The organism is Rhizobium sp. 01T437, from assembly GCF_056398505.1.
In genome coordinates, this window is record NZ_JBFTPM010000002.1 from 170,367 (window position 1) to 227,424 (window position 57,058).

At 60.0% G+C, this 57,058-nt stretch carries 54 protein-coding genes and 2 pseudogenes (2 of these 56 only partly in view); 41 read left to right on the top strand and 15 right to left on the bottom strand.

The features are described from left to right. The 4 genes and pseudogenes from AC1DM5_RS04240 to AC1DM5_RS04255 form a co-directional block, all read left to right on the top strand. Positions 1–3,086 carry the 3' portion of an efflux RND transporter permease subunit gene (locus AC1DM5_RS04240; protein ID WP_477974653.1) on the top strand. 112 nt of this gene lie to the left of the window's left edge, so 3,086 of the gene's 3,198 nt are visible here — the last part of the coding sequence; the start codon falls outside the window, past its left edge; its stop codon occupies positions 3,084–3,086. A 248-nt stretch (positions 3,087–3,334) separates the two neighbouring features. Further along, positions 3,335–4,252 (top strand): annotated as a pseudogene (locus AC1DM5_RS04245) (NAD(P)-dependent oxidoreductase); the annotation flags it as partial. Further along, the gene (locus AC1DM5_RS04250) at positions 4,249–6,033 is read left to right on the top strand and encodes an IlvD/Edd family dehydratase (protein WP_477824026.1); all 1,785 of its coding nucleotides are present in this window, start codon (positions 4,249–4,251) and stop codon (positions 6,031–6,033) included. The pseudogene AC1DM5_RS04245 and the gene AC1DM5_RS04250, both read left to right, overlap by 4 nt. A 115-nt stretch (positions 6,034–6,148) precedes the next feature. Then, positions 6,149–7,959, top strand: a pseudogene (locus AC1DM5_RS04255) (putative bifunctional diguanylate cyclase/phosphodiesterase). A 132-nt stretch (positions 7,960–8,091) separates the two neighbouring features. Here the strand turns inward: AC1DM5_RS04255 and AC1DM5_RS04260 are convergent. Next, positions 8,092–8,292, bottom strand: coding sequence for a KTSC domain-containing protein (locus tag AC1DM5_RS04260; protein WP_051942244.1), 201 nt, complete (start codon positions 8,290–8,292; stop codon positions 8,092–8,094). A gap of 267 nt (positions 8,293–8,559) precedes the next feature. Here AC1DM5_RS04260 and AC1DM5_RS04265 point away from each other — a divergent pair, with 267 nt between their 5' ends. Then, positions 8,560–9,093, top strand: a complete 534-nt coding sequence (locus AC1DM5_RS04265; protein WP_477824025.1) for a hypothetical protein — start codon at positions 8,560–8,562, stop codon at positions 9,091–9,093. On the opposite strand, the gene AC1DM5_RS04270 is transcribed toward AC1DM5_RS04265, so the two are convergent. Then, complete coding sequence (locus AC1DM5_RS04270) at positions 9,094–9,933, bottom strand: DUF6030 family protein (RefSeq protein ID WP_477824024.1); 840 nt, start codon at positions 9,931–9,933, stop codon at positions 9,094–9,096. Positions 9,934–10,059: 126 nt separating this feature from the next. Next, on the bottom strand, positions 10,060–10,269 hold the full coding sequence (locus AC1DM5_RS04275) for a KTSC domain-containing protein (RefSeq protein ID WP_113325391.1): 210 nt from the start codon (positions 10,267–10,269) through the stop codon (positions 10,060–10,062). 263 nt (positions 10,270–10,532) lie between these two features. Between AC1DM5_RS04275 and AC1DM5_RS04280 the strand changes: the two genes are divergently transcribed. Next, on the top strand, positions 10,533–10,871 hold the full coding sequence (locus tag AC1DM5_RS04280) for a hypothetical protein (RefSeq protein ID WP_477824023.1): 339 nt from the start codon (positions 10,533–10,535) through the stop codon (positions 10,869–10,871). 267 nt (positions 10,872–11,138) lie between these two features. Next, positions 11,139–11,987, top strand: coding sequence for a GNAT family N-acetyltransferase (locus tag AC1DM5_RS04285; protein ID WP_477974655.1), 849 nt, complete (start codon positions 11,139–11,141; stop codon positions 11,985–11,987). On the opposite strand, the gene AC1DM5_RS04290 is transcribed toward AC1DM5_RS04285, so the two are convergent. Next, entirely contained in the window at positions 11,984–12,901 is a 918-nt protein-coding gene (locus tag AC1DM5_RS04290; RefSeq protein ID WP_477824021.1) for a DMT family transporter, read from the bottom strand. The two genes, AC1DM5_RS04285 and AC1DM5_RS04290, sit on opposite strands and share 4 nt — an antisense overlap. A gap of 188 nt (positions 12,902–13,089) precedes the next feature. Between AC1DM5_RS04290 and AC1DM5_RS04295 the strand changes: the two genes are divergently transcribed. Both AC1DM5_RS04295 and AC1DM5_RS04300 read left to right on the top strand, forming a co-directional pair. Continuing rightward, complete coding sequence (locus tag AC1DM5_RS04295) at positions 13,090–14,388, top strand: adenylosuccinate synthase (protein ID WP_477974657.1); 1,299 nt, start codon at positions 13,090–13,092, stop codon at positions 14,386–14,388. A gap of 60 nt (positions 14,389–14,448) precedes the next feature. Next, positions 14,449–16,836: a hypothetical protein gene (locus tag AC1DM5_RS04300; RefSeq protein ID WP_477974659.1), complete on the top strand. Its 2,388-nt coding sequence runs from the start codon at positions 14,449–14,451 to the stop codon at positions 16,834–16,836. Between the two features lie 86 nt (positions 16,837–16,922). Here AC1DM5_RS04300 and rpoH read toward each other — a convergent pair whose 3' ends face one another. Continuing rightward, on the bottom strand, positions 16,923–17,831 hold the full coding sequence (rpoH, locus tag AC1DM5_RS04305) for an RNA polymerase sigma factor RpoH (protein ID WP_037104500.1): 909 nt from the start codon (positions 17,829–17,831) through the stop codon (positions 16,923–16,925). Between the two features lie 268 nt (positions 17,832–18,099). On the opposite strand from rpoH, the gene AC1DM5_RS04310 reads away from it, so the two are divergent. Then, entirely contained in the window at positions 18,100–18,261 is a 162-nt protein-coding gene (locus AC1DM5_RS04310) for an entericidin (protein WP_113185412.1), read from the top strand. A gap of 13 nt (positions 18,262–18,274) precedes the next feature. Here the strand turns inward: AC1DM5_RS04310 and AC1DM5_RS04315 are convergent, their stop codons facing one another. Next, positions 18,275–19,300 carry an RluA family pseudouridine synthase gene (locus AC1DM5_RS04315; protein WP_007815172.1) on the bottom strand — a complete coding sequence of 342 codons (1,026 nt, stop codon included), beginning with the start codon at positions 19,298–19,300 and terminating at the stop codon, positions 18,275–18,277. Between the two features lie 42 nt (positions 19,301–19,342). On the opposite strand from AC1DM5_RS04315, the gene AC1DM5_RS04320 reads away from it, so the two are divergent. Beyond that, complete coding sequence (locus AC1DM5_RS04320; RefSeq protein ID WP_477824018.1) at positions 19,343–19,735, top strand: hypothetical protein; 393 nt, start codon at positions 19,343–19,345, stop codon at positions 19,733–19,735. A 7-nt stretch (positions 19,736–19,742) separates the two neighbouring features. Beyond that, entirely contained in the window at positions 19,743–20,567 is an 825-nt protein-coding gene (locus tag AC1DM5_RS04325; RefSeq protein WP_477824017.1) for a TrmH family RNA methyltransferase, read from the top strand. A gap of 6 nt (positions 20,568–20,573) precedes the next feature. Here AC1DM5_RS04325 and AC1DM5_RS04330 read toward each other — a convergent pair whose 3' ends face one another. Together AC1DM5_RS04330 and AC1DM5_RS04335 are read right to left on the bottom strand one after the other, a co-directional pair. After that, positions 20,574–21,734 carry a hypothetical protein gene (locus AC1DM5_RS04330; RefSeq protein ID WP_477974661.1) on the bottom strand — a complete coding sequence of 387 codons (1,161 nt, stop codon included), beginning with the start codon at positions 21,732–21,734 and terminating at the stop codon, positions 20,574–20,576. A 129-nt stretch (positions 21,735–21,863) separates the two neighbouring features. Beyond that, entirely contained in the window at positions 21,864–22,454 is a 591-nt protein-coding gene (locus tag AC1DM5_RS04335) for a DUF1134 domain-containing protein (RefSeq protein ID WP_477824015.1), read from the bottom strand. Between the two features lie 181 nt (positions 22,455–22,635). On the opposite strand from AC1DM5_RS04335, the gene chpT reads away from it, so the two are divergent. Further along, positions 22,636–23,283 carry a histidine phosphotransferase ChpT gene (gene chpT, locus AC1DM5_RS04340; RefSeq protein WP_007815183.1) on the top strand — a complete coding sequence of 216 codons (648 nt, stop codon included), beginning with the start codon at positions 22,636–22,638 and terminating at the stop codon, positions 23,281–23,283. A 113-nt stretch (positions 23,284–23,396) separates the two neighbouring features. Next, on the top strand, positions 23,397–23,759 hold the full coding sequence (locus tag AC1DM5_RS04345; protein WP_477824013.1) for a response regulator: 363 nt from the start codon (positions 23,397–23,399) through the stop codon (positions 23,757–23,759). Between the two features lie 127 nt (positions 23,760–23,886). On the opposite strand, the gene ctrA is transcribed toward AC1DM5_RS04345, so the two are convergent. Next, on the bottom strand, positions 23,887–24,588 hold the full coding sequence (ctrA, locus tag AC1DM5_RS04350) for a response regulator transcription factor CtrA (RefSeq protein WP_007815188.1): 702 nt from the start codon (positions 24,586–24,588) through the stop codon (positions 23,887–23,889). Positions 24,589–25,023: 435 nt separating this feature from the next. Between ctrA and AC1DM5_RS04355 the strand changes: the two genes are divergently transcribed. Then, on the top strand, positions 25,024–25,374 hold the full coding sequence (locus tag AC1DM5_RS04355) for a hypothetical protein (protein WP_007815190.1): 351 nt from the start codon (positions 25,024–25,026) through the stop codon (positions 25,372–25,374). 116 nt (positions 25,375–25,490) lie between these two features. Here the strand turns inward: AC1DM5_RS04355 and AC1DM5_RS04360 are convergent, their stop codons facing one another. Further along, the gene (locus AC1DM5_RS04360; protein WP_477821475.1) at positions 25,491–25,769 is read right to left on the bottom strand and encodes a GNAT family N-acetyltransferase; all 279 of its coding nucleotides are present in this window, start codon (positions 25,767–25,769) and stop codon (positions 25,491–25,493) included. Between the two features lie 52 nt (positions 25,770–25,821). Between AC1DM5_RS04360 and AC1DM5_RS04365 the strand changes: the two genes are divergently transcribed. Further along, the gene (locus tag AC1DM5_RS04365; RefSeq protein ID WP_477821474.1) at positions 25,822–26,337 is read left to right on the top strand and encodes a paraquat-inducible protein A; all 516 of its coding nucleotides are present in this window, start codon (positions 25,822–25,824) and stop codon (positions 26,335–26,337) included. Between the two features lie 15 nt (positions 26,338–26,352). Here the strand turns inward: AC1DM5_RS04365 and sciP are convergent, their stop codons facing one another. Next, entirely contained in the window at positions 26,353–26,628 is a 276-nt protein-coding gene (gene sciP / locus AC1DM5_RS04370) for a CtrA inhibitor SciP (protein ID WP_007533628.1), read from the bottom strand. 400 nt (positions 26,629–27,028) lie between these two features. On the opposite strand from sciP, the gene AC1DM5_RS04375 reads away from it, so the two are divergent. Then, positions 27,029–27,775, top strand: a complete 747-nt coding sequence (locus AC1DM5_RS04375; protein WP_477821473.1) for a LuxR C-terminal-related transcriptional regulator — start codon at positions 27,029–27,031, stop codon at positions 27,773–27,775. Positions 27,776–27,797: 22 nt separating this feature from the next. On the opposite strand, the gene AC1DM5_RS04380 is transcribed toward AC1DM5_RS04375, so the two are convergent. Together AC1DM5_RS04380 and cysQ are read right to left on the bottom strand one after the other, a co-directional pair. Next, a complete protein-coding gene (locus AC1DM5_RS04380) occupies positions 27,798–28,514 on the bottom strand; it encodes a sugar transferase (RefSeq protein ID WP_477821482.1) in 717 nt (238 codons plus the stop codon). Positions 28,515–29,199: 685 nt separating this feature from the next. Beyond that, positions 29,200–29,997: a 3'(2'),5'-bisphosphate nucleotidase CysQ gene (gene cysQ / locus AC1DM5_RS04385; RefSeq protein ID WP_477821472.1), complete on the bottom strand. Its 798-nt coding sequence runs from the start codon at positions 29,995–29,997 to the stop codon at positions 29,200–29,202. 507 nt (positions 29,998–30,504) lie between these two features. Here cysQ and AC1DM5_RS04390 point away from each other — a divergent pair. The 7 genes from AC1DM5_RS04390 to AC1DM5_RS04420 all read left to right on the top strand — a co-directional run bounded on the left by AC1DM5_RS04390 (position 30,505) and on the right by AC1DM5_RS04420 (position 37,190). After that, entirely contained in the window at positions 30,505–31,407 is a 903-nt protein-coding gene (locus tag AC1DM5_RS04390; protein WP_477821471.1) for a branched-chain amino acid ABC transporter permease, read from the top strand. Positions 31,408–31,410: 3 nt separating this feature from the next. Beyond that, positions 31,411–32,841 carry a high-affinity branched-chain amino acid ABC transporter permease LivM gene (livM, locus tag AC1DM5_RS04395; protein WP_477821470.1) on the top strand — a complete coding sequence of 477 codons (1,431 nt, stop codon included), beginning with the start codon at positions 31,411–31,413 and terminating at the stop codon, positions 32,839–32,841. Next, a complete protein-coding gene (locus tag AC1DM5_RS04400) occupies positions 32,841–33,707 on the top strand; it encodes an ABC transporter ATP-binding protein (protein ID WP_477821469.1) in 867 nt (288 codons plus the stop codon). Before livM ends, AC1DM5_RS04400 begins: the two co-directional genes overlap by 1 nt. Further along, a complete protein-coding gene (locus tag AC1DM5_RS04405) occupies positions 33,707–34,438 on the top strand; it encodes an ABC transporter ATP-binding protein (protein ID WP_477821468.1) in 732 nt (243 codons plus the stop codon). Before AC1DM5_RS04400 ends, AC1DM5_RS04405 begins: the two co-directional genes overlap by 1 nt. A gap of 25 nt (positions 34,439–34,463) precedes the next feature. Further along, on the top strand, positions 34,464–34,817 hold the full coding sequence (locus AC1DM5_RS04410) for a DUF6867 family protein (protein ID WP_477821467.1): 354 nt from the start codon (positions 34,464–34,466) through the stop codon (positions 34,815–34,817). 120 nt (positions 34,818–34,937) lie between these two features. Next, positions 34,938–36,062 carry a branched-chain amino acid ABC transporter substrate-binding protein gene (locus AC1DM5_RS04415; RefSeq protein ID WP_477821466.1) on the top strand — a complete coding sequence of 375 codons (1,125 nt, stop codon included), beginning with the start codon at positions 34,938–34,940 and terminating at the stop codon, positions 36,060–36,062. A gap of 159 nt (positions 36,063–36,221) precedes the next feature. After that, positions 36,222–37,190 (top strand): 2-hydroxyacid dehydrogenase, encoded by a 969-nt coding sequence (locus tag AC1DM5_RS04420; RefSeq protein ID WP_477821465.1) that lies wholly within the window; start codon positions 36,222–36,224, stop codon positions 37,188–37,190. 20 nt (positions 37,191–37,210) lie between these two features. Here the strand turns inward: AC1DM5_RS04420 and AC1DM5_RS04425 are convergent, their stop codons facing one another. Continuing rightward, the gene (locus tag AC1DM5_RS04425; RefSeq protein WP_477821464.1) at positions 37,211–38,122 is read right to left on the bottom strand and encodes a response regulator; all 912 of its coding nucleotides are present in this window, start codon (positions 38,120–38,122) and stop codon (positions 37,211–37,213) included. After that, the gene (locus AC1DM5_RS04430) at positions 38,115–41,498 is read right to left on the bottom strand and encodes a hybrid sensor histidine kinase/response regulator (RefSeq protein ID WP_477821463.1); all 3,384 of its coding nucleotides are present in this window, start codon (positions 41,496–41,498) and stop codon (positions 38,115–38,117) included. Before AC1DM5_RS04430 ends, AC1DM5_RS04425 begins: the two co-directional genes overlap by 8 nt. 178 nt (positions 41,499–41,676) lie before the next feature. Between AC1DM5_RS04430 and AC1DM5_RS04435 the strand changes: the two genes are divergently transcribed. The 17 genes from AC1DM5_RS04435 to AC1DM5_RS04515 all read left to right on the top strand — a co-directional run. After that, entirely contained in the window at positions 41,677–43,581 is a 1,905-nt protein-coding gene (locus tag AC1DM5_RS04435; protein ID WP_477821462.1) for an acid phosphatase, read from the top strand. A gap of 184 nt (positions 43,582–43,765) precedes the next feature. Further along, positions 43,766–45,058: an urea ABC transporter substrate-binding protein gene (gene urtA / locus AC1DM5_RS04440; protein WP_112971177.1), complete on the top strand. Its 1,293-nt coding sequence runs from the start codon at positions 43,766–43,768 to the stop codon at positions 45,056–45,058. Between the two features lie 104 nt (positions 45,059–45,162). Continuing rightward, on the top strand, positions 45,163–46,782 hold the full coding sequence (urtB, locus tag AC1DM5_RS04445) for an urea ABC transporter permease subunit UrtB (protein WP_477821460.1): 1,620 nt from the start codon (positions 45,163–45,165) through the stop codon (positions 46,780–46,782). Further along, on the top strand, positions 46,779–47,942 hold the full coding sequence (urtC, locus tag AC1DM5_RS04450; RefSeq protein WP_477821459.1) for an urea ABC transporter permease subunit UrtC: 1,164 nt from the start codon (positions 46,779–46,781) through the stop codon (positions 47,940–47,942). Before urtB ends, urtC begins: the two co-directional genes overlap by 4 nt. 4 nt (positions 47,943–47,946) lie before the next feature. Beyond that, complete coding sequence (gene urtD / locus AC1DM5_RS04455; RefSeq protein WP_007816040.1) at positions 47,947–48,702, top strand: urea ABC transporter ATP-binding protein UrtD; 756 nt, start codon at positions 47,947–47,949, stop codon at positions 48,700–48,702. Between the two features lies 1 nt (position 48,703). Continuing rightward, positions 48,704–49,399 (top strand): urea ABC transporter ATP-binding subunit UrtE, encoded by a 696-nt coding sequence (urtE, locus tag AC1DM5_RS04460; RefSeq protein ID WP_477821458.1) that lies wholly within the window; start codon positions 48,704–48,706, stop codon positions 49,397–49,399. Between the two features lie 176 nt (positions 49,400–49,575). Then, complete coding sequence (locus tag AC1DM5_RS04465) at positions 49,576–50,400, top strand: urease accessory protein UreD (RefSeq protein ID WP_477821457.1); 825 nt, start codon at positions 49,576–49,578, stop codon at positions 50,398–50,400. A 20-nt stretch (positions 50,401–50,420) separates the two neighbouring features. Then, positions 50,421–50,723 (top strand): urease subunit gamma, encoded by a 303-nt coding sequence (locus AC1DM5_RS04470; RefSeq protein WP_007816043.1) that lies wholly within the window; start codon positions 50,421–50,423, stop codon positions 50,721–50,723. 10 nt (positions 50,724–50,733) lie between these two features. Next, positions 50,734–50,985, top strand: coding sequence for a DUF1272 domain-containing protein (locus AC1DM5_RS04475; protein ID WP_477821456.1), 252 nt, complete (start codon positions 50,734–50,736; stop codon positions 50,983–50,985). A gap of 10 nt (positions 50,986–50,995) precedes the next feature. Then, a complete protein-coding gene (locus AC1DM5_RS04480) occupies positions 50,996–51,301 on the top strand; it encodes an urease subunit beta (protein ID WP_477821455.1) in 306 nt (101 codons plus the stop codon). Between the two features lie 27 nt (positions 51,302–51,328). Further along, the gene (locus AC1DM5_RS04485) at positions 51,329–51,739 is read left to right on the top strand and encodes a lysozyme inhibitor LprI family protein (RefSeq protein ID WP_477821454.1); all 411 of its coding nucleotides are present in this window, start codon (positions 51,329–51,331) and stop codon (positions 51,737–51,739) included. 16 nt (positions 51,740–51,755) lie between these two features. Continuing rightward, complete coding sequence (locus tag AC1DM5_RS04490; protein ID WP_477821481.1) at positions 51,756–52,379, top strand: Urease operon accessory protein; 624 nt, start codon at positions 51,756–51,758, stop codon at positions 52,377–52,379. Between the two features lie 3 nt (positions 52,380–52,382). Next, entirely contained in the window at positions 52,383–54,095 is a 1,713-nt protein-coding gene (gene ureC / locus AC1DM5_RS04495) for an urease subunit alpha (RefSeq protein ID WP_477821453.1), read from the top strand. A gap of 21 nt (positions 54,096–54,116) precedes the next feature. Continuing rightward, positions 54,117–54,791 (top strand): TIGR02117 family protein, encoded by a 675-nt coding sequence (locus AC1DM5_RS04500; protein WP_477821480.1) that lies wholly within the window; start codon positions 54,117–54,119, stop codon positions 54,789–54,791. 408 nt (positions 54,792–55,199) lie between these two features. Beyond that, a complete protein-coding gene (locus AC1DM5_RS04505; protein WP_477821452.1) occupies positions 55,200–56,063 on the top strand; it encodes a GGDEF domain-containing protein in 864 nt (287 codons plus the stop codon). A gap of 85 nt (positions 56,064–56,148) precedes the next feature. After that, positions 56,149–56,754, top strand: coding sequence for an urease accessory protein UreE (locus tag AC1DM5_RS04510; RefSeq protein WP_477821451.1), 606 nt, complete (start codon positions 56,149–56,151; stop codon positions 56,752–56,754). A 5-nt stretch (positions 56,755–56,759) separates the two neighbouring features. Further along, on the top strand, positions 56,760–57,058 hold the 5' end (the start) of the coding sequence (locus AC1DM5_RS04515) for an urease accessory protein UreF (RefSeq protein WP_477821450.1). It continues 373 nt past the right edge of the window; the window shows 299 of its 672 coding nt (coding positions 1–299); its start codon is at positions 56,760–56,762; its stop codon lies beyond the right edge, outside the window.

A 57,058-nucleotide genomic window follows, 5' to 3' on the forward strand; every position in this document is an offset into this window, starting at 1 on the left:
CCGAGGTCGTGCCGCCGTCGATCGTCGTGCATGCCACCTATCCCGGTGCAAACCCGTCGGTCATCGCAGAAACGGTGGCCACACCGCTCGAAGAACAGATCAATGGCGTCGAGGGCATGCTCTACATGTCCAGCCAGGCGACGTCTGACGGCGCCTTGAACGTCACCGTCACCTTCAAGCTCGGCACCGACGCGGACAAGGCGCAGCAGCTGGTGCAGAACCGCGTGTCGCAGGCCGAACCGCGCTTGCCGGCGGAAGTTCGTGCGCTCGGCATTACCACGGTCAAGAGCTCGCCCGACTTCATCATGGTCGTCAACCTCGTCTCCGACGGGGACAGCCATGACATCACCTATCTGCGTAACTATGCGACGCTGAACGTCAAGGACCGGCTAGCCCGTATCGCCGGTGTCGGCCAGGTGCAGGTCTTCGGTGCCGGCGACTATTCCATGCGTGTGTGGATCGATCCGCAGAAGGCAGCCGAGCATAATCTTGCCGCAAGCGACATCAGCAATGCGATCAGCTCGCAGAACGTCCAGGCCGCTGCCGGCATCATCGGTGCTTCGCCGAGCCAGAAGGGTGTCGATCTTCAGCTCAACGTAAATGCCCAGGGTCGTCTGCGCACGCCCGAGGAATTCGGCAGCATCATCGTCAAGACGGGCGCCAATGGCGAGATCACCCGCCTGCGCGACGTTGCCCGGATCGAACTGGGTGCCGCCGACTACACGCTGCGTTCGCTGCTTGACGGCAAGCCGGCTGTCGCCGTTGCCGTTCTCCAGGCGCCGGGTTCGAACGCGATCGAGATCGCCGACAATGTCCGCGCGACGATGGACGAGCTGCAGTTGGCCATGCCTTCAGGCGTGAAGTACGAGATCGTCTATGATACGACGAAGTTCGTTCGCGCCTCGATCGAGAAGGTCATCGACACGCTGCTCGAAGCCATCGCGCTCGTCGTTCTCGTCGTCATCCTGTTCCTGCAGACATGGCGTGCCTCGATCATCCCGCTGATTGCCGTTCCGGTATCCATCATCGGTACATTCGCGGTCATGTACATGTTTGGCTTCTCGATCAATGCACTCAGCCTTTTCGGCCTGGTGCTGGCGATCGGTATCGTTGTGGATGACGCGATCGTCGTCGTTGAAAACGTTGAACGCAACATCGAGGCCGGGCTCAGTCCGCGTCAGGCAACTTACAAGGCCATGAAGGAAGTCTCCGGCCCGATCATCGCGATCGCGCTGGTGCTTGTCGCAGTCTTCGTGCCGCTCGCCTTCATCTCCGGCCTGTCGGGTCAGTTCTATCGCCAGTTCGCGCTGACGATCGCGATCTCGACTGTCATTTCGGCCTTCAATTCGCTGACGCTGTCTCCGGCGCTCGCCGCCCTTCTCCTGAAGGGTCACCATGCGCCGAAGGACTGGCTGACGCGGTTCATGGATGCGATTTTCGGCTGGTTCTTCCGTGGCTTCAACCGCGCCTTCGGTGCCGGTTCGAATGCCTACGGCAAGGGCGTCGGCGGTCTGGTATCGCGCAAGAGCATCGTGATGGTGATCTACCTTGTGCTGGTCGGAGCGACCTACAGCGTCTTCAATACGGTACCGGGCGGCTTCGTGCCGTCGCAGGACAAGCAGTATCTGATTGGCTTTGCCCAGTTGCCGGATGCCGCAAGCCTCGACCGTACGGAAGACGTCATCAAGCGCATGACCGACATCGCTCTGGCGCAGCCGGGCGTTGCTAACGCGATCGCCTTCCCGGGCCTGTCGATCAACGGCTTCACCAACTCTTCGAACGCCGGCATCGTCTTCGTGACGCTGAAGGATTTCGAGGAGCGCAAGACGCCTGATCTCTCGGGTGGGGCAATTGCCATGGCCCTGAACCAGAAGTTCGGCGCCATCCAGGATGCCTTCATCGCCATGTTCCCGCCGCCGCCGGTCAACGGCCTCGGCACGACGGGTGGTTTCAAGCTGCAGATCGAGGATCGTGCGGGTCTGGGCAACCAGGCACTGGACGAAGCCACGAAGGCAGTGCTTGCCAAGGCCTATCAGACGCCTGAACTCGCCGGCCTGTTCTCCAGCTTCCAGATCAACGTGCCGCAGCTCTATGCCGATCTCGACCGTGCCAAGGCCGAGCAGCTCGGAGTTTCCGTCACCGATGTCTTCCAAACGCTGCAGATCTATCTCGGCTCGCTCTATGTGAACGACTTCAACGCCTTCGGCCGCACCTACAGCGTCCGTGTGCAGGCTGATGCCAAGTTCCGTGCCCAGCCGGAAGATATCGGCCAGTTGAAGGTTCGCTCGGCATCGGGCCAGATGATCCCGCTTGCAGCTCTCCTGAAGGTGGACGCAAGCACCGGTCCGGAGCGTGCGAACCGCTATAACGGCTTCCTTGCTGCCGATATCAACGGCGGTCCGGCACCGGGCTTCTCGTCCGGGCAGGCTCAGGCGGCGATCGAGAAGATCCTGCACGAAACGCTGCCCTCGGGTATCGACTTCGAGTGGACAGACCTGACCTACCAGCAGATCCTTGCCGGTAACTCCAGCGTCGTCGTCTTCCCGCTGGCCTTGCTGCTCGTCTTCCTGGTGCTCGCTGCCCAGTATGAAAGCCTGACACTGCCGCTTGCGATCATCATGATCGTGCCGATGGGTGTTCTGGCCGCCTTGACCGGCGTCTGGCTCACCGGTGGCGACAACAACATCTTCACGCAGATCGGCCTCGTCGTCCTTGTCGGACTATCGGCCAAGAACGCGATTCTGATCGTGGAATTTGCCCGCGAACTCGAGTTCGAAGGCAGGACACCACGTGAAGCCGCGATCGAGGCCAGCCGCCTGCGTCTGCGCCCGATCCTGATGACCTCCATGGCCTTTATCATGGGTGTCGTGCCGCTCGTCACCTCGACCGGTGCGGGTTCCGAAATGCGCGCGGCCATGGGTGTCGCGGTCTTCTCGGGCATGATCGGCGTGACCTTCTTCGGCATCTTCATGACGCCGGTATTCTACGTGCTCCTGCGCCGGATGACGGGCAACCGTCCGCTCATCCAGCACAACGACAATCATCCGCAGGACGAAGACGACCATATGAAGGTCGCTGCGGAGTAACCTCTCCTTTGTCGGGTAAATCGGGCGGGGGCCTCGGTCCTCGCCCGTTTCGTTTTAAAGCGTCCTTTGTACGTCCATCCGGACGCCAAAGGACGCTTTAACTCTTTGAATCTACTCATCGTGCTTCCAAAAATCGATTCCGCTTTTCGGGCCGATGTTGTGGGTATGAGACAAAAATGCGTTACGTCCATCAAAACGGTTGCATGCTGAGGTAAGGAGATTATCAAAGGCAGACAACAGTTCGGGAGGGCTGGGTGACGCACGCATCAAAAGACAGCGGGAAGCGCAAGATCGCTTTCCTTGGCACCGGCCTCATGGGCGCGCCGATGGCGCGGCGCCTGCTTGGCGCAGGCTTTCCCGTCACCGTCTGGAACCGTGATCGAACCAAGGCTGAGACCCTTTCCGGCGATGGTGCCACTATCGCCTCCGCACCCGCCGAAGCCGCCTCAGCGGCCGATATCGTCATCTGCATGCTGACCAATGCTCAGGCCGTTCGTCAGGTGCTGTTCGACATGGGCACTGCCGAGGCCATGAAGCCGGGTGCTGTCGTCATCGACATGAGCTCGATCGCTCCACCTTTCGCGCGGGAACACGCAGCGAAGCTTGCCAAGCGCGGCATCCGCCATATCGATGCGCCGGTTTCCGGCGGCGTGGTCGGGGCTTCGGCCGGGGCGCTTGCCATCATGGCCGGTGGGGATGCGTCCATCATTGCTGAACTCTCGGATGTTTTTGCGCCGATGGGGCGCGTCACGCACGTCGGCCCTGATGGGGCAGGGCAGCTTGCGAAGCTCGCAAATCAGCAGATCGTTGCAGTGACGATCGGCGCCGTCGCGGAGGCAATGATGCTGATCGAGGCCGGCGGTGGTTCGCCGGCCGCTTTCCGGGACGCGGTGCGTGGTGGCTTTGCGGACAGCCGCATTCTGGAGATCCACGGCAAGCGCATGATCGACCGGCAGTTCGCGCCGGGTGGTTCTTCGGCCAACCAGTTGAAGGATCTCGACGCCGTCATGGCGACCGCGAAAGCCCTTTCTCTGACCTTGCCGCTGACGGAAGCGGTACATGCCGAATTCACAGAATTTGTCGCCAGGGGCAACGGCGAGACGGATCACAGCGCCTTGCTGCTCCATCTCGAAGACAGGAATGCCCGACCGGGAGGAAAGAAATGACCGACAGCAAGACCGCCAAGCGCCGCCTGCGTTCGCAGGACTGGTTCGACAATCCCGATCATATCGACATGACGGCGCTCTATCTGGAGCGCTTCATGAATTACGGGGTAACGCCGGAGGAGCTGCGGTCCGGCAAGCCGATCATCGGCATCGCCCAAAGCGGCAGCGATCTGACCCCCTGCAACCGCGTCCATATCGAATTGGCAAAGCGTGTGCGGGACGGCATCCGCGATGCGGGCGGCATCCCGATCGAATTTCCGACGCATCCGATCTTCGAGAACTGCAAGCGCCCGACAGCAGCACTCGATCGCAATCTCGCCTATCTCGGCCTTGTCGAAATTCTCTACGGCTATCCGCTCGACGGTGTCGTGCTGACGACCGGCTGCGACAAGACCACGCCTTCGGCGATCATGGCGGCTTCGACGGTCGATATTCCGGCGATCGTTCTTTCGGGCGGGCCGATGCTCGACGGCTGGCATGAAGGAAAACTCGCCGGCTCGGGCATGGCGATCTGGCAGTCGCGCCGGAAGCTCGCGGCAGGCGAGATCGACGAAGAGGAATTCCTGCAGACGGCGCTCGATTCGGCACCCTCCGTCGGCCATTGCAACACGATGGGCACGGCCTCGACCATGAATGCGCTGGCCGAGGCGCTCGGCCTTTCGCTGACAGGCTGCGGCAATATTCCGGCTGCCTATCGTGAACGCGGCCAGATGGCCTATCGCACCGGCCGTCGCGCCGTCGAGATCGTATTCGAAGACCTGAAGCCGTCGGATATCCTGACACGCGAAGCCTTCCTCAATGCCATCAAGACCAATTCGGCGATTGGTGGCTCGACGAACGCCCAGCCGCATCTTGCCGCCATGGCGAAGCATGCGGGAGTCGAGCTGTACCCCGAGGATTGGCAGGTGCATGGTTTCGATATTCCGCTGCTGGCGAATGTGCAGCCGGCTGGTGCCTATCTCGGCGAGAAGTTCCACCGTGCCGGCGGCACCCCTGCTGTCATGTGGGAATTGCTGCAGGCCGGCAAGCTCGACGGTGACTGTCGCACCGTCACCGGCAAGACCATGGCGGAGAATCTGCGAGGGCGCGAGGCGCGCGACCGCGACGTTATCAAACCCTACAGCGAGCCTCTGAAGGAGCGTGCGGGCTTCCTCGTACTCAAGGGCAACCTCTTCGATTTCGCCATCATGAAGATGAGCGTCGTATCCGAGGATTTCCGCAAGCGTTACCTGCAGGAGCCGGGCCGCGAAGGCGTCTTCGAGGGCAAGGCTGTCGTCTTCGACGGTTCGGAGGATTACCACAAGCGTATCAACGATCCGGAGCTCGGCATCGACGAGAACACGATCCTCGCCATCCGCGGTGCCGGTCCGCTCGGCTGGCCGGGCTCTGCAGAAGTGGTCAACATGCAGCCGCCGGATCATATCCTGAAGCGCGGCATCCAGAGCCTGCCGACGATCGGTGACGGGCGCCAGTCCGGCACTTCGGACAGTCCGTCGATCCTCAATGCCTCGCCGGAAAGTGCAGCAGGCGGCGGGCTTGCGTGGCTCAGGACCGGTGACATCATTCGCATCGATTTCAATCAGGGGCGTTGCGATATGCTGGTTGATGAGGCTGAAATCGAGCGGCGCAAGGGCGATGGAATCCCGCCGGTGCCGGCCGATGCGACGCCATGGCAGCGCATCTACCGCAATACGGTGACGCAGCTGTCAGATGGTGCGGTCATCGAGGGGGCAGCGGACTTCCGGCAGATTGCCAGGAACCCACCGCGACACAATCATTGATTAGAACAATACTGATTGAAAAGAAGGCAGTCGTAACGAACAGTTCACCTAGTAACTAGTTCGGTACTTACGAAAAGGCTTCATTAATGAGGGCTTGCGACTATATTATGAGTTTTTGCAGGCTTCGAAGGCTGAAACGAATTGCCCGAGAATAAACCAACGCGATCAGAGCGAGAGTTCCAGGATCTTCTTCGGCGACTGGAGCTGGCGCTTGATGCTTCGCAAATTGGTGTGTGGGAGCACAGCATCAACAAGGATGCTATTCTCTGGGACGCGCAGATGCACCGCCTGTATAGTACCGGCCAGACGTACCGGGAAGTGCCGACCTGGATCTGGACGAATGCCCTACATCCCGAGGACCGGGAACGGGCCGAGCAGGATTTCGAACGAGCGATCGCCACTCGCGGAGCCTATAACTCCCAGTTTCGCATCATTCTGCCGAGCGGAGAGATCAGGCATTTAAGGTCGCGTGCACATTTCTATGTCGATGAGGAGGGCGCACCCTCCTTCATCGGTGCCGAATGGGACGTAACATCCGATGTGCTGCTCAATGCCGAGCTCGGCAAGCAGAAGATGATGGCTGAGGCCCGGGCGCTGGCGCTTGAAGAAAGCAATGCGCGGATCGAGCATGTCGCCAATCATGATTACCTGACCGGCATGCCGAACCGGCGCCTGTTCGACAGGCGGCTCGCGGCGCTGCTGGCGGATAAGAGCGTGTCGACGATTGCCGTTCTGCATCTCGATCTCGACCAGTTCAAGCAGATCAATGACAGCCATGGCCACGCTGCCGGTGATGCCGTGTTGCGGACGGCATCACTCAGAATTGCTGCAGCCATTCCCTCAGATGGCATGGCTGCCCGTGTCGGCGGCGACGATTTCGTTATCGTACTGATCAATTTCGCCGGTCTCGATGCGCTGAAGGCAATCGTCGAGGATGTGCAGAGGCGACTGCTGAAGAAAATCCGCTTCGGGCAGGAGATGCTGCAATCCGGTGCGTCGATCGGCGTATCCTGGAGCAGCGACAAAAGAGCGCGCAACCTGCTCGCCGAATCCGATCTGGCGCTCTACCAGGCAAAAAAGCTCGGTCGCAACCGCATCGAATTCTTCAGCCGACAGCTTCAGGACGACTTGCGCGGCAAACGTCGCCTGGCCGAGGATCTCGCCCAAGCCCTGGAACAGGGTGAGATCATTCCCTACTATCAGGTGCAGCTCGATGCGCGCACCCGCGAGATCACCGGGCTGGAAGCGCTGGCACGCTGGAACCATCCGGAAAAGGGCGTGCTTGCGCCAGGCGTCTTCCTGCGCATTGCGGATGAATACGGGCTTTCGGCGGAGATCGATGCCGCGGTTCTGCAGCGCGCGCTTGAAGATCGCGTCGCCTGGCAGGCCTTGGGCTACCATGTGCCGCGGATCGCCGTGAACATCTCGCCCGGGCGTCTTGCCGATCCTGCCCTGCTGGACAAGCTGCGCCGGCTGGCCATCCCGCCGGGTGCCATCGTCTTCGAGCTGGTGGAAACGATCTTCCTCGACGATTGCGATGAGAAATTCCTCGCCAATATCGACCTCATCAAGCAGATGGGCATCGATATCGAGATCGATGACTTCGGTTCCGGCCATGCCTCGCTCATCGGCCTCGTACGACTGAAGCCGAAGCGGCTGAAGATCGATCGTCAGCTCGTCACCGATGTGGTGGAATCGGCTGAGCAGAGGCGCGTGGTCGGATCGATCGTCGAGATTGCCAAGGCTCTCGATGTGGAAGTGATTGCCGAAGGGGTGGAGACCGAAGCCCATGCTGTGACGCTGTCAAGGCTCGGCTGCGACAGCCTGCAGGGTTTTGCGCTCGGCTATCCCTCCAACGCCGACGATACAGGGCGCCTTCTTGCATCGACCGGCCACGGCGGCAAATCGCGAAGTGTGGCTGGTTGAGATTTGGGGGCTGAAGTTTAGTCAATGAATGGAATGTGAGGCCGATTTCGGTTCGAACGGTCCAGTCGGCGAGCACTTTAGGCTAACTCTTAGTGCACCGACACGGCACGCCTTGGGTGCGTGCCGTATTTTTCAGGTAGTGCGGAAGCGGCCCCGGATCTGGCTCATGTAGAAGTCGCCAGGAGAAGCTGCTGCGGTCAGTCCGACGACGATGCCTTCAGGGACATCTTCGTAATGACGACGTTGACCGTTGGTCAGATAGAGCGTGAGGTGTCGAGTCTCGCGCTTGTAATCGATCGCTTCAATGAGTTTGGACTGCAGTCTAGTTTCCATGCGGTACTCCCCGATGTGTTTCGCGCGAGAGAGGTGGCTGCTGGATCCGACGAGCGGTTCAAGACAGCGTCAAAGCTAATCTCTGGTCGATTCAAGTCAAGGATCGAAAGAGCTGAGCCGCACCTATTTTGAGTTAAATGCGTCTGAAGTTTGACGCTCTAAATTAGCCCGGAAGCGCTACGACAATTAAGCGCAACCTGCAGCGGAACAATGCTCCCTCAGCGAGCGATCAAAAGCGTTTCGTCCAGCCTTGAAATGGGGATGTTCTTGCGGGTGATTGCAGAGCTGCTCATTCTTTTCGGCCGCATCTGTTGCGCGCTCGTGGCCGTTGTGGGCGCGATGGCTTTCGCTTCCTATCTGATCGCCTCTCCGGTCGATGCGACGCCGCGGATGAATGCAGAAAGTGGAGCGATTTGGACCTCCGTGCCGGTTCATATCGATCCGAGCCATCAGCCCTATGAACGCGAACCCGATCGCTATCCGTTCAAGTTTTCTGCCGGCCCGTTCCTGAAGGTCATCGACAATGCGACCTTTTCCCTTGATGGCAACACCTTCGTCATTGCCGGTGTCTCGCGGATCGCTGCGCGGTCTCTCTGTGCCGATGCGCAGGGGCGACGTCTTGCCTGCGGCCAGAATGCAGCGGGCCTGTTGCGGACCGCCTTGCGCCGCAGCTTCATCGAATGCAGCCGCAAGCAATTGGCGCCGAAGCTGTTCATGGTGAGTTGCCGACGAGATGGCCAGGATCTTGCCGGTCTGCTCAATGACACGCCCCGACTGCCGCTCGTTGCCAGCGCGAAGTGATCAGGCGCGTCGCCAGAAGATGAGTTCCGGCACCTGCCAGGAGGGATCGGGCGCGGGCAGCCAGGTCTTCGGGGAGAAGTAATCCTTCGTGCGGCGCTGTTGGGCGGAGGTCTCCTGAAGCAGGAGCGTGAAGTTGAAGGCGCCCGGCCGCGAATATTCCTGGGTGAAGTTGATGAGGGCGCCGAAGCCTTCCTCCTTCACATCCCTGAGATTGCGGATTGCCATCAGTGCATCATGGAAATCCAGCCACGCCGGCTGAGTCAGCATGGTTTCGAAGATGCGCGATATGCTCGGATCAAGCTGTCCGTTGCTGTCGGTCGCGGGACCGAGGAGCTTCACGCGCATGCTCGTAATCGTGCCTCTGCCATTGCCGCGCACGACGAGGAAGAGCGAGCTGACGACGTGCTCCTTCTCCTTCTTGTAGACATGTTCGTAGGAGCACTCGAACGTATCGGAATTGAATGCCGTTTCCGCCCATTCGCTGGTTTCCACGCCGGCTGAGCGCAGCGCTTCGCACATGACCGGGCCGGAAATCCGCCAGGTGCGCAGGAAAACGCTCGCGAGCGCCGGCTGCGGTGGGTCGAACATGCGCGGTGCGATCCTGATGCTGACAGGTTCGGTGCGGCGGAAGACCTTCGGCGGCGGGGGAGGCGGGGGTGCCGCGGGCGGGAAAAGCTCTATGCCGAAATAGTGGGCCAGCGACTTCAGGTGCCGCATATCATTCGACAGCAGTACCGTTGCGCCAACAATTGAAATGGACAGAACAATCAGCAGCCACATGACGGCGCGGCCCTTTCGCGGCTGCGGCGCCAGTTTCATGTTCTGATCGGACGATGGCATCGTCAGTTCGCGAGACCTCGGACAATGGAAGTCATCATTTATAAGGCTCGGACCGATGTGGCAATCTATCTCACCTGGCGCGGCGTAATCGATTTAAAGCCGCGCCGGTAAAAGTATCGAAGTGCTTTAAGCCGCGATGCGACGGTAACGCTTTCTGATGCGGTCGATATAATACTGGCCCGGGGAGGGCGCCATCACCATGGTGCTGACGTCGTCAGCCGGTACGCCTTCGAACAGACGTTCTTCGCCGTTGCGGAAGCAGATGCGCAGGCGCCCGTCTTCCTGGCTGAAATAGACGTTCTGGATAATACGGGATTTGACTGGAACTTCGTGCATCGTTTTTGCCCCTGTTTCGTTTTGAGGCACCTTAAAAGTAAGGATGCGAAGATACCGTCAAGGCGTATGGTAAAGATTGTTTTCTGCTTGAACAGCGACAGTCTAAAAAATCGCGTTTCAATAAAATTGTACGGATCGGCTTAAAAAGCCTGCAAATACTGGCATGTAGAGTGACCCTCATGAAAGCGGCCGGGCATGGACAGATGCGACCGGCGCTGCGGCCAGGCGGAAATCGCCGGCCGACTGGAAACGGGGACTTTAAGATGAGCAGACTTCTTCTCGCCGCGACGCTCGCAATCACGGTATCGGCTGCAAGCCAGCCGGCTTTCGCCTTTGGCCCGGGCGGTTTCGGCCGCGATCTCATGTATACCTCGGCTATCGGCCATATGCCCGAGGAGCCGCTGACAACGAGCGCCGGCTTCGTTCGCCCGAACGTTCCCTTTGCCCTGAGCGCTCCGGCACAGGTCGAAGGCGAGGGCTATCAGCTGAAGGCCTATTCGCAGCAGCTGACCATCGTCGTCGGCTTCGTTTTCGACAGCGTTCTCAGCCAGGCTGCCCAGACCATCGGTACTGCCGAAGCGCTGGGTCCGTTTCTGCGCTAAGGCTTAAATACTTGATACTGTCGTCTTTCGATTGCGCCCGCCGGAAGGATCTGGCGGGCGCAGTAATTTTCTTGAGATTGCAATTACATTGTTTCATGGTAAGGCGAGATCGAAGTTCTTTTGCATTGCATTTCAAAACGACGACACACATCGTTTAAGCCGTGAACGCGAGTTCATCATGACCGGTCTGAGCGCAGGGACAATCGACTTAACGATTGCTTGGCGCATGGCGGAATGGACTTGCGGGTTTCAATCTGGGAAGGTTGCATGAATTCGGAATTTGCCGTTCGTTCCATGCGGCCCGGCGAACTGGAGCTTGCGCTGGAATGGGCACGTCAGGAGGGCTGGAATCCCGGCCTCGACGACGCGATCGCATTCCACGAAGCTGATCCTTCCGGATTTTTCGTCGGCGCCATCGGCGAGGTGCCGGTCGGTTCTATCTCGGTCGTCAAATATGGCGACAATTTTGCCTTCCTCGGTCTTTACATCGTGCATCCCGATTTCCGCGGCCGCGGCTTCGGCAAGGCGATCTGGAACGCCGGCATCGCTTCGGCGGGAGATCGGACGATCGGCCTCGATGGGGTTGCGGCTCAGCAGGCAGCCTACCGCAAGGCCGGTTTCGAGGTCGCCTATACCACGATCCGCTATGGCGGCGTGCCGACATCGGTGCCGCAGTCGTCACTCGTCGCGCAGCCGGTTCCGGACGCGAGGCTCGAGGGCCTGCTGCGCTATGACAGCGGTATTTTCCCGCAGCCCCGCGCGGCTTTTCTTGCTGCATGGTGCACCGGGCGCAAGGGACGCAGTTCCGTCGTCGTGCGCAAGAGCGGCAAAATCCGCGGCTACGGCACGATCCGCCGCTGCTACGAAGGCTACAAGATTGGTCCGCTTTTCGCTGCCGATGCAGATAGCGCCGCCGCGCTTCTGGCCGGGCTCATTCCCCAGGCGCATGGCGCGTCGATCTATATCGATATCCCCTCGACCAATGCCGAGGCGATTGCACTTGCAGAAAGCGTGGGGCTCGAGCCAGTCATGGAAACTGCGCGCATGTATCGCGGTCCGGCGCCGGAAGTCCCGCTGAAGAACGTCTATGGCGTGACGACGCTGGAGCTTGGTTAGTCGACCGGCGAAGCCGGCACGGTGGGCGCAGCTGTTTTTGGGCGGCCCTTTTCGGCGATAGCGATGCCGCCGAGCGTCAGCACCAGCGCAATCATGTGGAAAAGCTGCAGCGTTTCGCCGAGCAAGGCGACAGAAAGCAGCGTGCCGAAAACCGGGACGAGATTGATGAACAGACCGGCGCGATTAGCGCCGATTTCCTCGACGCCCCTGATATAGAGTATCTGCGCCAGCAGCGAGGCGAAGATTGCCGTATAAAAGGCAATCGCCCAGCCTTTGCCATCAGGCCATTGGGCCGCGCCGCGGGAGGCCTCCCATAGAAGCAGCGGCAGGGCAGTCAGCGCCGCGCCGAGCGCGGGGATCGCCATCAGCGTGCGCCAGTCGACGACGGGCTTGCAGCGCAGGAAGATCGTATAGACGGCATAGGCGGCGACAGCGATCAGCATCAATCCATCGCCGCGGTTCAGGCTGAGTTGCAGCAGGGTTGCAAGATCGCCATGGGCAGCGGTCAGCGCGACGCCGACGAGCGTCATGCCGAAGCCGACGACCTGGGCCAGCGAAACGCGGGTGCGGAAAAAGACGAAATTCAACAGGAAGATCAGCATGGGAATGCCGGCCTGCTCGATCGCGACATTGATTGCCGTCGTGTACTGTACGGCCGAATAGAGCATGGCATTGAAGGTCGTGTAGCCGACCACGCCATAGAAGAATAGGAGGGGCAGGTTCTTGCGCACCACCGGCCAGTCCTTCTTCAACTGCGGCAGCGAGACGGCGGCGATCAGCACGACAGCCAGGAACCAGCGAAGGAAGGTCAGCATCATCGGGCTGACATGGCCGAGCGCCAGCTTGCCTGCCACGGCATTGCCGCCCCAGCAGAGAGTTGCAATGACGAGGCAGATATAGGCTGTAGCTTGCAAGGGGATCTTCCCGTCTTTGTCGTCTCTGGCAGGATTTTTATGACGGGGCTTAGCCTGCTGGCGGCTGATTTGTCACGTAAAAAGCCGATTCTGCTGTGACAACAGGGTCGCTTTCCCAAAAACAAAGCTTTATAGATGCGCGGGTTTGAGCAGGTGTGCGGTTCTCCGCCGGTAACAGGAAGAGTTTGATGACGAACGTGGTCGTGGTCGGTTCGCAGTGGGGCGACGAAGGCAAGGGCAAGATTGTCGATTGGCTTTCGGAACGTGCTGACATCGTTGTGCGGTATCAGGGCGGACACAATGCCGGCCATACGCTCGTCATCGACGGCACGAGCTACAAGCTCTCGCTGCTGCCTTCCGGTGTCGTACGCCCTGGCAAGATGGCCGTCATCGGTAACGGTGTCGTCGTCGATCCGCATGCGCTGATCGCCGAGATCGGCCGGCTGGAAGCGCAGGGCGTGATGGTTACGCCTGAGAACCTGCGCATCGCCGACAACGCGACCCTCATCCTTTCCCTGCACCGCGAGCTCGATGCTTACCGCGAAGATGCAGCCTCCAACAGCGGCACCAAGATTGGCACGACGCGGCGCGGCATCGGACCGGCCTATGAAGACAAGGTCGGTCGCCGCGCCATCCGCGTCATGGATCTCGCGGATCTCGAAGCCTTGCCGGGCAAGGTCGATCGTATCCTGACCCACCACAACGCGCTTCGCCGCGGCCTCGGCGTTGCCGAGGTCAGCCACCAGACGATCATGGATGAACTGACCTCGATCGCCGATCGTGTGCTGCCTTTCCGCGATACGGTCTGGTTGTTCCTCGACAAGCAGCGCCGCAAGGGCGCCCGTATCCTCTTCGAGGGTGCGCAGGGTAGCCTCCTCGATATCGATCACGGCACCTATCCCTTCGTGACCTCGTCCAACACGGTGGCCGGCCAGGCCGCTGCCGGTTCGGGCATGGGGCCGGGTTCGCTCGGGTACATCCTCGGCATCACCAAGGCCTATACGACGCGAGTCGGCGAAGGTCCGTTCCCGACCGAACTGACGGACGAGATCGGTCAGTTCCTCGGCGAGAAGGGCCATGAATTCGGCACGGTGAYGGGCCGCAAGCGCCGTTGCGGCTGGTTTGACGCTGCACTGGTGCGCCAGTCGGTTGCCACGAACGGCATCAGCGGCATTGCGCTGACAAAGCTCGATGTGCTCGATGGTCTCGACGAACTGAAGATCTGCGTCGGCTACAATCTCGATGGCGAACAGATCGACCATCTTCCGGCAAGCCAGGCGGCTCAAGCTCGGGTCGAGCCGATTTACGTCACGCTGGAAGGCTGGAAGGAATCGACGGTCGGCGCTCGCAGCTGGGCGGATCTGCCGGCGCAGGCGATCAAATATGTTCGCCAGGTCGAAGAGCTGATCGGCGCGCCTGTTGCGCTTCTTTCCACCAGTCCTGAGCGTGACGACACCATACTTGTGACCGATCCGTTTGAGGATTAATGTCGCGGGTCACTTAAGGCGACCGTTCGGGAGTGTGCCGGACTTCTTGAGAAAGTACTGATGGCGGATTTTATTGCAGTTATTCGGCGGGCAGTCGACGGCCTGTCTGAAAATACGCCCGAGATGCGGGTGAAGGTCTACGAGCGTGCGCGCGGCGCAGTGCAGCGGCAGCTCGAGAACATGAAGCCGCGTCCGCCGGAAGCCATGCTGCAACGCCAGCTCGAAAAGCTCGAGGCCGCAATCCGCGAAGTCGAGGGCGAACACTCGGAAGCCGTGCCTGTCGAGGAGCCGGTCGCAGCCGCTCCGGAGCCTGAAGTTCATGAGGAGCCCGCGCTCGAGCATGAGCCTGTCGCGGAGACGGCCCCTGTTGCCGAGGCAGCCGTCTCCGAAAGCCGTGAGCAGCAGGAGGACGTAGAACATCCCGTCTACGAGCAGCCTGCTGAGCCGGAGGAGGTCGTTCAGGCTGCGGCTCCCGCCGAAGAGGTGGTGCCCGAGCACGCCGAATGGCATCCGCCTCATGAGGAAGAAGCGCCTGCAGAAGAATGGCGCGCGCCGGAGCAGGCAGAGGTTCATGCCGAGGCCGAGAGCCCTCATGAGCCGGTGGAGGAATATTATCCGGACGAACCGAGGCCGGAAGAGGTCGCTGCCGAGCCGGTAGCCGAAACCGCCCATGAGGTGGAGGAAGAGTTTCAGCGCGAAGAGGCTCATCAGCCGGCTCCACGTGGCATAGACCGTGCGTCCAACCGGCTCGTCGAGCCGATGGCCGATTTCGAACCGCAATCGCAGCCGCAAACCAGCGACTTCATCGAGCACACGCGCGAAGAACCAGTTGCAATGGATGCGGCAGCGCATTTCGATCGCATGTGGTCCGAGCCGGCTGCCGAAACACCGGCTCCTGTAGCGCAGGAAGCCGAGACCGAATGGGCGCGCGAAGAACTCCACTCCTATGCCGAGGCCACGCCCGCCGTTCCCGCCGATGCTTCGGCACGCGCTCTCGATGAGGTTTCAACGCTCGGAAACAGCGCTTCGCCGGCCGTCATGCCAGCTGCCAAGGAAAATTTCTCCTGGGAAGCTGCCGCTTTCGACGATCTGCCGCCGATCGAGGCCGGCACGGACAAGAAGACACCAGCTTCCGCGCATTTCGACGACGTCGATATCTTTGCGGAAGTGCATGCTGGCAACGGTTCCGGCTCTGCAGCTCCCGCACCGGCCGCAGCGCCAAGCGAAGGCTGGCGTGAGGCGCGTACGCTGCGTGGTTATGACCGTCGCAACGCTGCGACCGATGACGACGACAGCAATCCGCCGATGGATCTGGACCAGATCGTTGCCTCGAAGATGCAGGGCAAGAGTTTCCGCATGGAACCGAAGCGCCGGCGCTTCGGCATCGGCACCATTCTGGCGATCCTCGTTACACTCGGCATTCTCGGCGGCGGCGCCTATGCGGGCTGGATGAACCGCGAAGCGGTGATGGAAATGGTCGATGGTCTCGTCAGCTCCGCGCCGTCACAGGCTGCGCGCGACGAGACTATGACGACGCCAGCGGCAACGCCTCCGGTGCAGCAAAACAGCACGCCGGCCACGGCCCAGCCTGCAGATCAGAGTGCTACTACGCCGCCGGCTCGACCCAACCAGGAAGTTGCCTCGCTGGACGGTTCGGCTGCCAATACCAAGTTTACCCAGCGGCTGCTCGCCGATGGCACCGAAGTCGATAACGGCCCGGCAGCAGTGCCGGGAACGCCGACGGCGGAAGGCAAGTCAGTTGCCGCGCAGAACGTTGCTGCAGCCGATACCAGCACGCCGAGCGTCCAGTCCGATGCTGCGCCTGCCGAAAACCTGACGCCGAACGGCCCTGCCGCAGCACCTGCGGCGCAGAACACGCCTATTGGCGCCACCGAAAAGATGTTCCTCTATGAAGAGCGGATCGGCGAAAGCTCGCCAACCGCAATCGAGGGATCGGTCGTCTGGACCGTTCAGCATGAAGCCGGACAGGACGGCCGCCAGGAAGCCACCGTGCAGGGCAACGTCACCGTGCCGGAGCGCAATCTTTCGGCGCTCGTGACCTTCAAGCGCAATTCCGATCCGTCGCTGCCGGCAAGCCATCTCGTCGAGATCGTCTTCTCCGTTCCGCCGAATTTCGAAGGCGGCAGCATCGACAGCGTTCAGCGCATCTCGATGAAACGTACGGAGCAGGACCGCGGCGATCYGCTGATTGCGGTGCCGGCCAAGATCACTGACGATTTTCACATGATCGCGCTCAACGATTACCCCGATGCGCGCAAGGCCAATCTGGACCTGCTTGCCACGCGCGACTGGATCGACATTCCGGTCACCTACCGCAACGGCCGCCGTGCGCTGCTGACCATGCAGAAGGGCGCCACAGGCGGGAATGCCTTCAACACGGCGATCAAGGAATGGACGGCGCTCGGAGATCTCTCGACCAGCCAGTAGGCCAGCGTCGCCGAGCCTCGGAAATCACGCAAAATAAAAGGCGGGCCGCAAGGACCCGCCTTTTTTGATTTCAGATGACGACCAGCTTATGCGGTGGCTTCGACCACACGCACGGCCTTGGCACGCTCCAGCGCTTCCTTGCGGACCGCATCCTGCACCTTTTCAAAGGCGCGGACTTCGATCTGGCGGACACGCTCGCGGCTGATGTCGAACTCGGCCGAAAGATCTTCCAGCGTCACCGGGTCTTCGGCAAGGCGGCGAGCCTCGAAGATGCGGCGTTCGCGGTCGTTCAGCACGCTCATGGCCTTCGACAGCATACGGCGACGGGTATCGAGCTCATCCTGCTCGATCAGCACGTCTTCCTGGCTGTCGTGGTCGTCCACGAGCCAATCCTGCCACTGGCCGCTGTCGCCTTCGGAGGCCTTGATCGGGGCGTTCAGCGATGCGTCGCCGGAAAGGCGGCGGTTCATCGAAACGACCTCTTCTTCAGAGACGTTCAGCTTGGTAGCGATTTCAGTCACATGCTCCGGCTTCAGGTCGCCGTCATCAATGGCCTGGATACGACCCTTCAGGCGACGCAGGTTGAAGAACAGGCGCTTCTGATTGGCAGTCGTGCCCATCTTCACCAGAGACCACGAACGCAGGATATATTCCTGGATCGAGGCTTTGATCCACCACATGGCGTATGTGGCGAGGCGGAAACCGCGTTCCGGATCGAACTTCTTGACGGCCTGCATGAGGCCGACGTTACCTTCGGATACGACTTCGCCGATCGGCAGGCCGTAGCCGCGATAGCCCATGGCGATCTTCGCGACGAGGCGAAGGTGGCTGGTGACGAGCCTGTGTGCGGCGTCACGATCGCCGTGCTCAGAGTAACGCTTGGCGAGCATGTACTCTTCCTGCGGCTCCAGCATCGGGAATTTACGGATTTCGTCCAGGTAACGATTGAGACCGGCTTCGCCGGCGGTAATGGACGGCAAGTTATTTCGGGCCATGATGCACCCTCCTTATATGGATTCCGGTTCCCGATGGAACGCGCCCTCGCGTTAAAGGCAAACCGGGACATGCGGCTCTCTCCAAGCCCGCAATAAGTCGATTTACAAATAAGTATGGCGAAACAGCGATTCAAGGTCCCCTCGGCGTTCACGAGGGCGTTATCCGGCCGTTGCCAGAGCCAATCAGAGGCATTGATTTTACCGACAGCTGCCGCATTTTTCCAGTGGCGGTGGCACTCTTGCCAGCCGCTTTTATGAGGGGAACCAGATGATCAGACCAGCCCTTGCCGCCATCCTGCTGCTTTCGCTTTCGGCCGCTCTTTCATCCTGCGGGAACACCGCCAGGGGGCTGGCGCAGGACGGGCGCGACACCAGCCACGCTCTCGACAATGCGACGCATCGGGTCCTGGGTGCTGGCTCCAAGAAATAGTAGCGGCCATTTCTCATCCGCGCAGGGCGTCAGCGAGCTCCACCATATCACCTGGTAGCGGCACTTCGAAATGCATCACTTCGCCGGTGCGCGGATGCTCGAATTGCAGCATGTAGGCATGCAACGCCTGGCGATCGAAAGCCTTGACGACCTTGCGGGCTTCGTCGGGCAGAAGATTGGCCTTGGTCTTGAAGCCCGCGCCGTAGACGGCGTCGCCGAGCAAGGGATGGCCGATATGGGCCATGTGGACGCGGATCTGGTGCGTGCGGCCGGTTTCCAGGTGGCATTCGACGAGCGAGGCAAGCGCGCTCGCATCCGGGCTTTCATGGAAGCGCTCGAGCACTTCGTAATGGGTGATCGCCTCGTCGGCACTCTCGTTTTCGGGGCGCTTGACGGCGCGGCGAGTGCGGTCGCCGGTGGCACGGCCGAGCGGCGCGTCGATCGTTCCCGAGAGCGAGCGCGGACGACCCCAGACGATCGCCTGATAGGCGCGTTCCAGCGGCATGGTGCGGCCGTGATCGGCGAACTGCAGCGAGAGGTGGCGATGCGCCATATCGTTCTTGGCGACGACCATGACGCCGGTCGTATCCTTGTCGAGCCGGTGAACGATGCCGGGGCGGCGCACGCCGCCAATGCCGGAGAGGGTATCGCCGCAATGGTAGATCAGCGCGTTGACGAGCGTACCGGTCCAGTTGCCGGGGCCGGGATGGACGACGAGGCCAGCCGGCTTGGAAATGACGATGACATCTTCATCCTCGTAGAGGATATCGAGCGGAATATCCTCGCCCTTCGGGGCAGGGTCTTCCGGTTCAGGCAGGATGATCTCGTAGCTGTCTCCGGCTCGCACCTTCTTTTGGGGATCGGTAATCGGCGCGCCCTTCAAAAAGACCTGCCCATCCTTGATCAGCGCCTTGATGCGACTGCGGGAAAATTCCTCGCCAACCTGCGCGGTCAGCCAGGCGTCGAGGCGGCCTTCGGCTGTCTCATCGGCGGTCAGGACTTTTCTATTGTCATCTGCTTGTTTAAAGGGGTCGCTCAAGACGCTTCTTCTCCGACGTATTTTTAGAACGGGACGCCATAGATGACGAAATTCGAGCCAGCCGACGATGAGCAGGAAGAAAAGCCCCTTGATCCGGCTATGGAAAGTGTCCGGCGCAAGATGGTTCGCCTGCAGATCGTCTCGGGCGCCATCATGTTCGTGAGCCTTATGGCGGTCTTCGGCGCTGTTGTCTACAAGGTGACGCGTACGGCGCCCTCGCAGACCACAGCGTCCGCAGGCTCTTCCGATGTTCCCTCCGACGCGCCGATGAATTCGACGGCCTCGCTGCCGCTCGGCTTCAAGATCGAGCAGACATCGCTTTCGGGCGGACAGATCCTGTTTTACGGCACAGCGGTCGACGGCAAGCGCAAGGCCCTAGTCTTCGATATCAAAGCGGGCCGTATCGTGGCTGACGTCACGCTGTCGGGCAATTGAGGCCGGCATGGCCGGACAACCCCTCACGATCGAAACCCCGGACGATCTGCGGATCGCGGAGTTTCGCGATATCCGCGAGCGCGACCTGACCGGTAGGCAGAACCGCTTCATCGCCGAGGGTACTGTCGTGCTGCGCATGCTCGCCGATGCGCATGCGGCGGGTAGAGGATTTTCAGCCGAAAAGATCTTGCTGCTCCGCAATCGGCTCGACGGCGTGGCGGAGATCCTCGACAACTTTCCGGAAGACGTACCCGTCTATGTGGCCGACGCCGATGTTCTTGACGGTATCGTCGGCTTCAACATGCATCGCGGCGTGCTTGCGCTCGGTCGCCGCGAGCAGGCGACGGAAACCATGCTTCTCGATGCGCTGCCCGAGCAGGCGCTGGTCCTCGTCGGCTGCGGCATTTCCAATCACGACAATGCCGGGTCGATGTTCCGCAATGCCGCTGCCTTCAGGGCTGATGCGATCCTCCTTGATGAGACCTGCTGCGATCCGCTCTATCGCAAGGCGCTGCGCGTTTCGGTCGGCTCGGTCCTGAGCATGCCCTATCATCGCGGCGGCGATGCGCTCGCTCTTCTTTCGAGCCTAGCCGAGCGCGGCTTTGCAATCTGGACGCTTTCGCCACGCGGCGAGACGGATATCCGGCAGATACCGGCTTCCGATCGCATGGCGCTCGTCGTCGGCACTGAGGGCGAGGGATTGCCGGAAGCGGTGCTTTCCCGTTTCCGCAGTGCGCGCATTCCGCAGTCTGAAGGGCTGGACAGCCTCAACGTGGCCACGGCGACGGGTATTGCGCTCTTTGCTATATCTTCGGCGATGGCGCGGATCTGACGGGGCTCACCGCTGCGGATCGGCGATAATTGCAGCTGCGCGGTCGGCGAGGTTCACGCGGTCGTTTGCGCCCTTCTTCTCCCCGCCGTCCGGAAGGAGGGAGAGGATCGGAGAGGACGGGCCTTCCTTGAGCGCCGTGAGCGCCACCATGTTGGCGGCGATCGAGGTGATTTCCTCGCGAAGCGCGCCATCACGACCGGTATTGTTTCTTGCCTTCTGAAGGTGGTCGGCAAGTGCTGCGCTGCGCCGGCGCACATTGTCGCTCATCTGCGCTGTGATGGCAGCGAGATCGAGTTCAGAGGTTTCTGCTTCGCTGGTCGCTTCGGCGGGCAGATCGGCAATGGCCTTGGAGAGGCCGGCGTCACGCAGCACCTTGGCGATCTTACGGAGTTCGGCGTTGGCAGCCTTCAACTGATCCTTCAGCTTGGCGATTTCCTGTTGCCGGCGGCCGAGCAGGGCTTCCTTGTCCGCGGCAGAGGCGGCCTCACGGGCAGCCTTGTCTTCCAGGCGAATGACCATGTGCTGTTGCTGGCTGAGCTTCTGTTCGGCATCCTTGGCGCGCTTCTGCAGCACGGTCACGTTCTGGCGCATCGTATCGCGTTCGTCGCGCAGAGCGTTGGCGCGGAACTTCAGATTCTCGGCTTCAGTCTCACGCGCAGCAAGGTCGATCTTCAGGTTGTTGGCCTGTTCGGTGATCTTGGAAAGCCGCGCCCGCAGCGTTTCCAGCTCGCTATCCTTGTTGGAGCCCGCCTGCTCGGCAATATGCAGGCTCGTCTTCAACTGGCTGATATAGTTTTCGTCCTTGCGCAGGTGGGAGCGCTGCTCAGCAGCCTCTACCTGCATTTCGCCGATCTGTGCGCGCGCCTCATTGACTTCAGAGGCTAGCCTGCCGGCATCGACGGCGAGTGCGTCGTGGCGAAGCTGCAGGGAGAGCGACTTTTCGCGTTCGCGGTGCAGGTCCTGTGCGGTACGGGCATTTTCAGCGGCGTAGAGGGCGCGCACCATGTCCTTCTGTGCCCGTACTTCCTGCGGGCTCAGCGGCATCGTCGCCTTCAGGCGGTTTTCGGTATACCAGACGATGCGGCGGTGGACCGCAGGCGAGACCAGAAAGACGAGAAAGGCCGCGGTCAGGAAGCCCAATCCGAACAAAAGAGCATATTCGATCACGGCGCGGCCATCGATTCGAAGGTTGATACGGGTCAGTCCGCCTGATTAAGCACGCAGCGCGCGCAGCGACAAGGCTGCGGGCACCGGCAAGACCATATTCCCAAGGATATTAGCGCCGATTTTGGCTTTTCAGAAGGGGTTCCAGGTCGGGTTCGGGGTGACCTTCAGATAGCCGACATTGATGCCGAGGCGGGCGCCGACACCAGTGCGGATCGGCACGACCAGAACGTTGTTGTTCTTGAGAAGCGTCATGCCGAAGCCGGCAATGACATAGGCCGAGCCGCTGACGCCGCCGAAGCGAGCATAGATGGAGTCGATGGACGGCAGGTCGTAGACCAGCATCATGACGCGGGAGCCCTGGCCACCGTAATCGAGGCCGAGAGATGGACCCTGCCAGTAAAGCGGATGCTCGCCGGCATTCTTGGTATTGAGCTGGCCTTCGCCGTAGGTGAGGCCGGCGATGAAGGCGCCGCCGCCCTCCTGGCCGAGGATATAGCCGTTCGGCAGGCCGTATTTCTGGAAGGCGCTTTCAACGACTTTGGCAAGGCCGCCGCTGGTCTCGCCGAAGAAGGAATGACCGGCATCAACGATTTCCTGCACTGTGTACTGGCCGTTGTTCTGCTGCGCTGCGGCCTGTCCGGTAATCATCACCGACGAGATCATGATAGCGATCAGCAACTTGCAGAAGCCGATAAATCTTCCGAGAAATTGGAGGCGCATGATGTCATCCATTCGTCATTGTCGGGGGCATTGGCATTTGATGCATTTTGCTCCGATCGTCTTAACAATCGGTTTACCAAATATGGTGTCATTATGGCGGCGAGTACGGTCGCAAACTTCGCGCAATTTTGATTAGGCACACTACCGGGTGGAATGACACTGCCGCCCTCAGGAGACGATGATGTCCAAGAACCCGAATCTCACTCTGTCCGGCCCGGACCTGGCAGCACTTCTTTGCAGTCGTGTGTGCCATGACGTGATCTCGCCCGTCGGCGCGATCAATAACGGTCTGGAGCTTCTGGACGAAGGCGGAGCGGATTCGGACGCGATGGATCTCATCCGCACCAGTGCGCTCAATGCCTCGGTCCGTCTCAAATTCGCACGCCTCGCCTTCGGTGCATCCGGTTCCGTCGGCGCCTCGATCGATACCGGCGAGGCCGAACGTGCAGCCAAGGACTTTGCTGTGGCAGAGAAGAAGACCGAAGTGAGCTGGAGCGGCCCACGCGCGATTGTCGCCAAGAACAGGGTCAAACTGCTCCTTAACCTCTTCCTCGTCGCATATTCTTCCATTCCGCGTGGCGGCAATCTGGATATTACGCTGGAAAATCCGGAATTCGATGCCAGTTTCAAGCTCGTCGCCAAGGGCAAGCTGATGCGCTTGCCGCCGAAATTCGTCGAAATCGCCACCGGCACCGCCGAGGAAGCGATTGATGCGCATTCGATCCAGCCTTATTATACTGTGCTGCTAGCGGAAGAATGCGGCATGGTTCTGGATTATTCAGCCAGCGCCGAAGAGATCATCTTCACTGCCAAGGTTGCCGCAGCGTAGTTCACCGATTGCTGATCGAAGCGAGTGCAGTAACGATTCCTTAGCCTGATCAACCTATCTTCGAAGGTTAGGAAGACCCTCGACGGAGACAGCGCGAGGGGTAAGGAGCTGCCATGCAGAGATTCATGATCACCGATAGTTCGGACATCGTTCGCAAGGTCGGCAAGCGAATCCTTTCCGAGCTCGATTTTCTGGTCAGCGAAGCTTCGAATGCCGAAGAGGCGTTGCAGCGCTGCCAGGCTGAGCTTCCCGAATACCTGATCGTCGATTCGGGCATGGAAGGCGCGCTTGATCTCATTGCCAATATCCGCGCCATGGAGGGCGGCAAAGAGGTCAAGATCTACTATTGCGTCATCGAGGCCGATCTGAAAAAGCTGATGGCCGGCAAGCGGGCAGGGGCAACCGACTTCCTGCTCAAGCCGTTCGACCGCAAGATCCTCACCGCCGTGTTCGGAAATCGCGCAATCGCTGCCTGAATAGGTCACGCAAATCGTTAACGGGAGCCGTCCTTTCGGGCGGCTTTTTCATTTCCGCACATTGCCGACAAAATAAAAGTCCCGCCGGCGAGGCGGGACTTTTCATTTGGTAAGGGGATTCGGCGGATCAGGCGGTTTCGGCGTATTCGGCACCATCGGGCTCGCGCAGCACATAGCCGCGGCCCCAGACGGTTTCGATGTAGTTGGCGCCGCCGGCAGCATTTGCGAGCTTCTTGCGCAGCTTGCAGATGAAGACGTCGATGATCTTCAGTTCCGGCTCGTCCATACCGCCATAGAGGTGGTTCAGGAACATTTCCTTGGTGAGCGTGGTGCCCTTGCGGAGCGAAAGAAGCTCCAGCATCTGATATTCCTTGCCCGTCAGGTGGACGCGCTGGCCGCCGACTTCGACGGTCTTGGCGTCGAGGTTGACGATAAGCTCGCCCGTGATGATGACCGACTGGGCATGACCCTTGGACCGGCGGACGATGGCGTGGATACGGGCGACGAGCTCGTCCTTGTGGAACGGCTTGGTCATGTAGTCGTCGGCGCCGAAGCCGAGACCACGAACCTTGTCTTCGATGCCGGCCATGCCCGAGAGGATGAGGATCGGCGTCTTGACCTTCGACAGGCGGAGAGTGCGCAGCACTTCGTATCCGGACATGTCGGGAAGGTTCAGATCGAGAAGGATGATATCGTAATCATACAACTTGCCCAGATCCACGCCTTCTTCGCCGAGATCTGTCGTATAAACATTAAAACTCTCAGATTTGAGCATCAGTTCGATGCTCTGCGCCGTAGCGCTATCATCCTCGATGAGAAGTACCCGCATAATTATCCCCTTTACCGCCGCCGAAAGGTGGCATGGCCCCCTACGCGATACCGAATAAGCTACGTGATTTGGAAGCTGCCACGAAATGGTTAACAAATTCTAATTCACTCTGGCAAGGAGTATCGAATTTATTAAATATTTTTTCCATTTCTCTGTTTTCCAATGGAAATCTCGAAACGAGATTCTCAACTTCGACATTAAGAATCTGCGCTAAGTGATTCATCTGACTCGCTAATGAAAAGGTTCGGTTTCCTGTATTGGCGTTTACCGAGCCTTAAATCATCGGACCTATCATTAACGATGCCCGTAAACGAAAGGTTACCAGCGGTAGGTTTTTGTTAATATCGCAGGAAATTTTTTAGCAAACCGTGTCAAAGCGGCGCGCAAGGGCGGTTTCAAGTTGAGCCGGGGTCTCGCATCACGGGAGTAATGCGTATGAAGTCGCGAGAGAGCCTCGTTCGCCTGAAAGAGTTTCAGGTTAACGAAAAACGTCGTCAGCTGCAGCAGTTGCAGATGATGATGTCCGAATTTGAACGGATGACGAAGGATCTGGAGAGCCAGATCGTCGTCGAGGAAAAGAAGTCCGGTATTTCCGACCCGAATCACTTTGCATATCCGACCTTCGCCAAGGCCGCACGTCAGCGCGCCGACAATCTTCAGGTTTCGATCAAGGAACTGAAGGTTCAGGAGGAGGCGCTGGAATTGGCGCTTGAGGAAATGCAGGCGGAATATGCCAGGGCAACGGCGCTCGAAGAGCGTGATGGCGCGGTTCGCGTCCGAGCCTGACGAATGTTGCAGGCGCCGGTCACGGCGCCTTGGGGGATAACCACAGAAGCCATGCATGACGGGCGCGGTGTCCGTCATGCATGGCTTTTGGTGTTTCTATCGTGTGGCGGATGTTCTCAGTTTACGACGTCGTTCCATTCCGGATGGCGCTGCGCCTGTGATTTAAAGAAGGGGCAGAGCGGGATGATCTTCCATTCGCCCTCGCGGGCTGCCTCGACCGCATGAAGGGCGAGTGCCTGGCCGACGCCCTTGCCGCGCAAAGCGTCCGGTACGCCGGTATGATCGATGATGATAAGTTTCGGTGATGTGCGGGAATAGGTCATTTCCGCTTCGTGGCCTTCCAGCGTCGCAACATAGCGGCCGCCGGAGGTGTTTTCTTCAATCCTGATATCCATGTCTGTCTCCTGACGAATTATGTGATCGCGAACGTGACATGGTCGCATCGGCATGCCAAGCCGTAGCGGCAGGAGACAGTGTGTTCAAAGGGGAGGCGGAAAATTGAACAGGCTTTCGGCGGTCCGGCCCGTTCTATTGGTGACGGCGCCGTTTCTACTGGCGCTTGGCCTCGTGTTGCCGCTCATCCGCTTCGAGAAGCTCTGGTTCTTCGACGAGACGCCGTCATTGCTGGAAATCGTGGCTTCGCTCTGGAATGGAGGTGACGTGGCGCTTGCAGCACTGGTTGCGCTCGTCTCGATCGTACTGCCGGTTTTGAAAATGATCGGGATCGCCGCTGAATCCATGGCTGCCGGCGGCACCGGCAGCCTGTTTTATCGCAACGTCGTGCCGCATCTGTCCAAGTGGTCCATGATGGACGTGCTGCTCGTCGCGATCGTGATTGCGGCAGCGAAGACGACGGGACTTGCGAATGCGTTTACGCAACCCGGCCTCTGGTGTTACGCGGCCTCGGCAATGATTTCGGGCCTTCTTCATTCCCTCAAGGGAAATGCGTCCGGCCCGAAATAATCAAATCGAATGGGATCAGTGGCGGTACTGCTGGATGCGCGTAGTGCGCAGGCCGGCGAGACCATGGCTGTTGATGGAGGACTGCCAGGAAAGGAATTCTTCGACAGTGAGCGTGTAACGCTCGCAGGCTTCTTCCAAGCTCAACAGGCCACCGCGAACAGCCGCGACAACCTCTGCCTTCCGGCGGATGACCCAGCGCCGCGTGTTCGGCGGCGGAAGATCCGCAATCGTCAGGGGGCTGCCATCGGGGCCGATGACATATTTCACTCGGGGACGTATCATTTCGGTCATTGGACTCTCTACACAACGCAAGACCACGGGTGCCACTCTAACTTGCCACATTTAAAAATTGCCTAAACGCATCGTAAGACTTTGATAATAACTTTAGACGCGCGCCCGGAGGGCTGATTTGCGGGCTCCTGCCGTTACGTCAATTTGATGCGGCTGCATGGGAGCCATGCGGAATAAATGTTACATATTTCTTCCGGATAATTTTATAAGCGCTGCAACATAAGTATGAGCGCAAAGACTTCGTCTCCGTTGCTCTCGCAGTATCAATAAAGATTGCCGTTTGAATGCTTCGTATCCTTCGGATGCGGGGCAGATGCCGTCTTTCGTGATCGTCCGGCGCGTCCAATCCGCTGCCGGTTGCGAGGCCGAGCCGAAGCTAGGCCTGTGAAGGAATAAGAGAATGAAGAGACGTGAACGCGCAGTCCGCGACTGCGCCGATGATGCCGCATTTTCTGCGTTCGAGGCCCGTTCTGCGGGCATTTCCGCTGTCGACGGTGCAAGCCGCCTGGACGAGCTGACGAAGGCCGCCGGGTTCGAATTCCACCTGTTTTCCGTGTTCCCGCGCGGGGACCGGACGGCCTTTCTCGAAAACAAGCTGATCAGCAACTGGCCGCAGAGCCTCGTCAACTTTTACGAGGAGGCGGACCTCTTCTATTGCAGCAAGCTGGTCGCCGTCATGAAGCGCACGATCATGCCTGTCTTCTGCGAAGAGGGGCCTTTTGGTGGCAATGCAGCGAATCAGGAAAACCGCCGTCTGAACACGATGTTTCAGATGCACGGGCTGAAGCATACGTTCGCGTTCGCGCTACACGACGCTGACCTGAAACAATACATCTTTGCTTTTTCGGGGGCGCGTGCCATGCCCTCCCGCGAAGAAGCGACGGCGCTGCTTTATGGCTGCATGGAGCTTCTGGACACGTTGCCGAGCGACGAGAAGCCGGAAGACCGGCCATCGGAAAGCCTCACCCGGCGGGAGATCGAATGTCTGCGCTGGTCGGCTGCGGGCAAGAGCAGCGACGAGATTGCGATCATTCTCGATCTCTCATCGCATACGGTGGTGGGATATCTGAAGAGCGCGATGCGCAAACTGGATTCGGTCAACCGCATGCAGGCGGTCGCCCGGGCATTCCGGTATCGGCTGCTGTAACAGCCGATACCCTTTTTTCCAATCAGAAGCCTTTGCCGCCATTCAGCTCGGAAATCAGCGTTCCGATGATGATGCGGATGTCCATCAATACAGAGAAGTTCTCGACATAGTGGAGATCGCTGGCGATGCGGGCGCGCGCCTTGGCCGGACGGTCCGTCGGGCCGCGTAGGCCCCGCATCTGCGCCAAGCCGGTGATGCCCGGACGCATAGCGTGGCGGTGGTGATATTGCGGAACCAACTCTTCATAGAGCATGCCTCCGGCACGCATGCCGATTGCATGGCAGCGCGGTCCGACAACCGACATGTCACCCTTGAGCACGTTGAGAAGCTGAGGCAACTCATCGATGTTCGAGCGACGCAGGAATGCGCCGACGCGGGTAACGCGGGGGTCGTTCTTGACCGTCTGTGCAACGCCGGTGACGTCTTGCAGATCCGTACGCATGGAACGGAACTTGTAGACCTTGATGGCGCGGCAATTCTTGCCCCAGCGGGTCTGCTTGAAGAGCACTGGACCGGGGCTGTCCATCTTGATCAGGGCTGCGACGACCAGAAGAAGCGGAGCAAGCACGATAAGTGCGCTGATCGAGGCAAAAATGTCGAAGGCCCGCTTCAGCACGAACTGCATGGAAGCAGGTGGCGGAACGATGCTGTCGAGTGCGGTAACTGGGAACCTCGCGTTTACCTGACGAACAGGCGGAACGCGAAAGCTCTCTTCAGAAATACTCTTGTTAAGGTCCATGACGCTCAAGGATCTACCCTTTGTATTTTGAAGCTTTCGGCGGTGTCATTCGCTGGCTTGGTTAGCGCCACATTAAGGCACCAGAATGTTAGGCGACGTTTAACCCTACTACATCCTAAATTTGCGACATTTGTTTAACCGAGTCCAGAGAAATTTCGCATCGCAGCAAACTTCGCAGTTGCGTTAAGTTTATGCAAAATCAGGAGTTTTATTTTTCAACCGGGGTTTTTATTAGGAATCTTATGTGTTTGGCCAGATTCGGAACACAGACGACGGTTGTGATGGGCATGGCTTACACCGTGCCAAAACGCTCCATTCCCGGCAGGGCCTACGGGATCCCGGTCCCGTCTGGATCGAATTTATTGTCTATTGCGCCGGAGCCGGATGAGCGGAGGCTGTCGGAATTGGTATTCCGAAACTATGGATTTAATACCATAATTGTGTCTGCCTCCGCGCCAATGTTACCGAAGTCACATGATGGCGGCGGCAGCGATTGTGGCGACATTGCGGCGGGAGAGCATGCGACCGGAAGAAGGGAAGGGCGCGGGCTCCGAATCAGAAGTGAAGACCGGAGATGGAACTTACCGGGTGATTTTCCCGGCCGGAGGCATCCAGGCACTGATATCGAACAGCCCGCGACAATATTGCAGCGACAAAGCTGAAAGACACCCATTTTCGGCGATCGCTACGCCCGCTCGAGCGCAGGCTTCGTGCCGCCCCAGGAGACGAAATGGGGATTTGCGAAGTCGAAATCAGCAGCCGCACCTGTTTTGCCGTAGATGAGCGGCTGGCCGTCCATGGTGACAGTCGACCCGCCGGCAGCGCGCAACACCGCATCGCCGGCCGCGGTATCCCACTCCATGGTGCGGGTGAAGCGTGGGTAGACGTCGGCCTTGCCTTCTGCCAGCAGGCAGAATTTCAGGGACGAGCCGATGTTGGTGCATTTGGAGATCGCATGCCTGGCGAGGAAGAGGCCAGTCTCGGGGCTATCATGCCGAAAACTCGCGAGCGCCATACTTTCTGCCGGCTGTTTGCGCACTTTGATCGGCATTCTCTCCGTTATCGCAAAGTTCTCGTCGATCACCAGTTTCTCCGCGCTTCCGCGCTCGCCGGAAAAAGCGATGCCAAGTGCTGGGGCATAGACGATACCGGCGACGGGGATGCCATTTTCCACATAGGCGATATTGACGGTGAACTCCTGGCGCTTGTCCAGGAATTCGCGGGTGCCATCCAGAGGATCGACCAGAAAGAAGGGCTTTCCGGCGATATCAGGCACTCTGCCAGCGGCTACCGATTCTTCGGCGATGACGGGGATCTCAGGGAAATCGCGTTTCAGATGCGCCAGTATGATGCGCTCGGCCTCCTGGTCGGCGATCGTCACCGGGCTTTCATCAGCTTTCATTTCCACCGAGCAGCCATCGCAGAAGACTTCTATGATGGCTTTGCCGGCTTCGAGTGCCGCCCGTTCAAATGTCTTCAGCATATTCCTGCCGTTCGTCTGCAAATTCGTCTTGAGACCACCGCGCTATATATAGCGTATAGGAGGTGCTGCCGCACCCCTTTGCTGGAATCCCGTAACATTAGCACAGGCTCGTCGGGTTTGCACAAAGCGCGTCAGAAGCAATTGCTCGTGAAATGCCATTTGCAATTGACAGCATCTTCGAGTTTGAAATTTCGTCGATTTCCTTACTTGTGGAACAGTTTACGCATAAGGCGAGCGTTTCTGGCTTCGTTCGGTGCCAAAAGATTAATTGACGAAGCCCGCTCTGACTAAAAATTTGTCAATCGATGCCGCTTTTGTGTGGATTTTGGTTTGAATTGCGCCATTTAGCCCTGTTTGCCCAAGATTCTGGCGCAGTAAATCCTTTTTGTCTTCACATTTCCAACGAAACCGCTATGCAATGCGACTAGTGGCTCGTGTGAAAGCACGCGCGATAAAACCAATAAGAGATGCAACTTAAATTTGGTTCGCATCCAGGGGAAATGACATATGGAGTATTTTGTCCAGCAGCTCCTCAACGGGCTGACTCTCGGATCCATCTATGGCCTTGTGGCTATTGGCTATACGATGGTTTACGGCATTATCGGCATGATCAACTTCGCCCATGGCGACATTTTCATGCTCGGTGGTTTCGCTGCTCTTATCGTCTTTCTCGTTCTCACATCCATCTTTGCAGGTCTTCCGGTAGCCGTGCTGCTGCTGGCCATGCTTGTGGTCGCGATGCTGATGACGAGTTTGTGGAACTGGACGATCGAGCGCGTCGCCTACCGTCCGCTGCGCGGTTCATTCCGCCTGGCACCGCTGATTACCGCGATCGGCATGTCGATCACGCTTTCGAATTTCATCCAGGTTACTCAAGGCCCGCGCAACAAGCCGATCCCGCCGCTCGTCCGCACGGTCTATAATGTCGGCGGTCTGTCGATCTCGCTGAAGCAGATCATCATCATCGTCGTCACGGTCGTCCTGCTTGCTGCCTTCTGGTACATCGTCAACAAGACAGCACTCGGGCGCGCCCAGCGCGCGACCGAACAGGACCGCAAGATGGCGGCACTGCTCGGCGTCAATGTCGACCAGACGATCTCCATCACCTTCATCATGGGTGCGGCACTCGCAGCCGTCGCCGGCACGATGTACCTGATGTATTATGGTGTCGCGTCGTTCAACGATGGCTTCATCCCGGGCGTCAAGGCCTTCACTGCAGCCGTTCTCGGCGGCATCGGCTCACTGCCGGGCGCTGTTCTCGGCGGGCTGATGATCGGCCTCATCGAATCCCTGTGGTCGGCCTATTTCACCATCGCGTACAAGGATGTCGCTACCTTCGCCATTCTTGCATTCGTGCTGATCTTCAAGCCGACGGGCATTCTCGGCCGGCCGGAAGTCGAGAAGGTATAAGTCATGGCAAACATCGACACTTCCGCTGGCAAGTCCGACGCCGGGCTTGTCCAGAAGGGGCTTAGGGAAGCCTTCTTCTCCGGCCTCATCGCACTTGGCCTGTTCGTTCTCTATGTCGGTCTCGGCACGCAGCAGAACATCAACAACGAGTTGATCGTCGTTCAGCGCTGGGGATTGCTGGCCATTTTCGTGCTGGTCGCCGCCGTCGGCCGTTTCATCGTGGTCGTTTTCGTCAGGCCGCATCTTGATCAGCGCAAGCTTTCGAAGGCGCGTCTCGGCGAGCTCGAGATTTCGACTGATAAGGGCTTCTTCCGGACGCATTTCCTGAAGATTGCGCTCGTATTCCTTCTGGTCTATCCGCTTGCCACTGCCTATTTCCTCGGTCCGCAGGGCGCGTTGAAGTGGGTGGACAATTTCGGCATCCAGATCCTGATCTATGTGATGCTCGCCTGGGGTCTGAACATCGTCGTCGGCCTCGCCGGGCTGCTCGACCTCGGTTACGTCGCCTTCTACGCGGTCGGCGCCTATTCCTATGCGTTGCTTTCGACCCATTTCGGCCTGTCCTTCTGGGTGCTGCTGCCGCTCGCCGGCATCTTTGCAGCTCTTTGGGGCGTCATCCTCGGCTTTCCGGTGCTGCGCTTGCGCGGCGACTATCTGGCGATCGTCACGCTTGCCTTCGGCGAAATCATCCGCCTGGTCATCATCAACTGGACGGAAGTGACTAAGGGCACCTTCGGTATCTCCGGCATCGCCAAGGCTTCGGTTTTCGGCATCTTGAGCTTCGATGTCGGCAAGGCGAACAATTTCGCCAAGGTTTTCGGCCTGCCGTCATCATCGGCCTACTACAAGATCTTCCTGTTCTACGTCATTCTGGCGCTCTGCATGCTGACGGCCTATGTGACGATCCGGCTGCGCCGCATGCCGATCGGCCGTGCGTGGGAAGCATTGCGCGAGGATGAAATTGCCTGCCGCTCGCTCGGCATCAACACGGTGACGACGAAGCTGACGGCTTTCGCCACCGGTGCCATGTTCGGCGGTTTCGCCGGCTCTTTCTTCGCGGCCCGCCAGGGCTTCGTCTCGCCGGAATCCTTCGTGTTCCTGGAATCGGCCGTCATCCTCGCCATCGTCGTGCTTGGCGGCATGGGTTCGCTAACGGGTATTGCGATTGCCGCCGTCGTCATGGTCGGCGGTACGGAAGTGCTGCGCGAAATGGATTTCCTCAAGACCGGTCTCACATGGGGTAATACGACGATCATCCCAGGTTTCGGACCGGACTTCACGCCGGAACTCTACCGCATGCTGCTCTTCGGCCTCGCTATGGTCATCGTCATGCTGTTCAAACCACGTGGTTTCGTCGGCTCGCGTGAGCCGACCGCCTTCCTTAGGGAGCGCAAGGCCGTATCCGGAAGCTTTACCAAGGAGGGCCACGGTTGATGAGCCCTGTCGAGAACACGATGTCGAATGACACTTTGCTCAAGGTCGAGCACCTGTCGATGAAGTTCGGCGGCCTGATGGCCATCAACGACTTATCCTTCGAGGCCAAGCGCGGCGAAATCACCGCGCTGATCGGCCCGAACGGTGCGGGCAAGACGACCGTCTTCAACTGCATCACCGGCTTCTACAAGCCGACGATGGGCATGATCACGCTGACGCAAAAGAGCGGCAAGCAATACCTGCTCGAGCGTCTGCCGGATTTCCGCATCACCAAGGAAGCCAAGGTTGCCCGCACCTTCCAGAACATCCGCCTGTTTTCGGGCCTCACCGTTCTGGAAAACCTGCTCGTTGCCCAGCACAACAAGCTGATGAAGGCCTCGGGCTTCACCGTGCTCGGTCTGCTCGGCATCGGTCCCTACAAGCGGGAAGCGGCTGCCGCGATCGAGCTTGCGCGCTCCTGGCTGGAGAAGGCCGATCTCATCGACCGCGCCGACGATCCGGCCGGCGACCTGCCTTACGGCGCCCAGCGTCGTCTGGAAATCGCCCGCGCCATGTGCACCGGTCCGGAGCTGCTTTGCCTCGATGAGCCGGCTGCCGGTCTCAATCCGCGTGAATCGGCGGCGCTCAATGCCTTGCTGAAGGGCATTCGCACCGAAACCGGGACTTCTATCCTGCTCATCGAGCACGACATGTCGGTGGTCATGGAAATTTCCGACCACGTCATCGTTCTGGAATACGGCCAGAAGATTTCCGACGGCAACCCTGACCACGTGAAGAACGACCCGAGGGTTATTGCGGCCTATCTCGGTGTCGAGGATGAAGAAGTCGAAGAGGTCATTGCGACCGTAGAAGGGGGCGCAATCTGATGGCGGCCGGAGAACAGCTTCTCAAGGTTCAGGGCGTCGAGACCTATTACGGCAATATCCGCGCGCTAGCCGGCATTGATGTCGAGGTAAAAAAGGGCGAGATCGTCAGCCTGATCGGCGCCAACGGCGCCGGCAAATCGACGTTGATGATGACGATCTGCGGCAGCCCGCAGGCCCGTACCGGCTCGATCATCTTTGACGGCCAGGACATCACCAGGCTGCCGACGCACGAGATCGCACGGCTGCGTATCGCGCAGTCGCCSGARGGMCGSCGCATCTTCCCGCGCATGACCGTTCTGGAAAATCTCCAGATGGGCGCGGGTCTCGACAATCTCAAATATTTTCATGAGGATCTCGAGAAGATTTTCGTGATGTTTCCGCGTCTCAAGGAGCGTCAGTCGCAGCGCGGTGGCACGCTTTCGGGCGGTGAGCAGCAGATGCTTTCGATCGGCCGCGCGTTGATGGCACGTCCGAAGCTGCTGCTTCTCGACGAACCCTCGCTCGGCCTTGCGCCGCTGATCGTCAAGGGCATCTTCGAGGCCATCAAGGTGCTGAACGAGAAAGAGGGGCTTACCGTCTTCCTCGTGGAGCAGAACGCATTCGCAGCGCTCAAGCTTTCACATCGCGCTTACGTCATGGTCAACGGCAAGGTGACGATGAGCGGTTCGGGCAAGGAACTGCTCGCCAATCCGGAAGTGCGCGCCGCCTATCTCGAAGGCGGGCGGCATTGAGCGCCGCAGAAGGGAGAGTTTGATTATGCAGGGACTTTTCTTCGAAAGCGACAACGGCGTAAAGCTCGTCATCCGCGCGCTTGTGGTGCTCATCGGTTTCTGGACGGCGTGGCGTGCCGGCAGGGCGGTTGCGGACGGTTGGAACAATTATCCGCTGGTCATCGTCTATACCTTCCTGCTCGCATGGGCGATGCAGTTCCTGCATCATGCGTTGTTTGACGGCCCGATGCTCAGCGCCTTCTTCTACATTATCGATTTCGTAACTCTGCTGATCTTCTCGACAGCCGGGTTCCGCTATCGCCGCACCAATCAGATGGTCAACAACTATTACTGGCTGTACGAAAAAACTTCCGCGTTTTCGTGGAAGGAGAAACATTGACAGCCCGTTGAAACTAGGCATGAATTGCCTTCAGAGTGGAACAGCTTTTCCTGGCGCAGTCAAAGGTGGGGTATGCGTCAGGACTTGGAAGAAACCCGCCCAAAAATTGGGAGTAACAATATGAAGAAGTCTCTCTTGTCAGCGGTGGCACTGACGGCGATCGTCGCTTTCGGCGGCATCGCACGAGCTGACATCCTGATCGGCGTCGGTGGTCCGCTGACAGGCCCGAACGCTGCGTTCGGCGCCCAGCTGCAGAAGGGTGCCGAGCAGGCAGCCGCTGACATCAATGCTGCTGGTGGCATCAACGGCGAGCAGATCAAGATCGAGCTCGGCGACGACGTTTCCGACCCGAAGCAGGGCATCTCCGTTGCCAACAAGTTCGTTGCTGACGGCGTGAAGTTCGTTATCGGTCACTTCAACTCGGGCGTTTCCATCCCGGCTTCTGAAGTTTACGCCGAAAACGGCATTCTCGAAATCACCCCGGCTGCTACCAACCCGGTCTTCACCGAGCGTGGCCTGTGGAACACCTTCCGCACCTGCGGCCGTGACGACCAGCAGGGCGCCATCGCCGGCAAGTATCTGGCCGACCACTTCAAGGACGCCAAGATCGCTGTCATTCATGACAAGACTCCTTATGGCCAGGGTCTCGCTGACGAAACCAAGAAGTCTCTGAATGCCGCTGGCGTCACCGAAGTCATGTACGAAGGCGTGAACGTCGGCGACAAGGACTTCTCGGCCCTCATCGCAAAGATGAAGGAAGCCGGCGTTTCCATCATCTACTGGGGCGGTCTGCACACCGAAGCCGGTCTCATCATCCGCCAGTCGGCCGACCAGGGCCTGAAGGCAGCGCTCGTTTCGGGTGACGGTATCGTCTCGAACGAACTTGCCTCCATCGCTGGTGACGCCGTTGCCGGTACGCTGAACACCTTCGGCCCCGATCCGACGGTCAACCCGGCCAACAAGGACCTCGTTGCGAAGTTCAAGGCTGCCGGCTTCAACCCGGAAGCTTACACGCTCTACTCCTACGCTGCGCTGCAGACGATCGCTGCTGCTGCCAAGGCTGCCGGTTCGACGGACGCTGAAGCCGTTGCCGCCGCCATGAAGGAAAAGGGTCCGTTCCCGACCGTTCTCGGCGACATCTCGTTCGACGGAAAGGGCGACCCGAAGCTTCCGGGCTACGTCATGTACGAATGGAAGAAGGGCGACGACGGCAAGTACAGCTACTTCCAGAAGGCTGAGAAGTAAGCCTCTGGCAATGATGCCTTTCATGGAAGCCCGGTCATCGACCGGGCTTCTTTCGTTTCGCCTGCGCAGTTCAAGATCTCAGTCTTTACGGGTTCGAAAGCCATTCCATTCCTGGCCTTCATGGCCTAAGCCAGAGGCAAGGATGGAGGATCCAGATTCATGCCCAAACCCCGCATTCTCGTCACCCGGCGCTGGCCTGCCGCTGTAGAGGCCGTGCTCGCCGAGCGCTTCGATCTGACGCTCAACAGAGATGATGTACCGCTTGCTGAAAGCGAACTGCGTCAGGCGCTGGCGGATTATGATGCGGTGCTGCCGACCGTTTCCGACAAGCTGCCGGCTACGGTCTTCGCCGGGGATGTCCGCACGAAAATCCTCGGCAATTTCGGGGTCGGCTTCAATCACATCGATATCGCCACCGCCAAGGCCAAGGGCATCGTGGTGACGAACACGCCTGGCGTCCTGACCGATTGCACAGCTGATATTGCCATGCTGCTTCTGCTGTCCGTCGCGCGTCGCGGCGGGGAGGGTGAGCGGCAGCTGCGTGCCGCCGAATGGAAGGGCTGGTGCCCGACGCATATGGTTGGCACGAAGGTGACGGGCAAGACGGTCGGCATTATCGGCTTCGGACGAATCGGCAAGGCTTTCGCACAGCGCTGCCATTTCGGCTTCGGCATGGATGTCGTGTTCTACAACCGCTCACAGATCGATCCCGCCGAAGCGGTGCGCTACGGAGCACGTCAGCTTGGTTCGGTGGAGGAGGTGCTTGCGGCTTCCGATTTTGTTTCCCTGCATTGCCCCGGCGGCGCAGAAAACCGGCATTTGATGAATGCTGCGCGGCTTGCGGCAATGAAGCCAGGCGCCTTCCTCATCAATACGGCGCGCGGCGACGTGGTCGATGAGACGGCGTTGATTGCTGCGCTTGATAAAGGCACGATCCGCGGCGCAGGGCTCGATGTCTACGAGGCGGAGCCGCATGTGCCGGACGCGTTGCGGCGGATGGAGAATGTCGTTCTGTTGCCGCATCTCGGCAGCGCGACCGAGGAAACCCGCACGGCGATGGGGATGAAGGTCGTGGAGAATGTGACTGATTTCTTCGAGGGTCGCGAGGCGCCGGACCGGGTGGTCTGAGGGCGCTGCCTGCTGCCCCCTCATATCTCATGCAGTACATGCGCTGCCTTCACGGCGGCGGATGCCCTGTTTTCAACGCCGAGCTTCACATAGATCTGTTCCAGGTGCTTGTTCACCGTGCGCGCAGAGAGGCCGAGAATTTCACCGATATCGCGGTTGGCCTTGCCCTTGGCGATCCACATCAGCACTTCGGATTCGCGCTGTGTCAGCGCAAAGTGCTGGCGCAGGACCGCGTCGTCGTTGCGCTGGTTGGTGGCCGTCAGGCGGAAGAGATATTCGTCCGGACCGATGGCGCCGAGGAAGGCGAGTTGCAGGGCAGCCTGCCCGGCATGAGCGATGGAGATGAGGGTATCGCGGGCGGCAGCGGCGCGTTCCTTCATCCAGTTGCCGATCGTGCGGGAGACGACCTCCATGCCGTCGTCGCTGCCCATGGCGGCGTTGACGAGGCGGGTTGCCTGCGGCGTCGACCAGTGGATCGCGCCATTGCCCTTGACGGCCAGCAGGTGGCGGCCGGCGGCATCGAGCGCCACGCGCGCGCTTTGCGCCGAGCGGGCGTTACGCAGATGAACGCGGATGCGGGCGCGCAACTCGTCGATATTGATCGGCTTTGACAGGTAATCGACACCGCCTGATTCCAACGCATGCACGACATGTTCGGTTTCGGTGAGCCCCGTCATGAAGACGACGGGCACCTGGGCGACGGCGGCATTGGCTTTCAGCCTGCGGCAGGTCTCAAAGCCGTCCATCGAGGGCATGACCGCATCGAGCAGGATGAGATCGGGCGTGATGCGCTCGACGATATTGAGCGCGGCCGAGCCGGAGGTGGCGATCAGCACGGAAAAGCCCGACTGTTCCAGCGCGTCGGTCAGGAAGCCGAGGGCTTCGGGCGAATCATCGACCAGCAGAACGATGTCGCGGGGAAGCTCAGCCAACTGTTTCACCTTTTTCTTCGAATTTATGCAGGAAATCAATGAAGCCGGCGAGATCGAAGGCGGCGACATAGGAGCGGAGTTCTTCTGTGAATGGCTGATTTGCCTCTACCTTGGCAAGGTCGGCGAGCTTGGCTTCTATGCCTCTGATGTAGCCGATCTCGCCGAGACGCAGCAGCTCCCGCACATGCGCTGTTCCAGGGCTCTTGAGCGGCATGGCGGCCATCATCGGTGCGGGTGTCTGATCGTCGGCATAGAGCCACTTCAGGGCGAGGTGCAAGGCCAGCTTGTCGCGCAGCTGCTTGATGTCGACTGGCTTGCCGATCGCGTCATTGTGGCTGTCGTCGCTGTCACTGTGAGCGGCGGCATCGCCGATATTGGCTGACAGCATGAGGATTGGCGCTGTGCGTCCCGTCTCGCGCAGCCTGGAGACGAGCTGCCAGCCGTTCATGCCGGGCATGGAGATGTCGACGAGGAAGAGATCCGGCTCGATACCCTCGATTAGCGTCAGGCAGTCGGGACCGCTTGTGGCGGTCAGTACGATGAAATCGAGGGGAACCAGGATTTCGCGCATCATCTCGCGATGATCCTCATTGTCGTCGACAACGACGATGGTGCGGCGCGGACCGTCATAGCTGACAATCTTCTTCTCCTGCGGCGGGGCTGCGGGACGCATGACAGCCGACAGCATGAGACGGACGCGGAAGGTGGAGCCTTTGTCCTTTTCACTCGTGACAGAGATTTCGCCGCCGAGTGTGTTGGTCAGCAATCGAGTGATGGTGAGGCCAAGGCCGAGACCGGGCATGGGGCGCACGCTTTCCGCTTCACCGCGCTGAAAGGGCTCGTAAATGCGCGTCAGATCCTTCTCGGCGATGCCGCGGCCTGTGTCGGTGACGGTGAAGGTCGCGACCTGGCTGCGGTAGCCCACATCAAAGGTGACGCTGCCTTCGTCGGTGAACTTGATGGCGTTGGAGAGCAGGTTGACGAGAATCTGGCGCAGCCGCTTCTCATCGGTGCGCACGAATTGCGGCAAAGCCTGCGAACGCTCGTGGATGAAGGAAAGCCCCTTTGCCTGTGCCTGCGGCCGGAACATATCGACGATCTGGTCGAGGAAGTCCTGGATATTGATCTCGTTCGAATAGACCTGCAGGCGGCCGGCTTCGATCTTCGAGATGTCCAGGAGGCCATCGATCAGCCCGGAGAGATGTTCGGCGCTGCGGCGGATCACCTTGATCGAGGACTGGCGTGGCGCGGGAATCGTCTCGTCGCGTTCGAGGATCTGGGCATAGCCGAGAACGGCGTTCAGCGGCGTGCGCAATTCGTGGCTTAGGCCCACGACATAGCGGCTCTTGGCGCGGTTGGCGGCTTCCGCCGTTTCCTTGGCGGTCTGGAGTGCGGCATCGGTTTTCTTGTGCGCAGCGATTTCCTTGAGGAGCAGGGTGTTCTGGCGGGAGGATTCTTCCTCGGCGACGACGCGGCTGTCATGGGCAAGCACGTAGAACCAGCAGGCGACGCCGGCGATGACCGAGAAGACGAAGAAGACGATCAGGATGGTGCGGTTGACGACTTCGGCCGTCTCCGGCGAGGCCGAGCTCACCTGATGGGCGATCATGGCAAGGATTGCACCGACGGCCGTCAGCGCCAGCGCCACGGCAATACCGTAGCGGCCGAGGCGGGTGGTCARCTTCTGRACGATGGTTTCCGGCAGCAGRGTYTTWGCGACGGCGCCGACCTGYGCATTGAARCGRGCGTTCGGCTTGCACATGTCGTGGCAGCGGCTGTCGAGAGAGCAGCAGAGGGAACAGATCGGCGCGGCATAGGCCGGGCACCAGGCCATGTCCTCAGGCTCGAAGGGATGTTCGCAGACGGAGCAGGTGATGGAGGTCAGGTTCTTCCAGGCGTGGCGCGGCTTGCGGGCGAGGTAATATTTGCCCTTCGTCGCCCAGGCGAGGGTGGGTGAGGCGATCAGCGCGATCACGAGGGTGATATAGGGCGCAAGCGAAGCTGCAATCGAGCCGAAGACGCCGAAATGGGCGATGAGCGCGACGCCGGCCGACAGCGTCATGGCGCCGAGGCCGACCGGGTTGATGTCGTAGAGATGGGCGCGCTTGAATTCGATTCCGGGAGGGGCAAGGCCGAGCGGCTTGTTGATGAAGAGATCGGCCGAGATCGTGCAGAGCCAGGCCATGGCGATGATCGAGAATATGCCGAGCGTTTCCTCGAGCAGCCGGTAGATGCCGAGCTCCATCAGCAGCAGCGCAATCGCCACGTTGAAGACCAGCCAGATAACGCGGCCGGGATGGCTGTGTGTCAGGCGCGAGAAGAAATTCGACCAGGCGAGCGAGCCGGCATAGGCATTCATCACGTTGATCTTCAACTGCGAGACGACCACGAAAGCGGCCATCAGCAGCAGGGCGGCATTGTGCCAGGGGATCATGTAGCCGAAGGCGGTCAGGTACATCTGCGCCGGGTCGGCAGCGCGGTCGAGGGGCACGCCGGAGGTGAAAGTCAGCACGACGAGAAATGAACCGGCCAGCAGCTTGGGCGCACCGATGATGACCCAGCCGGGACCGGCGAGGAAGATGGCGAGGCGATGGCGCCACTTGCGCTGTGGGTCCGGTGGCAGAAAGCGCAGGAAGTCCGCCTGTTCGCCGATCTGTGACATCAGCGCGAGGATGACGGCGGAGGCTGCGCCGAATTCGACGAGATTGAAATCCGCGACCGTGCCGGGCGGGCCGGAGACGTGGCGGATACCGGCAAAGGCGCGCCAGACATCGAATTGGCCCCAGTCCAGAAAGGCGATGAAGATGAAAGGCAGGATATTCAGGATGATCCAGAAAGGCTGGGTCATCAGCTGGAATTTGCTGATCAGCCGCACGCCGTGGGTGACGAGCGGGATCACCATCACGGCGCTGATGATGTAGCCGATCCAGAGCGGAATGCCGAGCGTCAGCTCCAGCGCGCCCGACATGATCGAGGCCTCGATCGCAAACAGCATGAAGGTGAAGCTGGCGTAGATCAGCGAGGTGATGGTCGAGCCGATATAACCGAAGCTTGCACCGCGCGTCAGCAGGTCGATATCGACGCCGTGGCGAATGGCGTATCGGCTGATCGGCAGGCCGATCGCCAGCATGGCGACCGAGGCAACGATGATGGCATAGAAGGCATTGGTGGTGCCGTAGGACAGCGTGATGGCGCCGCCGATCGCCTCCAGCGCCAGGAAGGAGATCGCGCCGATCGCCGTCTGTGAGATGCGCTGGGAGGAGAAGCGCCGGGCGCTCTTTGCGGTGAAGCGCAGCGCGTAATCTTCCAGCGTCTGGTTGGCGACCCAGCGATTATATTCGCGTCTCACCGGAATGATGCGTTGGCGCGCTGTCATGCCCTCTTTCCGGTGTTCCGGTCAGCTTATCGTCTCCGAGCCACTTTTGGCGGGATGGGCGGGAAAGGCAAGAGGCGGAACGCCGGCAGATTCATAGAACGGCAATATTTTTGAAACCGGTCTGTCACATAAGGGCTCTAACTCTCCCGCCGTCCGTTCAACCATTTCGGGTGTCACCATGTCTGTTCCAAGCCTTTGCCGTCTGAGCACCGCGCTCGTCTGCCTTCTTTCGATCGTGCCATCGCTTGCCGCTGCCGAGCAGGCCGCGGCGGCGAAAGCGCCTTATGTGGAGGCTGGAAACACCAACAAGCGCGGCGACGCCTGCTTCTCGACGGTGGACACCAACGCCGCCGTCCATCTTCTCTCCGGCTTCCTCGAAGTGTGGACGCCGCGCACGCCGTTCGTCGATGCCGGCGTAGAGGCCCCGGCCAAGGACAATTGCCCGGCGGTTGCCAAGACGGATTGGGACGGCATTCCCTCAAGCAAGACCGACGGTCAGGTCGTCAACAAACTCGTCCATGACGCGAACATCGCCTATGTCGTCAAGGCGACGCGAGCTCGGACGGCCGATCAGGCGGTTGCTGCTTATCTCGACGATCGGCGGGGCAAGAATGCCAGCATTGTCGATGGCCTTGGTCCGCTGACGGATGCCTGGAAGGCGGGCTCCAAGCAGACCACCACGATCACCGAAGTCGCGGCCGACGCGACGAGGGTCAAATACGACGACAAGGGCAACAATCGCGGCGCCGGCAGCAAGCCGGACACGGAAAACAAGACCGATGCCAACCCGGACATGGGCCTTGCCATCGATTTCATCAATGCCGCGAGCGGTGACGGCTCCACAGAGCCGGCCAAGCGTTATTTCAAATATGCCCGTCCCTATCGTTGGAGCCAGGACGTTTCGGTCGTCCCGACGCTCGAGCCTGCTAAGAACGGCAAGCCGGTCGAGGACGGCGGCTTCCCGAGCGGGCATACGGCGGAGGCCTGGCGCGATGCGCTCGCCATGGCCTACCTCGTGCCGCAGCGTTTTCAGGAAATGATCACGCGCGCCAGCGAATTGGGCGAAGACCGCATCCTTGCCGGCATGCATTCCCCCCTCGACGTGATGGGTGGCCGCATGCTCGGCACCGCCACGGTCGTCTACAATCTGAACAAGGCCGACAACGCCGCGCTGAAGAGCGATGCTTACGCCCAAGCGCAGTCATGGCTCATTGCCAAATCAGGCGTTGCGGATGCCGGCGCGCTCGAAGTCGTGGCCCTTGCCGCGCCGTTCGCCGCAGACCGTTTCGCCGATCATGACGCCAACCGCGCTTACGTGCTGCAGCGCCTGAGCTATGGCCTGCCCACTATCCATGGGACCGACCAGCCGGCCCGTGTGCCGCAGGGCGCCGAAGCGCTTCTCGAAACGCGCCTGCCCTATCTCGACGGCGAGCAGCGCCGCGATGTGCTTGGCACGACGGAGATCGCCTCGGGCTATCCGCTGCTCGATGATGCTGAAGGCTACGGCCGCCTCAACCTGTTTGCCGCCGCAGACGGCTATGGCGCCTTCGATCAGGACGTGACCGTGACGATGGATGCCGCAAAGGGCGGCTTCAATGCGATCGATACCTGGCGCAACGATATCGGCGGCAAGGGCAAACTGGCGAAGCGCGGCAGCGGCATTCTCGGTCTTTCCGGCGCCAACAGCTATGCCGGCGGCACGGTGCTGGAAGAAGGCGTGCTGGTGGCAGGCTCGCCCTCGGCCTTCGGCACCGGCGGACTGACGGTAAACGGCGGCTCCCTCGTTCTGGCGGCCGATAAGCCGCTGACCGTAGGCGGTGATTACCAGCAGCTCGCCAATGCCGCGGCGAAGCCGACGCTCGGTGCTGACGGCGCAGGCACGCTGGTCATCGCGGGCAAGGCGGCGCTCTCCGGCGACCTCGACGTCACACTTGCCTCGGGCTACGCCCCGGCCCCCGGAACGAAGATCGAGATCCTGAAGGCGGGAGCCATCACCGGCATCTTCGACAGGTTCACCATCTCCGGCCACAAGGCGACCCTTTCCTACGGCCCGACATCCGTCACCTTGACGATCGGCGGATAATATCGAACTGACAGGGCATCCTCTCCGAGGGATGCCCTGTCTTATCTTTGCCTGCCGGTTTGCCCCTGCCGCCTACGTCATTTTGCGTATGTGTTTTTGCGCTGCAGCACCCGATAGTCCCCTCGGCAACAGTTAATTTCCGTTTCCGGCCTGTTGCGGAACAAGAAGAGGGGAGTTCAACCAGATGAATCTCAGGTCCACTATCACGGGTGCAGCGCTCGGCGCGGTCATGGCCGCATCGGCCGCCTTCCATGGCGCGGTTGCTGCCGACGACACGATCAAGGTCGGCGTTCTGCACTCGCTTTCCGGCACGATGGCGATTTCCGAAACGACGCTGAAAGACGCCATGCTGATGCTCATCGATGAGCAGAACAAGAAGGGCGGTCTCCTCGGCAAGAAGCTCGAAGCCGTCGTCGTCGACCCGGCTTCCGACTGGCCGCTGTTTGCCGAAAAGGCACGCGAACTGATCGAGAAGGACAAGGTTGCGGCCGTCTTCGGTTGCTGGACCTCGTCTTCGCGCAAGTCGGTCCTGCCGGTCTTCGAAGAGCTGAACTCGCTGCTCTTCTATCCGGTTCAGTACGAGGGTGAAGAATCCTCGCGCAACATCTTCTACACGGGTGCTGCTCCGAACCAGCAGGCAATCCCGGCCGTCGACTACCTGATGAACACTGAAGGCGTTAAGCGCTTCGTGCTCGAAGGCACCGACTACGTCTATCCGCGCACGACCAACAAGATCCTGGAAGCCTATCTCGAATCCAAGGGCATTCCGAAGGAAGACATCCTGATCAACTATACGCCGTTCGGTTTCTCCGACTGGCAGACGGAAGTTTCCAAGATCAAGGAATTCGGTTCGGCCGGCAAGAAGACCGCTGTCGTCTCCACCATCAACGGTGACGCCAACGTTCCCTTCTACAAGGAACTCGGCAACCAGGGCGTAAAGGCAACCGACATTCCGGTTGTCGCATTCTCGGTCGGCGAAGAAGAGCTTGCCGGTCTCGACACCAAGCCGCTCGTCGGCCATCTGGCTGCCTGGAACTACTTCGAATCGGTCGATACGCCGATCAACAAGAAGTTCATCAAGGAATGGCACGCCTACACCAAGAACGACAAGCGCGTGACCAACGACCCGATGGAAGCTGCCTATATCGGCTTCAACGCCTGGGTTAAGGCCGTTCAGGCCGCCGGTACGACCGATACGGATGCGGTTCTCGACCACATCATCGGCGTCTCGGTTCCGAACCTCTCCGGCGGTACCGCAACCGTCATGCCGAACCACCACATCACCAAGCCGGTGCTGATCGGTGAAATCCAGGCGAACGGCCAGTTCGAAATCGTCCAGCAGACCCCTGAAGTCGTCGGTGACGAGTGGTCCGACTTCCTGCCGGACTCCAAGGATCTGATCTCTGATTGGCGCAAGCCGATGAACTGCGGCAACTTCAACGTTGCCACCGGCAAGTGCGGCGGCAAGGGTTCCTGAGTTAGCCGATCCGACACGAGCCAGAAGAACTTCCGTCCGGATTTCAAATCCGGGCGGAAGCTCTGTCCCCAGCGGTTGCTATGATGATTTAGGCGGGAAAGCCGATGTATCGCGCCATCAAGATCTTTCTTTTGACTGTTTGCCTGACACTCACGGGGCTAACGGCCGGTCTGAAGGCCCAGGATGATGTCCACGCCCTTGTCGATGCGCTTGGTGTTGGAGGTTTTCCGGAGCGTGAAGCGGCCATCAAGGCGCTCGTCGCTTCCAAGGATGCGCATGTCAGCCTGATATTGCAGCAGCTGAGCGACGGCCTGCTTTACGTCAATTCGGACGAGGGCGGTCCCGTGCTCCTGCAGGGCGGCACGGATGACGAGCCGACCTATTCCGATCCGCTCACCGGCGAGGCTGTGGCCGACATCGATCCCGACACGATGTCGAAGGTCAGGGTCAACAATTCGGTGCGCACGCTCATTGCCACCCAGATGAGCCAGCTGACGCTGCTGAGCCCCGATCGCGGCGCTCGCTTTGCGGCTGCCCAAGGCCTTTTGAAAGATGCCGATCCCGCCAATCTCGATCTGCTGAGCTCCGCTCTGGCCGATGAAAAAGACGCCGAAATCAAGAGCACCATGGAAGCGGCCCGCGCCGTGATGGTGCTGAAGAGCGATATGAGCGCCGATGAGAAGAAGGCCGCCATAGATACGGTCGCTGCCCGCGGCGGCCGCGATGCGCTGACCATTCTGACGACGGCGCTGGCAACCGCTCCCGATGATCTCAAGCCTGCCATTCAGGCGCATATTTCCACCATCAACCGCAGCCTGGCTCTCTGGAATATCGTCCAGAACGTCTGGTACGGACTGTCGCTCGGCTCGGTGCTGCTGCTTGCGGCCATCGGCCTTGCCATCACCTTCGGCGTCATGGGCGTCATCAACATGGCCCATGGCGAGATGGTGATGATTGGCGCCTACACGACCTATGTCGTGCAGGAATATATCACCTCGGCCTTTCCCGGCATGGCGGATTATTCGCTGGCCTTTGCCGTACCTGCCGCATTCCTCTTCACCGGTTTTGTCGGCCTCGTCATCGAACGATCTGTCATCCGCTATCTCTACGGCCGGCCGCTGGAAACGCTGCTTGCCACTTGGGGCGTGTCGCTGATCCTGCAGCAAGCGGTGCGTACGGTCTTCGGCCCGACCAATCGTGAAGTGCGCAATCCAAGCTGGATGTCGGGCGCTTTCGAATTCGGCGGTTTGGCGATCACCTGGAACCGTCTGTGGATCATCGTCTTCTCGATGGCCGTCTTCGTGGCGCTGCTGATGCTGTTGAAGCGCTCCGCCTTCGGCCTGCAGATGCGGGCCGTCACCCAGAACCGGCGCATGGCTTCGTCCATGGGTATCCGTACCGGCTGGGTCGATGCCTTCACCTTTGCGCTCGGCTCAGGCATTGCTGGCATGGCGGGCGTGGCGCTCTCGCAGATCGACAACGTCTCGCCGAACCTCGGCCAGAGCTACATCATCGACAGTTTCATGGTCGTGGTCTTCGGCGGCGTCGGTAATCTCTGGGGCACGCTGGTCGGCGCATTGTCGCTCGGCGTCGTCAACAAGTTCCTCGAGCCCTTTGCCGGCGCCGTGCTCGGCAAGATCCTGGTGCTCGTCCTCATCATTCTCTTCATCCAGAAGCGGCCGCGTGGGCTCTTCGCACTCAAAGGAAGGGCGGTGGAAGCATGATTACGGCCTTCCTTCTCCGGTCTCTCGATCGCCGGATTTCCATTGCCATCGCCATTCTGCTGCTGGTCGCGGTGCTGGTACCGATGCTCAATCTGGCGACTTCGGCGGACAATCCGCTGCATGTGCCGACCTATATCATGGCGCTGTTCGGCAAGTATCTGACCTATGCGCTGCTTGCGCTGGCGCTCGATCTCGTCTGGGGATTCTGCGGCATTCTCTCGCTCGGCCATGGCGCCTTCTTCGCGCTCGGTGGTTATGCGATGGGCATGTATCTGATGCGCCAGATCGGTTCGCGTGGCGTTTATGGCGACCCTATCCTGCCTGACTTCATGGTCTTCCTGAACTGGAAGGAGTTGCCGTGGTTCTGGCATGGCTTCGACCAGTTCTGGTTTGCCACACTGATGGTGCTTCTCGTGCCTGGCCTGCTGGCCTTCATCTTCGGCTGGTTTGCCTTCCGTTCGCGCGTCAACGGCGTCTACCTGTCGATCATCACCCAGGCCATGACCTATGCGCTGCTGCTTGCCTTCTTCCGCAACGACATGGGCTTCGGCGGCAATAACGGCATGACCGATTTCAAGGATATCCTTGGCTTCAACGTGCAGGCCGATGGCACGCGTGCCACGCTCTTTGCCGCCACGGCGATCTTTCTGGCGCTCTCGCTGATGATTGCCTCGGCGATCGTGCGTTCGAAATTCGGCAAGGTGCTGGTCGGCGTGCGCGATGCGGAAAGCCGCACGCGCTTCCTCGGCTACCGCGTCGAGCATTTCAAGCTCTTCACCTTCGTCGTCTCGGCGATGATGGCGGGCATTGCCGGGGCGCTTTATGTGCCGCAGGTCGGCATCATCAATCCCGGCGAATTCGCACCCGCGAACTCCATCGAAGTCGTCATCTGGACGGCCGTCGGCGGGCGCGCAACGCTGATCGGACCCATCATCGGCGCTATCCTCGTCAACGGCGGCAAGACGATCTTCACCGGCCTTTTCCCGGATTACTGGCTGTTTGCGCTCGGTGGCCTTTTCGTGCTCGTCACGCTGCTGCTGCCGAAGGGCATCGTCGGCACGATCGCCCAGTATCTCGGCAAGCGGAAGCCCGTCTCGAACGGCGTTCCGCCGGCGGCAGCCGAAGAGGGCATCGACGCAAAAATCCAGGCTGCGGAGTAGAACGATGATCCCTGACGTCAAACCCAACAGCGTGCTCTACCTCAACGGTGTCTCGGTCTCCTTCGATGGCTTCAAGGCGCTGAACTCGCTCTCCATCGTCATCGAACCCGGTGAACTCAGGGCGATCATCGGCCCGAACGGCGCCGGCAAGACGACGATGATGGATATCATCACCGGCAAGACCCGGCCGGATGAAGGCGAAGTTTTCTTCAACGGCACGATCGACCTGACCAAGAAGGACGAGGCCGATATCGCCCAGCTTGGCATCGGCCGCAAATTCCAGAAGCCGACGGTCTTCGAAAGTCATACGGTCTGGGACAATCTCGAGCTTGCGCTGAACCGCCGGCGTACGGTGTTTTCGACGCTGTTCTATCGGCTGTCCGGCGAGGACAAGGACCGCATCGAGGAAATCCTGGAAACGGTTCGGCTGACGCATCGCCGCGATGAATTCGCCGCCAACCTTTCGCACGGGCAGAAGCAATGGCTGGAGATCGGCATGCTGCTGGCGCAGGAGCCGAAGCTCTTGCTCGTCGACGAACCGGTGGCGGGCATGACCGATGCCGAGACGGCTGAGACGGCTATCCTGCTGAAGGATATCGCCAAGACGCGCTCGGTCGTTGTCGTCGAGCACGACATGGGTTTCATCCGCGATCTCGGTGTGAAGGTAACCTGCCTGGCGGAAGGCTCGGTGCTGGCCGAAGGATCCATCGATTTCGTCAGCAACGATCCGAAGGTGATCGAGAACTATTTGGGGCGCTAAGATGCTGACCGTTGAAAATGCAAATCTTTACTATGGTGCGGCACAGGCCCTGCGCGGCATCTCCATCAGGGCCGAGATGGGCAAGATCACCTGCGTGCTCGGGCGCAATGGTGTGGGCAAGAGCTCGCTGTTGCGCGCCGTGACCGGCCAGCATCCAATATCGGCGGGAACCATCACCTTCAACGATGCGAAGCTGAACGGCCTGCCGCCCTTTGCGCGGGCCAAGCAGGGCATCGGCTATGTGCCGCAGGGGCGTGAAATCTTCCCGCTGCTCACGGTCAAGGAAAACCTCGAGACCGGCTTTGCTCCGCTTGGCCGCCGCGACCGCAATATCCCCGACGATATCTTCAGTCTCTTCCCGGTGCTGAAGTCGATGTTGTCCCGTCGCGGCGGCGATCTTTCGGGCGGGCAGCAGCAGCAGCTGGCGATCGGTCGCGCCATGGTCACGCGGCCGAAGATTCTCGTGCTCGACGAGCCGACCGAAGGTATCCAGCCCTCCATCATCAAGGATATCGGCCGGGCGATCCGCTACCTGCGCGATTCCACCGGCATGGCGATCCTGCTTGTCGAGCAATATCTCGATTTTTGCCGAGAGCTTGCCGACTATGTCTACATCATGGATCGTGGCGAGATCGTTCACGAGGGCCTTGCCGAGACGCTGGATACGCCGGAAGCGCGTCGCCATCTGACCGTATGACCTCTTTGGCGATCGCGCTGGCAGATGCCGCATTTTGCGGCAAATGCCTTCCGCGCCATCCTTATGGCCCGTGGGGGCACGGGCTTTCGGAAAGCGGCACGGGACTTGCTTTGTTGCAGTCAACAGACACATTCAACGCAAGTTGCCAGACAGGATGGCATCTGCACGGGGGTGGCATGACAGGCGCGGCGGCGGGCATCACAAGACCGCAGAGAGCGGAAGGACGCGGGCATCTTGCTGCCAAGGTGCAGGATGGGCGTACGCGAATCCGTGAGCTTTATCAGGAAGGTGCGGCAAAGATCCGCCTGCCGGATACATTCGATGCCTCAATGGAGGCCGTCATCATCAACACGGCCGGCGGGCTGACCGGCGGCGACCGGATGAACTGGAGTGTATCGGCCGGGGCCGGTACGCGCATCGATGTGACGACGCAAGCTTGCGAGAAGATCTACAAGGCATCGGCCGGTACTGCCGAGGTGACGACGCAGATCGAGGTTGGGCCGGGCGCCCGCGTCGACTGGCTGCCGCAGGAGACCATTCTTTTCGATCGTGCATCGCTGTTTCGCCGTCTGGATGTCGATCTCGACGACAGTGCCGAGTTTCTGGCCGTCGAGGCCATCCTGCTCGGGCGCAAGGCGATGGGTGAGACGATGGAGACGGGGCTGTTTCGCGATCGCTGGCGCATCCGCCGGTCGGGCCGGCTGATCCATGCCGAGGAGCTGCGCCTTTCCGATGCCGTGGCGCTGCTTGCGGCAGAGCAGGCGGTGCTGGGCGGGCAGGTGGCCTTTGCAACGGTTCTCTATGCCGGGCCGATGTCGGAAGCCTATCTTGCCAAAGTGCGACCGCTGGTGGACGGGCATATGGGCGGGGCAAGCGCCTGGAGCGACAAGATCGTCGTGCGCCTTGCAGCAGCCGATGGCTTTGCGCTGAGAAAAATCCTGATCCCGGTCATTTCCGCCTTGCGCAATGGAGCGCCTGTGCCGAAAGTCTGGAACCTATGAGTTCAACAAGCGGATAGACGATGAACCTCACCCCGAGAGAAAAAGACAAGCTGTTGATTTCCATGGCCGCCATGGTGGCCCGCCGGCGTCTGGAGCGCGGCGTCAAGCTGAACTATCCGGAAGCCATCGCCCTCATCAGTGATTTCGTCGTCGAAGGCGCGCGTGATGGCCGCCCGGTCGCCGAACTGATGGAGGCCGGCGCCCATGTGATCAGCCGCGACCAGGTGATGGAAGGCATTGCTGAGATGATCCATGACGTGCAGGTCGAGGCGACGTTCCCCGACGGCACGAAGCTGGTGACTGTTCACGAACCGATCCGTTGAGGAGCGTATCATGCTGGAGCTTCGACCGAACTGCGAATGCTGCGACAAGGATCTGCCGCCCGACAGCACGGAAGCGATGATCTGCACCTTCGAATGCACCTTCTGCGCGGATTGCGTCGAGAATGTCTTGAAGGGTGTCTGCCCGAATTGCGGTGGCAACCTGGTCGTCCGGCCGATCCGGCCTGCGGCAAAACTTGCCAACAATCCGGCTTCCACCAAGCGTGTTCTGAAGGCCGAGGGCTGTGCGCCCAAGGCGGCTTAAGGAGAAACAGATGATCCCTGGCGAAATCATTGCCGCTGATGGCGATATCGAGCTCAATGCCGGCGCGCCGACCGTGACGCTTGAGGTCTCCAATACCGGCGACCGTCCCGTGCAGGTCGGTAGCCACTATCATTTTGCCGAGACCAATGCCGGCCTGTCCTTCGATCGCGACAAGGCCCACGGCATGAGGCTTGACATTCCCGCCGGCACGGCCGTGCGTTTCGAGCCGGGCCAGACCCGCTCGGTGACGCTTATTCCGCTGTCCGGCAAACGCGAAGTCTACGGCTTCCGCCAGCTCGTCATGGGCCGGCTCTAATTAAAAGAAAATGACGGGAGGAAATTCATGCGCTTGAAGATCGGGCTCATCGGTGGAGTATTTATGCTGCTTGCCGCCGGTGCTGCCCATGCCGAGGACGTGGACTGCGACAATGCGCAGACACAATCCGATATGACGAGCTGCGCGCAGGCGCGCTATGAAGAGGCCGACAAGGCGCTCAATGCCCAGTACAAGCAGACGCGTGCCGCCATGGTGGCGATCGACAAGGATCTCGATGGTGACATGAAGGGCGCCGAACAGGCGCTTCTCAAGGCACAGCGCGCCTGGATCAGTTATCGCGACGCTCAATGCGAGAATTACGGCTTTCAGGCACGTGGCGGCTCGATGGAGCCGATGCTGGTGGCGGGCTGCCTTGCTGACCTGACGGATCTCAGGACCAAGGAGCTCAAAGAACTCGCCAATGGAATGGGCCAGTAAGGTGGGCAGGACGATCATGATCGTGGGCAATGGCGAAGTGGGAGAGGGAGGGGCTGCGATCATCGATGCCGCCGACTTCGTCATCCGCTTCAACGAGTGCCGTTCCTATGGTGCCGGCGGCACGCATACCGATGTGGTTGCCGTGTGCAATACCGGCCGGCCCGCCAAGGCCATGCTCGGCTCGGAAAGCTGGCGCATCCATCCCGGTGTTGTCGAAGCCTCGGAAGTCTGGAGCGTGCGCGATCCCGAAAAATTCGCGGCGATGCGGGTACCTCTTGCGGCTTCGCATCCGGAGCTCGATGATTTCTGCGACGATTACACCAGCCAATTCAGCGCTTTCTGTGCTGAAGCTGGCAAAGTGCATCGGATCGTTGACAAACAGGTTCACGAAGCCGTCGATCAGGCGCTGTCTGCCTTCTCGCCGGCGCCTTACGTCGTGCCGAGCAGCGGCATGATCGTGATTGGCGAAGTGCTCGACAGATTTCCCAACGACGAGGTGACGCTCGCAGGCTTCGGCCATGTGGGCTGGGAGTGGCATCCCTTCGCCGCCGAGAAGCAGCTCGTCGACTCCCATATTGCGGCCGGCCGTCTCAGACGGCTTGCCGGAAAACCATTCGTCTCTTCCTCCCAAGGAGCCTGATAGATGCCCTACAAGATCTCCCGCAAGGCTTACGCCGGCATGTTCGGTCCGACCACCGGCGACAAGGTCCGCCTTGCCGATACGGAGCTTTTCATCGAGATCGAAAAGGATTTCACTACCTATGGCGAGGAGGTGAAGTTCGGCGGCGGGAAGGTCATCCGTGATGGCATGGGCCAGAGCCAGGTGACGCGGGCAGATGGCGCGGTCGATACCGTCATCACCAATGCCGTCATCATCGACCATACCGGTATCTACAAGGCTGATATCGGCCTGAAGGATGGGCGCATCGCGGCGATCGGCAAGGCGGGCAATCCCGACATGCAGCCGGGCGTCAACATCATCGTCGGTCCGGGCACAGAAGCAATTGCCGGCGAAGGCAAGATCCTCACGGCCGGCGGCATGGACAGCCATATCCATTTCATCGCCCCGCAGCAGATCGAGGAAGCGCTGATGAGCGGCCTCACCTGCATGCTCGGCGGCGGCACGGGGCCGGCGCACGGGACGCTTGCGACGACCTGCACGCCCGGCCCTTGGCATATTGCGCGCATGATCGAGGCAGCCGATGCTTTCCCGATGAACCTCGCTTTTGCCGGCAAGGGCAATGCGTCGCTTCCGGGCGCATTGCAGGAAATGGTGCTTGCCGGCGCTACTTCGCTGAAGCTGCACGAGGACTGGGGTACGACGCCCGGCGCCATCGACTGCTGCCTGTCGGTTGCCGACGAATATGACGTACAGGTGATGATCCATACGGATACGCTGAACGAGAGCGGCTTCGTGGAGGATACGATCGGCGCGATCAAGGGCCGTACCATCCATGCCTTCCATACGGAAGGGGCGGGCGGCGGTCACGCACCCGACATCATCAAGATCTGCGGCCAACCGAACGTCATTCCTTCGTCCACCAATCCAACGCGGCCCTATACGGTCAATACCATCGCCGAGCACCTGGACATGCTGATGGTCTGCCATCACCTGTCGTCGTCTATCCCTGAAGATATCGCCTTTGCCGAAAGCCGTATCCGCAAGGAGACGATCGCGGCCGAAGACATCCTGCACGATATCGGCGCCTTCTCGATTATCTCGTCGGACAGCCAGGCCATGGGCCGCGTCGGCGAGGTGCTGATCCGCACCTGGCAGACGGCCGACAAGATGAAGCGCCAGCGCGGCCGCCTGAAAGACGAGAAGGGCGACAACGACAATTTCCGTGTCCGCCGCTATGTCGCCAAATACACGATCAATCCGGCGATCGCCCATGGCCTGTCGCATGAGATCGGCTCCATCGAAGTCGGCAAGCGCGCCGACCTCGTCCTGTGGAACCCGGCCTTCTTCGGCGTGAAGCCGGACATGGTGCTGCTCGGCGGCTCCATTGCCGCTGCACCGATGGGCGATCCGAATGCCTCGATCCCGACACCGCAGCCGGTGCATTACCGTCCGATGTTTGCCTCCTTCGGCAAGAGCCTGACGAATTCCTCGGTCACCTTCGTTTCTCAGGCTTCGCTCGATGCCGGTCTCAAGGGCCGCCTCGGCGTCGCCAAGAATCTCGTTGCAGTGAAGAACACCCGTGGCGGCATCTCCAAGGCGTCGATGATCCACAACGACCTGACACCTGATATCGAGGTCGATCCGGAGACCTATGAGGTGCGGGCGAATGGCGAATTGCTGACCTGCGAGCCGGCGACGGTGCTGCCGATGGCGCAGCGTTATTTCCTGTTCTGAGCCCCATCTTTCATGCGCGGTTTGAAGCTGGCAGCGCGATGGCTTATAGGGGCAATCGCGCTGTTTTTGTTTTTGGTGGCCGGTGGCACCTTCATTCCAAGGCCTATGCTTGGGGCAGCCGAGGCTTCTCCCGACACGACGTCCTCGCAACGAATTCTGTTGCTTTCCGGCCCGATTCATACGGACATTGCGATCCCGCTCGACGATCGGCTTCGGGCTTCGTTTTCATTCCTTGAGGATGCCGGCATTCCGGTGAGCGATCCTGCCGCACAATGGCTGATCTTCGGATGGGGCGGTCGCTCATTCTATCTGGAGACACCGACCTGGGCCGATCTGAAGCCGATGCCCGTATTTCGCGCGCTGACGATCGATGGATCGGTGATGCATGTCGATGTTGCCGGAGGCATCTCCGAAACCCATCCGGCCGTGACGGTTCTCAATGTCGATGGCGGGCGCCTCGAGCAATTGCTCGGCTTCATCAATGACAGTTTCATCCGGGAAAACGGAGCGGTCGTGCCGGTCGGCGACAGGGGATATGGCGACTACGACAGGTTCTTTGAGGCGAGGGGCTATTTCAATGTGCTGTTTGGCTGCAATACATGGACTGCCGCTGCGCTACGGACAGGCGGCTTGCGAACGGGTTTCTGGAATCCGTTGCCGCAGACGCTGGTGCTTTCGCTTAGTCTCTATAATTGAAGTATAGAGGCTCTTCTGCAACTTGGCGCTGCTGACGGCGCGGCGTTATTTCCCGTTTTAACCCTTGTGTTTTTGAGACACTGTTTCCCCGTTGTTGCCCTTAAAGTGAAATCTGGGCATCATTCCCCAGCTGGTTGTGAAAATCGGTGGATAGACTGTGATTTTTAAGCCATAGACCATTCTGGAACAGGCGCCGATAATTCCCCATAAAATGCGTTTTAAATCAAGTTATTAGCTGTATTTCCCATAGTGGACATGCCTGTCCCGAAAAGTTGCACTCCCTGCTAGAAAAAACAGATCGGCTGAATCCCCTGAAATCACTCGAATTTTAGCGATTGGATTAAGACCCCCGCAGCAATTGCAACCCTATCAATGGCCTGGAAACGCGGGGCAGGAAGGTCGATTCTCATGGAAAACTGGATATCGCTTCAGGCTGAGCTAGGCAGTTTCGAGCATCGCAAAACCGTTTATACTTTTGCGCTGAAGATGAGTTTTCTGGCGGTTATTCTGTCCGGCTTCATCATCGTGATCACGCTGCCTCCTCTCAACTTCATGGGAGTGCTGCCGATTACCCTCGGACATGCCATGATCTTTGCCATCATCCTCTCCTGGCTGATCGGTGGAATGGTGTCCGGCGTGCTGTCGCTCGTCGCTGGCTTCGCCATCCACGACCTGACCGTCTCCCGTGCCAAATTCGAAAAGCTCAGCCGCACCGACACACTGTCTGGGCTCCTGAACCGGCGCGCTTTCACCGATGCCCTGGAAAGGGTGGACGGGGAGGCCTGTCTCGCCATTTTCGATGTCGACCGTTTCAAGGCGATCAACGACCGTTTCGGCCATGGTTGCGGTGATGCCGTCATTACTGCCGTCTCAGCCATGCTTTCTGCGGCTTTCGAGGGCGCGTCGGTCGTGGCGCGGCTCGGCGGCGAGGAGTTCGGTGTCGTCGTTCAGGGCGGGACGCGGGAGGAGCGGGTGGCGCGCATCGAAGGGGTGAGGGCACAGATTGCTGCGCGGCCGATTCCGGCGGATGGGCATGACGTCACCATCACGATATCAGGCGGCATTGCCGATCTCCACGAGGGACGCGACAAGGAGGCGGTCTATGCCTCCGCCGACAAGGCGCTCTATCTCGCCAAGGCGCTCGGCCGTAATCGTGTCGTCCATGAGCGGGAAGGGCTGAACCACGCCTGGCATGGTCTCGTCGAAAACGGCCTTGGCGTGCAGGGTGTCGGGTCTGACGAGGCGAGCTTGCTGCAGGCATATGGAATCTAGGCTAGCGCGTTACGAAACGTGCATTGGTGCTTGCATCGCGAAGGGCTATTTTGCATGGTCTAGGTCCCAGTTTAACGGATATGTCATGCAGCGCGTCACATCTTACCTTCCCGCCGGCACCCCTTCCTCCCATCCGACCGCACAGGTCAAGCTGCCGCACGATCTGCGGCACCTGCGCCGCAAGCTCCTGCATCTGGAGAATGGCGAGATGGTGATGCTTGATCTCAAGGATCCGGTACTTTTCGCCAATGGTGACATGCTGGTGCGCGAGGATGGCGAGCTGATCGAAATCCTTGCCGCCGACGAGAAACTGTTCGAAGTGCGCGGCCGTGACCGCGCGCATCTGATCGAACTTGCCTGGCATCTCGGCAACCGTCATCTCTCGGCGCAGATCGAGGAGGATCGCATCGTGATCCTGCGCGATCACGTCATCCGCACCATGCTGCAGGGGCTGGGCGCGATGGTGCTCGATATCAACGAACCCTTCCAGCCGGCTCGCGGCGCCTATCATTCCCAGGGCGGGCATTCGCACGGGCATGATCATCACGATCACGGCCACAACCATGATCATGAGCATCATGACCACGAGCACCATGATCATGCGCATCATGAACATGCGCATCATGAACATGGACACGATCATCACGAGCATGGCCACAATCACGACCATAGCCATCACAAGCACGATTGAGCCTGATGGCCGGGGATCGTGAGCTGCAGGCGTTGCTGCGCCTGACGGCATGGCTCTCGCCAGCTTTTCCCGTCGGCTCCTTCGCCTATTCCGGCGGCCTGGAGCGGGCGGTGGCGGATGGGCTCGTCGGCGATGCGGGCATGCTGCGACGCTGGCTTCAGACGCTGACCAGCAACGGTACGGTCTGGAACGATACCGTACTCTTTGCCGCAAGCCATCGTGGTCATGACAATGGCGACCACCTTGCGGAGCTTGCCGAACTGGCCGCAGCACTTGCCGGCTCGCGCGAGCGGCATCAGGAGAC

Coding starts and splice junctions, on each gene's coding strand:
- AC1DM5_RS04250 (WP_477824026.1), top strand. CDS start 4,249: ATGACCGACAGCAAGACCGCCAAGCGCCGCCTGCGTTCGCAGGACTGG.
- AC1DM5_RS04260 (WP_051942244.1), bottom strand. CDS start 8,292: ATGGAAACTAGACTGCAGTCCAAACTCATTGAAGCGATCGATTACAAG.
- AC1DM5_RS04270 (WP_477824024.1), bottom strand. CDS start 9,933: ATGCCATCGTCCGATCAGAACATGAAACTGGCGCCGCAGCCGCGAAAG.
- AC1DM5_RS04275 (WP_113325391.1), bottom strand. CDS start 10,269: ATGCACGAAGTTCCAGTCAAATCCCGTATTATCCAGAACGTCTATTTC.
- AC1DM5_RS04280 (WP_477824023.1), top strand. CDS start 10,533: ATGAGCAGACTTCTTCTCGCCGCGACGCTCGCAATCACGGTATCGGCT.
- AC1DM5_RS04285 (WP_477974655.1), top strand. CDS start 11,139: ATGAATTCGGAATTTGCCGTTCGTTCCATGCGGCCCGGCGAACTGGAG.
- rpoH (WP_037104500.1), bottom strand. CDS start 17,831: ATGGCCCGAAATAACTTGCCGTCCATTACCGCCGGCGAAGCCGGTCTC.
- AC1DM5_RS04310 (WP_113185412.1), top strand. CDS start 18,100: ATGATCAGACCAGCCCTTGCCGCCATCCTGCTGCTTTCGCTTTCGGCC.
- AC1DM5_RS04320 (WP_477824018.1), top strand. CDS start 19,343: ATGACGAAATTCGAGCCAGCCGACGATGAGCAGGAAGAAAAGCCCCTT.
- AC1DM5_RS04325 (WP_477824017.1), top strand. CDS start 19,743: ATGGCCGGACAACCCCTCACGATCGAAACCCCGGACGATCTGCGGATC.
- AC1DM5_RS04335 (WP_477824015.1), bottom strand. CDS start 22,454: ATGCGCCTCCAATTTCTCGGAAGATTTATCGGCTTCTGCAAGTTGCTG.
- chpT (WP_007815183.1), top strand. CDS start 22,636: ATGTCCAAGAACCCGAATCTCACTCTGTCCGGCCCGGACCTGGCAGCA.
- AC1DM5_RS04345 (WP_477824013.1), top strand. CDS start 23,397: ATGCAGAGATTCATGATCACCGATAGTTCGGACATCGTTCGCAAGGTC.
- ctrA (WP_007815188.1), bottom strand. CDS start 24,588: ATGCGGGTACTTCTCATCGAGGATGATAGCGCTACGGCGCAGAGCATC.
- AC1DM5_RS04355 (WP_007815190.1), top strand. CDS start 25,024: ATGAAGTCGCGAGAGAGCCTCGTTCGCCTGAAAGAGTTTCAGGTTAAC.
- AC1DM5_RS04360 (WP_477821475.1), bottom strand. CDS start 25,769: ATGGATATCAGGATTGAAGAAAACACCTCCGGCGGCCGCTATGTTGCG.
- AC1DM5_RS04365 (WP_477821474.1), top strand. CDS start 25,822: ATGCCAAGCCGTAGCGGCAGGAGACAGTGTGTTCAAAGGGGAGGCGGA.
- sciP (WP_007533628.1), bottom strand. CDS start 26,628: ATGACCGAAATGATACGTCCCCGAGTGAAATATGTCATCGGCCCCGAT.
- AC1DM5_RS04375 (WP_477821473.1), top strand. CDS start 27,029: ATGAAGAGACGTGAACGCGCAGTCCGCGACTGCGCCGATGATGCCGCA.
- AC1DM5_RS04380 (WP_477821482.1), bottom strand. CDS start 28,514: ATGGACCTTAACAAGAGTATTTCTGAAGAGAGCTTTCGCGTTCCGCCT.
- cysQ (WP_477821472.1), bottom strand. CDS start 29,997: ATGCTGAAGACATTTGAACGGGCGGCACTCGAAGCCGGCAAAGCCATC.
- AC1DM5_RS04390 (WP_477821471.1), top strand. CDS start 30,505: ATGGAGTATTTTGTCCAGCAGCTCCTCAACGGGCTGACTCTCGGATCC.
- livM (WP_477821470.1), top strand. CDS start 31,411: ATGGCAAACATCGACACTTCCGCTGGCAAGTCCGACGCCGGGCTTGTC.
- AC1DM5_RS04400 (WP_477821469.1), top strand. CDS start 32,841: ATGAGCCCTGTCGAGAACACGATGTCGAATGACACTTTGCTCAAGGTC.
- AC1DM5_RS04410 (WP_477821467.1), top strand. CDS start 34,464: ATGCAGGGACTTTTCTTCGAAAGCGACAACGGCGTAAAGCTCGTCATC.
- AC1DM5_RS04415 (WP_477821466.1), top strand. CDS start 34,938: ATGAAGAAGTCTCTCTTGTCAGCGGTGGCACTGACGGCGATCGTCGCT.
- AC1DM5_RS04420 (WP_477821465.1), top strand. CDS start 36,222: ATGCCCAAACCCCGCATTCTCGTCACCCGGCGCTGGCCTGCCGCTGTA.
- AC1DM5_RS04435 (WP_477821462.1), top strand. CDS start 41,677: ATGTCTGTTCCAAGCCTTTGCCGTCTGAGCACCGCGCTCGTCTGCCTT.
- urtA (WP_112971177.1), top strand. CDS start 43,766: ATGAATCTCAGGTCCACTATCACGGGTGCAGCGCTCGGCGCGGTCATG.
- urtB (WP_477821460.1), top strand. CDS start 45,163: ATGTATCGCGCCATCAAGATCTTTCTTTTGACTGTTTGCCTGACACTC.
- urtC (WP_477821459.1), top strand. CDS start 46,779: ATGATTACGGCCTTCCTTCTCCGGTCTCTCGATCGCCGGATTTCCATT.
- urtD (WP_007816040.1), top strand. CDS start 47,947: ATGATCCCTGACGTCAAACCCAACAGCGTGCTCTACCTCAACGGTGTC.
- urtE (WP_477821458.1), top strand. CDS start 48,704: ATGCTGACCGTTGAAAATGCAAATCTTTACTATGGTGCGGCACAGGCC.
- AC1DM5_RS04465 (WP_477821457.1), top strand. CDS start 49,576: ATGACAGGCGCGGCGGCGGGCATCACAAGACCGCAGAGAGCGGAAGGA.
- AC1DM5_RS04470 (WP_007816043.1), top strand. CDS start 50,421: ATGAACCTCACCCCGAGAGAAAAAGACAAGCTGTTGATTTCCATGGCC.
- AC1DM5_RS04475 (WP_477821456.1), top strand. CDS start 50,734: ATGCTGGAGCTTCGACCGAACTGCGAATGCTGCGACAAGGATCTGCCG.
- AC1DM5_RS04480 (WP_477821455.1), top strand. CDS start 50,996: ATGATCCCTGGCGAAATCATTGCCGCTGATGGCGATATCGAGCTCAAT.
- AC1DM5_RS04485 (WP_477821454.1), top strand. CDS start 51,329: ATGCGCTTGAAGATCGGGCTCATCGGTGGAGTATTTATGCTGCTTGCC.
- AC1DM5_RS04490 (WP_477821481.1), top strand. CDS start 51,756: ATGATCGTGGGCAATGGCGAAGTGGGAGAGGGAGGGGCTGCGATCATC.
- ureC (WP_477821453.1), top strand. CDS start 52,383: ATGCCCTACAAGATCTCCCGCAAGGCTTACGCCGGCATGTTCGGTCCG.
- AC1DM5_RS04505 (WP_477821452.1), top strand. CDS start 55,200: ATGGAAAACTGGATATCGCTTCAGGCTGAGCTAGGCAGTTTCGAGCAT.
- AC1DM5_RS04510 (WP_477821451.1), top strand. CDS start 56,149: ATGCAGCGCGTCACATCTTACCTTCCCGCCGGCACCCCTTCCTCCCAT.